General features: G+C 42.9%; 52 protein-coding genes and 4 pseudogenes (2 of these 56 only partly in view). 34 read left to right on the top strand and 22 right to left on the bottom strand.

Annotated features, from left to right (window positions below; all coding sequences use genetic code 11):
• The 7 genes from ACQY1Y_RS03185 to ACQY1Y_RS03215 form a co-directional block, all read left to right on the top strand.
• Positions 1–596, top strand: partial view of a fatty acid desaturase gene (locus ACQY1Y_RS03185; RefSeq protein WP_016514798.1) — the 3' portion only. It extends 442 nt beyond the left edge of the window; the window shows 596 of its 1,038 coding nt (coding positions 443–1,038); its start codon lies beyond the left edge, outside the window; the stop codon is at positions 594–596.
• Between the two features lie 549 nt (positions 597–1,145).
• Entirely contained in the window at positions 1,146–1,349 is a 204-nt protein-coding gene (locus ACQY1Y_RS03190) for a type II toxin-antitoxin system HicB family antitoxin (protein ID WP_103111630.1), read from the top strand.
• 53 nt (positions 1,350–1,402) lie between these two features.
• A complete protein-coding gene (locus ACQY1Y_RS03195; protein WP_430013964.1) occupies positions 1,403–1,630 on the top strand; it encodes a hypothetical protein in 228 nt (75 codons plus the stop codon).
• The gene (locus ACQY1Y_RS03200; RefSeq protein WP_002738270.1) at positions 1,627–1,902 is read left to right on the top strand and encodes a hypothetical protein; all 276 of its coding nucleotides are present in this window, start codon (positions 1,627–1,629) and stop codon (positions 1,900–1,902) included. Before ACQY1Y_RS03195 ends, ACQY1Y_RS03200 begins: the two co-directional genes overlap by 4 nt.
• A gap of 232 nt (positions 1,903–2,134) precedes the next feature.
• Entirely contained in the window at positions 2,135–4,117 is a 1,983-nt protein-coding gene (locus ACQY1Y_RS03205) for an N-6 DNA methylase (protein ID WP_430013965.1), read from the top strand.
• Positions 4,111–5,751 carry a restriction endonuclease subunit S gene (locus tag ACQY1Y_RS03210; protein ID WP_430013966.1) on the top strand — a complete coding sequence of 547 codons (1,641 nt, stop codon included), beginning with the start codon at positions 4,111–4,113 and terminating at the stop codon, positions 5,749–5,751. The genes ACQY1Y_RS03205 and ACQY1Y_RS03210 overlap by 7 nt, the downstream gene beginning before the upstream one ends.
• Entirely contained in the window at positions 5,751–6,173 is a 423-nt protein-coding gene (locus ACQY1Y_RS03215) for a type II toxin-antitoxin system VapC family toxin (RefSeq protein WP_002736269.1), read from the top strand. The genes ACQY1Y_RS03210 and ACQY1Y_RS03215 overlap by 1 nt, the downstream gene beginning before the upstream one ends.
• 408 nt (positions 6,174–6,581) lie before the next feature.
• On the opposite strand, the gene dusB is transcribed toward ACQY1Y_RS03215, so the two are convergent.
• The gene (dusB, locus tag ACQY1Y_RS03220; protein ID WP_185240191.1) at positions 6,582–7,589 is read right to left on the bottom strand and encodes a tRNA dihydrouridine synthase DusB; all 1,008 of its coding nucleotides are present in this window, start codon (positions 7,587–7,589) and stop codon (positions 6,582–6,584) included.
• 199 nt (positions 7,590–7,788) lie between these two features.
• Here dusB and ACQY1Y_RS03225 point away from each other — a divergent pair, with 199 nt between their 5' ends.
• Positions 7,789–9,363 carry a glucose-6-phosphate isomerase gene (locus tag ACQY1Y_RS03225; protein WP_430013967.1) on the top strand — a complete coding sequence of 525 codons (1,575 nt, stop codon included), beginning with the start codon at positions 7,789–7,791 and terminating at the stop codon, positions 9,361–9,363.
• A 298-nt stretch (positions 9,364–9,661) separates the two neighbouring features.
• Positions 9,662–10,876: an ABC transporter permease gene (locus ACQY1Y_RS03230; protein WP_002752366.1), complete on the top strand. Its 1,215-nt coding sequence runs from the start codon at positions 9,662–9,664 to the stop codon at positions 10,874–10,876.
• A gap of 71 nt (positions 10,877–10,947) precedes the next feature.
• On the opposite strand, the gene ACQY1Y_RS03235 is transcribed toward ACQY1Y_RS03230, so the two are convergent.
• Entirely contained in the window at positions 10,948–12,684 is a 1,737-nt protein-coding gene (locus ACQY1Y_RS03235; RefSeq protein ID WP_430014637.1) for an IS1634 family transposase, read from the bottom strand.
• 322 nt (positions 12,685–13,006) lie between these two features.
• On the opposite strand from ACQY1Y_RS03235, the gene ACQY1Y_RS03240 reads away from it, so the two are divergent.
• The gene (locus tag ACQY1Y_RS03240) at positions 13,007–13,267 is read left to right on the top strand and encodes a type II toxin-antitoxin system RelE family toxin (RefSeq protein WP_002737784.1); all 261 of its coding nucleotides are present in this window, start codon (positions 13,007–13,009) and stop codon (positions 13,265–13,267) included.
• 245 nt (positions 13,268–13,512) lie between these two features.
• Here the strand turns inward: ACQY1Y_RS03240 and ACQY1Y_RS03245 are convergent, their stop codons facing one another.
• Positions 13,513–14,013, bottom strand: coding sequence for a bifunctional nuclease family protein (locus ACQY1Y_RS03245; protein ID WP_002792488.1), 501 nt, complete (start codon positions 14,011–14,013; stop codon positions 13,513–13,515).
• 317 nt (positions 14,014–14,330) lie between these two features.
• Between ACQY1Y_RS03245 and rpsD the strand changes: the two genes are divergently transcribed.
• The 4 genes and pseudogenes from rpsD (at position 14,331) to ACQY1Y_RS03265 (ending at position 18,402) form a co-directional block, all read left to right on the top strand.
• The gene (rpsD, locus tag ACQY1Y_RS03250) at positions 14,331–14,939 is read left to right on the top strand and encodes a 30S ribosomal protein S4 (protein WP_002737433.1); all 609 of its coding nucleotides are present in this window, start codon (positions 14,331–14,333) and stop codon (positions 14,937–14,939) included.
• Positions 14,940–16,046: 1,107 nt separating this feature from the next.
• Positions 16,047–16,823, top strand: coding sequence for a class I SAM-dependent methyltransferase (locus tag ACQY1Y_RS03255; RefSeq protein WP_002736571.1), 777 nt, complete (start codon positions 16,047–16,049; stop codon positions 16,821–16,823).
• Positions 16,824–17,138: 315 nt separating this feature from the next.
• Positions 17,139–17,591, top strand: a pseudogene (locus ACQY1Y_RS03260) (DUF29 domain-containing protein).
• 262 nt (positions 17,592–17,853) lie between these two features.
• The gene (locus ACQY1Y_RS03265) at positions 17,854–18,402 is read left to right on the top strand and encodes a calcium-binding protein (RefSeq protein WP_430013968.1); all 549 of its coding nucleotides are present in this window, start codon (positions 17,854–17,856) and stop codon (positions 18,400–18,402) included.
• Between the two features lie 119 nt (positions 18,403–18,521).
• On the opposite strand, the gene larC is transcribed toward ACQY1Y_RS03265, so the two are convergent.
• Positions 18,522–19,778: a nickel pincer cofactor biosynthesis protein LarC gene (gene larC, locus ACQY1Y_RS03270; protein ID WP_430013969.1), complete on the bottom strand. Its 1,257-nt coding sequence runs from the start codon at positions 19,776–19,778 to the stop codon at positions 18,522–18,524.
• On the opposite strand from larC, the gene ACQY1Y_RS03275 reads away from it, so the two are divergent.
• Together ACQY1Y_RS03275 and ACQY1Y_RS03280 are read left to right on the top strand one after the other, a co-directional pair.
• On the top strand, positions 19,755–20,396 hold the full coding sequence (locus ACQY1Y_RS03275; protein WP_002735809.1) for an L-threonylcarbamoyladenylate synthase: 642 nt from the start codon (positions 19,755–19,757) through the stop codon (positions 20,394–20,396). The two genes, larC and ACQY1Y_RS03275, sit on opposite strands and share 24 nt — an antisense overlap.
• 197 nt (positions 20,397–20,593) lie before the next feature.
• Complete coding sequence (locus tag ACQY1Y_RS03280; RefSeq protein ID WP_430013970.1) at positions 20,594–21,004, top strand: Hsp20/alpha crystallin family protein; 411 nt, start codon at positions 20,594–20,596, stop codon at positions 21,002–21,004.
• Positions 21,005–21,062: 58 nt separating this feature from the next.
• Here the strand turns inward: ACQY1Y_RS03280 and hpf are convergent, their stop codons facing one another.
• On the bottom strand, positions 21,063–21,662 hold the full coding sequence (gene hpf, locus ACQY1Y_RS03285) for a ribosome hibernation-promoting factor, HPF/YfiA family (protein WP_002735641.1): 600 nt from the start codon (positions 21,660–21,662) through the stop codon (positions 21,063–21,065).
• Positions 21,663–22,135: 473 nt separating this feature from the next.
• Here hpf and lipB point away from each other — a divergent pair, with 473 nt between their 5' ends.
• The 3 genes from lipB to ACQY1Y_RS03300 all read left to right on the top strand — a co-directional run bounded on the left by lipB (position 22,136) and on the right by ACQY1Y_RS03300 (position 24,366).
• Positions 22,136–22,804, top strand: coding sequence for a lipoyl(octanoyl) transferase LipB (lipB, locus tag ACQY1Y_RS03290; protein ID WP_103111625.1), 669 nt, complete (start codon positions 22,136–22,138; stop codon positions 22,802–22,804).
• Position 22,805: 1 nt separating this feature from the next.
• Positions 22,806–24,068: a pentapeptide repeat-containing protein gene (locus ACQY1Y_RS03295; protein WP_430013971.1), complete on the top strand. Its 1,263-nt coding sequence runs from the start codon at positions 22,806–22,808 to the stop codon at positions 24,066–24,068.
• Between the two features lie 67 nt (positions 24,069–24,135).
• Positions 24,136–24,366 carry a hypothetical protein gene (locus tag ACQY1Y_RS03300; protein WP_272016197.1) on the top strand — a complete coding sequence of 77 codons (231 nt, stop codon included), beginning with the start codon at positions 24,136–24,138 and terminating at the stop codon, positions 24,364–24,366.
• Here the strand turns inward: ACQY1Y_RS03300 and ACQY1Y_RS03305 are convergent.
• On the bottom strand, positions 24,355–25,551 hold the full coding sequence (locus tag ACQY1Y_RS03305; RefSeq protein ID WP_002737219.1) for a homocysteine biosynthesis protein: 1,197 nt from the start codon (positions 25,549–25,551) through the stop codon (positions 24,355–24,357). The genes ACQY1Y_RS03300 and ACQY1Y_RS03305 overlap by 12 nt on opposite strands.
• Positions 25,552–25,908: 357 nt before the next feature.
• On the opposite strand from ACQY1Y_RS03305, the gene ACQY1Y_RS03310 reads away from it, so the two are divergent.
• Entirely contained in the window at positions 25,909–26,835 is a 927-nt protein-coding gene (locus tag ACQY1Y_RS03310) for a class I SAM-dependent methyltransferase (protein WP_430013972.1), read from the top strand.
• A 14-nt stretch (positions 26,836–26,849) separates the two neighbouring features.
• Positions 26,850–27,503 (top strand): HupE/UreJ family protein, encoded by a 654-nt coding sequence (locus tag ACQY1Y_RS03315; protein WP_002753165.1) that lies wholly within the window; start codon positions 26,850–26,852, stop codon positions 27,501–27,503.
• Positions 27,504–27,678: 175 nt separating this feature from the next.
• On the opposite strand, the gene ACQY1Y_RS03320 is transcribed toward ACQY1Y_RS03315, so the two are convergent.
• Positions 27,679–28,683 carry a helix-turn-helix domain-containing protein gene (locus tag ACQY1Y_RS03320; protein ID WP_430013973.1) on the bottom strand — a complete coding sequence of 335 codons (1,005 nt, stop codon included), beginning with the start codon at positions 28,681–28,683 and terminating at the stop codon, positions 27,679–27,681.
• Positions 28,684–28,884: 201 nt separating this feature from the next.
• Between ACQY1Y_RS03320 and ACQY1Y_RS03325 the strand changes: the two genes are divergently transcribed.
• The 4 genes from ACQY1Y_RS03325 (at position 28,885) to ACQY1Y_RS03340 (ending at position 33,354) form a co-directional block, all read left to right on the top strand.
• Entirely contained in the window at positions 28,885–29,382 is a 498-nt protein-coding gene (locus tag ACQY1Y_RS03325) for a hypothetical protein (protein ID WP_430013974.1), read from the top strand.
• A 183-nt stretch (positions 29,383–29,565) separates the two neighbouring features.
• Entirely contained in the window at positions 29,566–29,805 is a 240-nt protein-coding gene (locus ACQY1Y_RS03330; protein WP_430013975.1) for a hypothetical protein, read from the top strand.
• On the top strand, positions 29,786–30,400 hold the full coding sequence (locus ACQY1Y_RS03335; RefSeq protein ID WP_016514965.1) for a Uma2 family endonuclease: 615 nt from the start codon (positions 29,786–29,788) through the stop codon (positions 30,398–30,400). Before ACQY1Y_RS03330 ends, ACQY1Y_RS03335 begins: the two co-directional genes overlap by 20 nt.
• Positions 30,401–30,603: 203 nt before the next feature.
• Complete coding sequence (locus ACQY1Y_RS03340; protein WP_430013976.1) at positions 30,604–33,354, top strand: glycerol-3-phosphate acyltransferase; 2,751 nt, start codon at positions 30,604–30,606, stop codon at positions 33,352–33,354.
• A 479-nt stretch (positions 33,355–33,833) separates the two neighbouring features.
• Here the strand turns inward: ACQY1Y_RS03340 and ACQY1Y_RS03345 are convergent, their stop codons facing one another.
• Entirely contained in the window at positions 33,834–34,529 is a 696-nt protein-coding gene (locus tag ACQY1Y_RS03345) for a response regulator transcription factor (RefSeq protein WP_002737332.1), read from the bottom strand.
• A gap of 273 nt (positions 34,530–34,802) precedes the next feature.
• Here ACQY1Y_RS03345 and ACQY1Y_RS03350 point away from each other — a divergent pair, with 273 nt between their 5' ends.
• Complete coding sequence (locus ACQY1Y_RS03350) at positions 34,803–36,959, top strand: putative PEP-binding protein (protein ID WP_430013977.1); 2,157 nt, start codon at positions 34,803–34,805, stop codon at positions 36,957–36,959.
• 162 nt (positions 36,960–37,121) lie between these two features.
• Here the strand turns inward: ACQY1Y_RS03350 and ACQY1Y_RS03355 are convergent, their stop codons facing one another.
• The 3 genes from ACQY1Y_RS03355 to psaM form a co-directional block, all read right to left on the bottom strand.
• Positions 37,122–37,742, bottom strand: coding sequence for a glycoside hydrolase family 15 protein (locus ACQY1Y_RS03355; RefSeq protein ID WP_430013978.1), 621 nt, complete (start codon positions 37,740–37,742; stop codon positions 37,122–37,124).
• A 51-nt stretch (positions 37,743–37,793) separates the two neighbouring features.
• The gene (locus tag ACQY1Y_RS03360; RefSeq protein WP_002737732.1) at positions 37,794–38,144 is read right to left on the bottom strand and encodes a hypothetical protein; all 351 of its coding nucleotides are present in this window, start codon (positions 38,142–38,144) and stop codon (positions 37,794–37,796) included.
• 148 nt (positions 38,145–38,292) lie between these two features.
• Positions 38,293–38,385, bottom strand: coding sequence for a photosystem I reaction center subunit XII (psaM, locus tag ACQY1Y_RS03365; protein WP_012264462.1), 93 nt, complete (start codon positions 38,383–38,385; stop codon positions 38,293–38,295).
• 189 nt (positions 38,386–38,574) lie between these two features.
• Here psaM and ACQY1Y_RS03370 point away from each other — a divergent pair, with 189 nt between their 5' ends.
• Positions 38,575–39,294 (top strand): TerC family protein, encoded by a 720-nt coding sequence (locus ACQY1Y_RS03370; protein ID WP_002776025.1) that lies wholly within the window; start codon positions 38,575–38,577, stop codon positions 39,292–39,294.
• A gap of 111 nt (positions 39,295–39,405) precedes the next feature.
• Positions 39,406–39,888, top strand: a complete 483-nt coding sequence (locus ACQY1Y_RS03375) for a thiol-disulfide oxidoreductase DCC family protein (RefSeq protein WP_430013979.1) — start codon at positions 39,406–39,408, stop codon at positions 39,886–39,888.
• Positions 39,889–40,062: 174 nt separating this feature from the next.
• Here ACQY1Y_RS03375 and ACQY1Y_RS03380 read toward each other — a convergent pair.
• The 8 genes and pseudogenes from ACQY1Y_RS03380 to ACQY1Y_RS03415 form a co-directional block, all read right to left on the bottom strand.
• A pseudogene (locus ACQY1Y_RS03380) lies at positions 40,063–40,254 on the bottom strand (cadmium resistance transporter); the annotation flags it as partial.
• A 310-nt stretch (positions 40,255–40,564) separates the two neighbouring features.
• Positions 40,565–41,091: pseudogene (locus ACQY1Y_RS03385) on the bottom strand (ISNCY family transposase); the annotation flags it as partial.
• A gap of 110 nt (positions 41,092–41,201) precedes the next feature.
• Positions 41,202–41,492: a hypothetical protein gene (locus ACQY1Y_RS03390; RefSeq protein WP_375328786.1), complete on the bottom strand. Its 291-nt coding sequence runs from the start codon at positions 41,490–41,492 to the stop codon at positions 41,202–41,204.
• A 24-nt stretch (positions 41,493–41,516) separates the two neighbouring features.
• On the bottom strand, positions 41,517–42,950 hold the full coding sequence (locus ACQY1Y_RS03395; protein WP_430013980.1) for a tetratricopeptide repeat protein: 1,434 nt from the start codon (positions 42,948–42,950) through the stop codon (positions 41,517–41,519).
• 1 nt (position 42,951) lies between these two features.
• The gene (locus ACQY1Y_RS03400; RefSeq protein WP_430013981.1) at positions 42,952–45,375 is read right to left on the bottom strand and encodes a TIR domain-containing protein; all 2,424 of its coding nucleotides are present in this window, start codon (positions 45,373–45,375) and stop codon (positions 42,952–42,954) included.
• A 151-nt stretch (positions 45,376–45,526) separates the two neighbouring features.
• Positions 45,527–45,694, bottom strand: a complete 168-nt coding sequence (locus ACQY1Y_RS03405; protein ID WP_149106694.1) for a DUF3368 domain-containing protein — start codon at positions 45,692–45,694, stop codon at positions 45,527–45,529.
• Positions 45,645–46,073: pseudogene (locus ACQY1Y_RS03410) on the bottom strand (sulfate ABC transporter substrate-binding protein); the annotation flags it as partial. The pseudogene ACQY1Y_RS03410 and the gene ACQY1Y_RS03405, both read right to left, overlap by 50 nt.
• A gap of 107 nt (positions 46,074–46,180) precedes the next feature.
• The gene (locus ACQY1Y_RS03415) at positions 46,181–46,855 is read right to left on the bottom strand and encodes a cadmium resistance transporter (protein WP_002763668.1); all 675 of its coding nucleotides are present in this window, start codon (positions 46,853–46,855) and stop codon (positions 46,181–46,183) included.
• A 240-nt stretch (positions 46,856–47,095) separates the two neighbouring features.
• Between ACQY1Y_RS03415 and ACQY1Y_RS03420 the strand changes: the two genes are divergently transcribed.
• Positions 47,096–48,358, top strand: a complete 1,263-nt coding sequence (locus tag ACQY1Y_RS03420) for a sulfonate ABC transporter substrate-binding protein (RefSeq protein ID WP_430013982.1) — start codon at positions 47,096–47,098, stop codon at positions 48,356–48,358.
• Between the two features lie 127 nt (positions 48,359–48,485).
• On the opposite strand, the gene sigC is transcribed toward ACQY1Y_RS03420, so the two are convergent.
• The 3 genes from sigC to ACQY1Y_RS03435 form a co-directional block, all read right to left on the bottom strand.
• Positions 48,486–49,757: an RNA polymerase sigma factor SigC gene (sigC, locus tag ACQY1Y_RS03425; protein WP_430013983.1), complete on the bottom strand. Its 1,272-nt coding sequence runs from the start codon at positions 49,755–49,757 to the stop codon at positions 48,486–48,488.
• A 231-nt stretch (positions 49,758–49,988) separates the two neighbouring features.
• Positions 49,989–51,050 carry an anthranilate phosphoribosyltransferase family protein gene (locus ACQY1Y_RS03430; protein ID WP_123229937.1) on the bottom strand — a complete coding sequence of 354 codons (1,062 nt, stop codon included), beginning with the start codon at positions 51,048–51,050 and terminating at the stop codon, positions 49,989–49,991.
• Between the two features lie 43 nt (positions 51,051–51,093).
• Entirely contained in the window at positions 51,094–52,065 is a 972-nt protein-coding gene (locus tag ACQY1Y_RS03435; protein ID WP_002737888.1) for a LysR family transcriptional regulator, read from the bottom strand.
• A gap of 603 nt (positions 52,066–52,668) precedes the next feature.
• On the opposite strand from ACQY1Y_RS03435, the gene bchD reads away from it, so the two are divergent.
• From bchD to ispD, 5 genes are all read left to right on the top strand, one after another.
• On the top strand, positions 52,669–54,666 hold the full coding sequence (gene bchD, locus ACQY1Y_RS03440) for a magnesium chelatase ATPase subunit D (RefSeq protein ID WP_430013984.1): 1,998 nt from the start codon (positions 52,669–52,671) through the stop codon (positions 54,664–54,666).
• Positions 54,667–55,030: 364 nt separating this feature from the next.
• The gene (locus tag ACQY1Y_RS03445) at positions 55,031–55,534 is read left to right on the top strand and encodes a hypothetical protein (RefSeq protein WP_016516745.1); all 504 of its coding nucleotides are present in this window, start codon (positions 55,031–55,033) and stop codon (positions 55,532–55,534) included.
• Between the two features lie 10 nt (positions 55,535–55,544).
• Positions 55,545–56,435, top strand: coding sequence for a hypothetical protein (locus ACQY1Y_RS03450; protein WP_002776005.1), 891 nt, complete (start codon positions 55,545–55,547; stop codon positions 56,433–56,435).
• 444 nt (positions 56,436–56,879) lie between these two features.
• Complete coding sequence (locus ACQY1Y_RS03455; RefSeq protein WP_002737278.1) at positions 56,880–57,278, top strand: DUF1824 family protein; 399 nt, start codon at positions 56,880–56,882, stop codon at positions 57,276–57,278.
• A 123-nt stretch (positions 57,279–57,401) separates the two neighbouring features.
• A protein-coding gene (gene ispD / locus ACQY1Y_RS03460) for a 2-C-methyl-D-erythritol 4-phosphate cytidylyltransferase (RefSeq protein WP_002792529.1) crosses the window boundary here: on the top strand, positions 57,402–57,671 show its start. Its footprint extends 411 nt past the window's final position; 270 of the gene's 681 nt are visible here — the first part of the coding sequence; it begins with the start codon at positions 57,402–57,404; the stop codon falls past the right edge of the window.

Raw genomic sequence — 57,671 nt, forward strand, 5'->3', positions numbered from 1 at the left:
CTTGGTACGAAAAATTAGCTCGTTTTCAGCTAATTTTATTTGTTTATCCCCTCTATCTTTTCCGTCGTTCTCCTAATAAACAGGGGTCCCATTTTATGCCCGAAAGCCCCCTCTTTCGCCCCTCGGAACGGTGGCAGGTACTGACTAGCACCGTTTGCTGTACCTTTATGTTAGGTCTATTAATCGGGGTGGGTATCAGCTACGGCTTTTGGTTTCTGTTTAACTACTACATCATGCCCTATATCGTCTTTGTGGTTTGGTTGGACCTAGTGACATTCCTACACCACACTGAAGATGATATTCCCTGGTATCGCGGTCAAGATTGGTACTTTCTCAAAGGAGCGCTTTCTACCATCGATCGCGATTATGGCATCTTTAATCCCATCCATCACCAAATTGGTACCCACGTCGCCCATCATATTTTTATCACTATTCCCCACTATCATCTCCAAGAAGCAACCGAGGCTATCCGTCCCGTCTTAGGAGACTATTATCGCGTCTCGAAAGAACCGATTTTCAGATCTCTCTGGCGGTCCTACCGCAATTGTCATTTTGTCAGTGACCAAGGCAGTAAGATTTTTTACCGCAAAAACTAATCCTGTCTTAGCTATCAAGAGGAAACGGCAGCAAAATCTGCCTCCTCCTCTCACACCGAGAATAGTTGCCAAAACTAGCGGTAAAGTCTTTGTCTTTATTTGATTCATTGGCAAGGAATTAAGCTGATGCAGTGAAATTGAACGACTTACAAAGGGAATGACATTGGCAGAATTGGCCAAGAATCAAACAAATATCCAAGCGGTTCTCTAGGATTTGATCATTTTGCTTTTCAACAGCTACTGGCAAGAGGATAGGCGTTGTCAGATGTAAAGATGAATCAAGCAAAAGTGTAGGGAACTGGAACATCCTTAAACTTAAGGTCATGAATTAGAAGCTTAAGGGAATTTTCTAATTTGCCGGCTCTCCCAGGTTTGGTGGGTAAAATGTATTCTAAGATACATTCCTCAAGAGCGAGGGGGTGGAACGAACCACAAAGACACAAAGGACACAAAGATCGATCAATCATATTGTAAGTTAAACTTATCACACAGAACCTAGAAGAGTCCATCTGTTATCATCTTGGGTAGTTCTCTAAGGATTTAGTCCCTATAAAATGGCGAGTTATACTTGAACCCGATCCCGATACAAACGAATGGGCAATTTGGTGTCCGGAACTGCCCGGATGCACATCTGCCGGTATTACACAAGAGGAAGCTCTCAACAATATACAGGAGGCGATCGAGCTTTATTTACAACCTGATGCTATCGACCTTCTACCCGGAGCAGTAATCCGTGAGGTTATGGTGGGATGACTCGACTCGGGAGGTGGTAAAATAGTCCGATGCCTGTAAAACATTAACAAAATATGACTACTCTGTTGCAAAAAGCATTCACAGAAATCCAGAAACTGCCAGAGTCTCTTCAGGATGAACTTGCTCAACAATTGCTGGAAGACATTGAAAGTGAATTAAAATGGCAGCAAAGCCTTTCTAGCGAAGATCTGGAATTGGGAGCTTTAATAACAATGGCACAGGAAGCCCTGATAGAAGAACAAGAGGGGAGAACAGAAGATAAAGGTTTTGGAGAAGAATGAAGTCAGCCAGAACCAAGAGGTTTCGTCAACTTTTTCTCAGTTTGCCGCAAAGGGTACAAGAAACAGCCAAGAAAAATTACGAGATTTGGAAAGAAAATCCATTTCACCCCAGCCTAGAGTTCAAAGAGGTGAAACCAAGAGAAAAAATCTGGTCAGTCAGAGTCGGCATTGGATGGCGAGCATTAGGGATTAAGAAGTCAGATGAAGAAAAGATAGTTTGGTTCTGGGTTGGGTCGCACTCCGAGTATGACAAGATTATAGGTAAGAATTAGGAGCGATCTAACCAATCACTGCACCCGACCGAGAGTTAGACTAATAATATTATTCAAGGTTCATGATAGCGGGTCAGTGCGATCGCCGATCAACTTGGTCTGGGTTGACGGCCAACGGTTGACCCGCTATCAGTTCTTCCAGCCTGTAAATTTAAAATAAGCAGTTGGTCATAGCAGATCATTTACCGGTAAAACATTAAGGAAGGTAAATTTTCTTTGTGGGGGGAGGGCAATGTCCAAGCTTTTGCCAACACTTCCAGATGGCAAGGTCTGTGATTTCATAGACCAGAAAACCCGTAATGATACGCCCGAAGAATATGTTCGCCAGAACATCGAGCGTCGATTGGTGCTGGAATTGGGCTATTTGCCAGAGCAGATTGAGGTTGAATATCCGATTAAGCAGGGTAGTAAGACTGTTCGAGTGGATCTGGCTATTTTCCGTGGGGGGGATCAACACAATCAGGAAAATATTTGGATCGTTATTGAGTGTAAAAAGGACTCGATATCGCCATCTGCTAGTAAAGACGGGATTGAGCAGCTTCGATCTTATATGGCGGCTTGTGATAACTCTGAGTGGGGGATGTGGACAAATGGTAGGAAAAAGACCGTCTTGCGTCGAATTAGGACAGAGGAAGGCATTGAGTATGAAGAGCCTAATGATATTCCTTCTAAGAATGGTAATGTTGAGGAAGTTGATCGCCCAACTCGTGAGTCACTAAAGAATGCAGTTGGTGATAATTTACTGTTTTCTTTTAAGATTTGCCACGATCATATTTATGTAACGGATGGGCTACAAAAACAACCTGCTTTTTTTGAGCTTTTAAAGGTTATTTTTTGCAAGATTCATGATGAGCGTAATTTTCCTAATCCTTTAGAATTTTATGCAACAGCGAAAGAGAAAAAGAGTAATGATGGTCGGTTAACTGTTTTTAATCGCATTAGCAAGATTTTTAGCGCAGTTAAAAAGCAATACCCTGCTATTTTTGATGCTAATGATGAAATTAAACTTCAACCTCGTTCTTTAGCTTATATTATCGGTGAGCTTCAACGCTATAGCTTTCTGAGTACAAATATTGATGTTAAAGGGAAAGCCTATGAAGAACTGGTTGGCGCAAATTTAAGGGGCGATCGTGGTGAATTTTTCACACCTCGAAATGTGCAAAAAATGACTATTCTTATGCTGGAGCCGAAAGTCACTGATAAGATTCTCGATCAATCCTGTGGGACGGGTGGCTTTTTGGTAATTGCGATGAATGAGGTAATCAAAAAGTTAAAACTACAAGCAGGAGTAACTGAGCAGTCAGATCCTTGGATGCGAAATGCACTCAATTCTAAAATTCAAGAAACAGCTAAAATTAATTTCTTTGGAATTGATATTAATCCAGATTTAGTCAAAGCGACCAAGATGAATATGGTGATGAACAATGACGGCTCTGGAAATATTCTTAGACAAGATTCTCTGTTACATCCTCATCAATGGGAAGATAGTTTTCGGAAACAATTTGCCACGGCTTTAGCTATCGATCCAAAAACTTTACGCAGTGAGAAAGATCTGGGTCATTTTGATGTAATTGCAACCAATCCCCCCTTTGGTTCAAAGTTACCAATTAAGGATGAAGAAACTTTAAAGCAATATCAGCTTGCCCATGTTTGGAAAGAAACTGAGTCTGGTTGGGAACCGACAGAACAACTTCAGGGTTCTGCATCACCTGAGATCTTGTTTATTGAACGATGCTGGCAATTTTTGAAACCAGGGGGACGGATGGGAATCGTTTTACCTGATGCAATTTTGGGCGCTCCTGGATTGATTTATGTGCGGTATTGGTTAATTAAGCATTGCCGAATTGTTGCTTCGATTGACCTACATCCTGATACTTTTCAGCCTCACAATGGGACGCAAACTTCGGTTTTGATTCTTCAGAAAAAGACTGAAAAGGAAATCGTTCAAGGAACAATGTCTGATTATGAAATCTTTATGGCACAGGTGAAGGCGATCGGACATGACAAACGGGGTAACATCACCTACAGACGTAATGAGGAAGGGGAAGAGATACTGGTTCCAACTAATCCAGAGTCAATCCCTTTGATCGAGCGAACGGCAACGGGTGAAGGTGTGGCTAGACCGCTACCTCGTCAAAAGGTTGAGGATGATGATACGGATTTGGTAGCTAATGAGTTTATTGAGTGGAAGAAAAAGGTGGTACTAGGATGGTAACTTACGCTTTTAAATCTGATTACACGCCAGAGATACCTGATGATGAGTCGGAGAAACTATCGACGACGATCAAACTCAGTGAAGTCCTGGCTGCTGGTGTGCGTCTAGAGGCTTCTGCTTTTAGCATTGAGGCTCATAATGCAGTTACAGCTTTGACAAATAGTGGTTTACCTCTCATCCCACTTTATGGCAAGGAAGGTCTTTGTCAGGAAGCTCATAATGCTTTTCGCTTCAAGCGAATTTATGTAGATGCTGAACATGGCATTCCTTTTCTTTCCAGTTCTGACATTATTAGTTTGCGTCCAAGAATAGAAAATTATTTGAGTCGTAAATATACACAAAATCTATCTAAACTCTTAATTCAAAAGTGGGACATACTAATTTCTTCTTATGGAACTGTAGGTAATATCAGTCTAGCCACTGAAATATTTGCAGGTAAAGCCCTCTCAGAAAATGCTATTCGCCTCAGAGCTAATGATCCTGATACAGCAGGTTATATAGCTGTGTTTTTGCGTAGTCGCTATGGTCGCCCTCAGTTAACTCAAACATCTTGTGGTTCAGTTGTTAGTTATATAAAACCAGAACATCTTGGAAAAGTTTTAATCCCTGATTTACAACCAATTCGCCGGATTGAAATTGGTCGCTTGATGTGCCAAGCTGGAGAATTGCGTGATGAAGCAAATCATTTGTTAGATGAAGCCGATCGCCTTCTCCATGAACGTTTAAATCTACCCTATCTCAAAGATATTGCTCTGCGTGGTAGTGCGTCTTTTACGACTACGATCAAAGCTTCTCAACTCATGGGACGCTTAGAAGCAAGTTTTCACAATCCCGAAGCGATCGCTGCTGAAAAACAACTAGCGAAATTACCTGTTGAGATTACTAAAATTGGCGATCAGCGAGTTACTAAAGAAGTTAGAGCAATTACAAAGTTTAGAGAACGCACTTATGTTGACAAAGGTGGTATTCCTATGCTTAGTAGTAAACAACTTTTTCAAGTCGATCCAATCGATGTTAAACGACTTGCCAAGGGCGCACATACCAAAGATTTACCTGAAATTCAACTAGAAGAAAACATGATCGCTGTTACTCGTTCTGGCACGATTGGGAAAGTACAGATTATTCCTAAATACATGGCAGCATGGACAGCTAGTGAAGATGCAACTCGGATTCTAGCATCTGATGATATTAATGCAGGTTATCTTTATGCTTGGTTAGCCTCAGATTATGGCTACTGTCTCATGACTCGATGTTCCTATGGTTCGGTAATTCTTGAAGTTGATAAAGAAATGTTTTCTTCTGTCCATATTCCATTACCTGAACCAGCTATTAGAAATGAAATTGGCGATCTAGTTCTCAAAGCTAACCAACTACGCGATCAAGCTTGGCGCAGTGAACAAGAAGCGATCTCGAAATTAGAAAAACTGATTTCTTCTAAATCAAATACACCTATGAATAATCAAACACCTATCGAAAGCTTCTCTTTCGCAAATATTAAATTTGACTATAATGCAGAACCAATCTGGGAATTAGCCGCCCGACTTTCTGCCAAAATCCCCAATGAAGAATGGGCAAAACTACCAAAAGACTTAGCCCAAAACTTTGACCATTATCAACAGCAACAGGATAGTTAGTGAGAGTCGTTTTCGCCGATACAGGTTATTGGGTTGCCCTTCTTAACCCCAGTGATAATTTGCATAAAAAAGCTGTTCAGCTATCAAAAACATTGCATCCCGTCTATATCGTTACCAGTGAAGCCGTCCTCATCGAAGTCTTAAACGACTTTTCTAAACGTGGTGAGTATTTCCGTGACTTAGCCATAGAGCTAACTCAAAATTTGCGTTCTAACCCCAATGTTCGTATTGTTCCCCAAACCAGTGAGCAATTTGAACAAGGATTAAGACTATATCAACAGCGTAAAGACAAAGCATGGAGTCATACAGATTGCGTATCTTTCAAAATAATGGAAGAAAATGAAATCAGAGAAGCACTCGCTTATGACAAACATTTTGCCCAAGCAGGATTCACCGCTCTGATGCGGAATTGTCGGGTATGAGTTCGGAAGTAACGCCCGATTTTAGCAGAGAGTTTCGCCTTAAAAATCCCAACTTAGTAGATTTAGAAAAATGAGATGCAGCCTTCGTTTAACTGAATATATCGGATATAATCAAAGACAGGTCATTGAACGTTAAAGAAATACCGTGAACATCAGCCTAGATCTACCTTCAGAGCTAGAGAATGAGTTATCTACAAAATCCTCCTAAAACAGGGCTGGAGCTAGTTGCTTATTGGGAAAGCGTTGGGTTTATTGGCTCCCGACCTGATATTATCGATAGTTAGGAGCAGTCAAGCAAATTGCGCCATGAAGCTGAAACCCGTGAGCAGGCTTAGGTAGTAAATGTACCTTGTCGATGATGCTGACGAACCAGCACAGGTTCGTCGAGTTCTACAGCTTATAGCACCGTTATCTGTAAATATTCTCGTTTTCAAGGTTTAATTGGGCGATAGCTCCATCAATTAAATCACAGCCCTCCCCCAAGGATTCGATGCGCGAAAACCGATCGCGCCAAACCGCCGCACCGGTAAAATCCTGACAATACCAAGCCAGATGTTTCCGCGCTTGCCAGATACCGCGTTGTCCCTTGTATAGCCATAGCCCCTGTAAATGCTCTTTAGCTAGGCTTAACAGGTCAATAGAGGTGGGTTTCGGCAACTTTTTGCCTGTTTTGAGGTAATAATCGATTTCCCCCACTAAATAGGGATAACCGAGGGTTCCCCGCGAACACATCACCCCATCGGCCCGAGTAAATTCCAAACAATTAATCGCCGCTTCCACAGAAACAATATCACCATTAGCGATGACAGGAATCGATAAAACCTCCTTCACCCGTTTAATCCATTGCCAATCGGCCGGCCCGTGATAACCCTGTTCCCTAGTGCGTGCGTGCAGGGTCAACATTTGCGCTCCCGCATCTTCTAAACGACGGGCAAAATCGATAATATTAATCTCTTGGGCGTTCCATCCCAAGCGAGTTTTCACCGTTACCGGCACCGATACCGCTCCCACCACTTCCCTAACAATTTGCTCGGCAATTTCTGGCTGTCGTAAAAGCGAAGAACCGCCGCCTTTTTTAGTAATTTTATTAACAGGACAACCCATATTAATATCGATGGTCATCGCTCCTTCTTTAACCGCTTTTTCCGCCGCTACAGCCATAAAATCGGGACGGCAATCAAATAACTGCATACTAATTGGTTGTTCTTTGTCCCCGATAACCATCAATTGCGGTAACTCTTGCAGCTGGGAGATTTCTGTCGCATTGACCATCTCGGTATAGAGCATGGAATCGGGAGCAAAGCGTCTCACCAAGCGCCGAAAAACTAAATCGGTGACACCGGATAAAGGTGATTGCAAGACGCGGCTATGCACTTCTAAGTTACCGATTTTGAGAGGGGATGAGTAGATAGCCATAGGACCGGTTAAAAAATCAACAGCCAACACCAGCAAACCGAACAATTAGGGGACAGTTCAGTCACTGTTAGTATTTTGCCAACCCCTAATATATGCTTAACCGTCAACTTCTAGCCTAAAACTACCTGTATGATGATTGGAGAGGATAGAATCCTATCTCCCCTAAACGAGTAATTAAACAAAAATTTCGCTTTTTTTTATGGATAATCTGCAACTCTGGCAACGTTACCAAGATTGGTTATACTATCACCCTAACCTAGAACTTTATCTCGATGTCAGTCGGATTCCCTTCGATGAGGCTTTTCTCAAAGGTCTAGAAGCAAAATTTGAGCGTGCTTTCCAAGATATGACAGCTTTAGAACAGGGTGCGATCGCCAATCCCGACGAACAGCGTATGGTCGGCCACTACTGGCTGCGCGCTCCTGAACTCGCTCCTAACCAGGAATTGCGGGACGAAATCACCGAACCCCTAGCACAGATCAAAGAATTTGTCAAGAAAATTCACTCCGGAGCGATTAAGCCGCCCAATCGGGGAAAATTTAGCCATATTCTCTGTGTAGGCATCGGGGGGTCTGCTTTGGGTCCCCAATTCGTTGCCGAGGCTCTATCCCCCCTTAATCCCCCCTTAGAGATTGCTTTTATTGATAATACCGACCCTAAAGGCATCGATCGCACCTTAGCCCATTTACCCCTAGCTACCACCCTGGTTATCGTCACCAGTAAATCCGGCGGCACTCCCGAAGCGAGAAACGGAATGTTAGAAGTCCGCAACGCTTACGAAAAACAAGATTTAGACTTTCCCCAACACGCGGTCGCCGTCACTATGCCTGGTAGCCAACTGGACAAATACGCCCAAGATTGGCTAACTCGTTTCCCCATGCAGGATTGGGTCGGTGGTCGTACATCCGAACTATCCGCCGTCGGTCTTCTCCCGGCCGCTTTGCAGGGTATCGACATCGATGAAATGTTAGCCGGGGCCAAAGAAATGGACATCGCCACCCGCGTCCACAACCTGAAAAAAAATCCTAGCGCCCTACTGGCTCTAGCTTGGTATCATGAGGGCAACGGCAAGGGAGAGAAAGATATGGTGATTCTGCCCTACAAAGACAGTCTCTATCTCTTTAGCCGCTATCTGCAACAATTGGTCATGGAGTCCCTCGGTAAAGAAAAAGACCTCGATGGCAATAAGGTGTACCAAGGCATCGCCGTCTATGGTAACAAAGGTTCTACGGACCAACACGCCTACGTCCAACAATTACGCGAAGGGATTCCCAATTTCTTCGCCACTTTTATTGAAGTGTTAAAAGACCGACAAGGAGACTCCATGGAAGTGGAAACCGGCTCCACTGCTGGCGATTTCCTCTCAGGATTACTGCAAGGTACTCGACAAGCTTTATACGAAAATAGTCGTCACTCTATCACTATCACTATCCCAGAGGTTACTCCCCGTCAGGTAGGAGCTTTAATTGCCCTCTACGAACGGGCCGTTAGTTTCTATGCTAGTTTAGTTAACATTAACGCCTACCATCAACCCGGGGTAGAAGCAGGGAAAAAAGCCGCCGCTTCTATTCTGGATTTACAAAGAAAAATCGTGCAAGTTGTTCGGGAAACGGGAACTTCTCTTGACCTAGCCACTCTAGCGGCCAAAATCGGGGCTAGTGACCAAGTTGAAGCTATCTATAAAATTGTCCGTCATCTCAACGCTAATCGGCGCAGTTTAACTATTACCGGCGATTTAAGTAAACCAGAAACGATCCAAATTTCCGCACGCTAATCAGTTATCAGTTATCAGTTATCAGTTATCAGTTATCAGTTATCAGTTATCAGATGTAAGTTTTAAGTTAATTAGTTATTTAGTTATCAGATGTAAGTGAATTAGTTAATTAGTTATTTATTTATAGCGTTTCCTAAGCTAGTGAAGTACACTTGTTTTTCTTCCCTTTTGCCTCTTGCCTTTTGCCTAAAACCCATAACTTTTGTACCTCAGCAGACTGAAAAACGCTATATCTTCATCTTTATCCCTGTTTACTGTTTACTGTTTACTGTTTACTGATTACTGAATATAACTAACCATGGAAATGCTCGAAAACCTGAAAATGGCTTTTTCCGCTTTGATGGCCAATAAACTGCGTAGTGGTCTAACCATGCTGGGAATTGCTATCGGTAACGCCTCCGTCATTGCCCTAGTGGGAGTGGGTGAAGGAGCGCAAAAAGTCGCCCTAGAGCAGTTTGAAGCCCTCGGTCCGAATGTTTTATTTGTTTCCACCTCCTCGCGCAATGTCCGGCGGACAATTCCTAATCCCCGGCCGCTCACCTACGAAGATGCTCAAGCGATCGCATCTCAAGTTCCCGCCATTGCCGCCATTTCTCCCGAATTCAGCGGGAAAACAATCTTATCCTTCGGTAATAGAACCAGTAATAGCCCCCTAGTCGGGGTGGGAGCCGATTACCTAAACGTGCGTAACCGTCAACTATCTAAAGGTAGATTTATTATGGAATCTGACCTGAAACGGGATAATCGCGTGATTGTCTTGGGATCGGAATTAGCTAAAAATTTCTTTGGTAATCGCAATCCCGTCGGCGAAAATCTTCGCATCGGCAATCTTAGTTTTCAAGTCATTGGAGTTTTACAGGCGAAAGGCTCCTTATTTGAGGCTAATCAGGATGATCGAGCTTTAATTCCCCTAACTACCATGTCTAATCGGGTTCAAGGCCGCAGCTCTATCTTTGGCATTCCCCTAACTCATATTTCTGTCTTGGCCAAAAACTCCAGCCAAATTAAAGCCGCCCAGTTTCAGATTAGCAACCTGCTGCAAATGCGTCATCAGGTCAGCGACGAGAATTATGTGCAGATTTTCCCCCAAACCGCAATCCTAGAAATGGCCAAAGAAACTAACGATAGTTTAACTAGAATGTTAGCCTCGATCGCTAGTATTTCCCTTTTTGTCGGGGGAATCGGTGTCATGAATATTATGCTCGTGTCAGTCACGGAGAGAACCCAAGAAATCGGGTTAAGAAAGGCTTTAGGAGCGAAAGAAGGGGATATAAAAGGTCAATTCCTCATTGAATCGGTGATTTTAGCTACCACTGGCGGAATTATCGGCATTTTTGTCGGCATTCAAGGAATGTATCTAGCGGGAATTTTTGCCGCTTTAACCACCAGTGTCTCAATCCCCGCCATAATTCTCGCTTTAGGAGTTTCCAGTGCCATCGGTCTGATTTTCGGTGTTGTTCCCGCTCATCGTGCCGCTAAATTAGAGCCAATCGTTGCTTTGAGAAGATTATAGCTGGACTTCCCCGTTGACAAAAGGCCATAACCTATGCTGTAGGAGGGATTAAGAGAATTTCCGCCGCCACGTTACTGGGTACAAATCAGGGAAACTCCCAATAAATCTAACGCTTTTTGTTGCAGTTGGGTCGGTCGAGTTATCTTAGAAAAACGATAACTTCCCTCCCTAATCGTACATTCCACTGTATTCAAGCAAATTGTCCCCAGGTCTTCCAACAAAGTCCGAAAGCTATGCACAGGGAGGTTCTCTTGATTCCGTTTTTTTCTCTCTTTAGACTGAGCGGATTCACTGCGACTCGCTTTAATCACATTCAGAGAACCATCATCAATTTCTTCATCCTCAAATAACAAAGGAGCCAAGCACTGTTTTAAATGCCATTCCACATAATAAGCCAACATACATAAAAAGATATGAGCTTTGACTCTATCACCCTGATAATGATAGATAGGACGTACCTTTAAATCAATTGACTTATAACAGCGAAATGCCTCCTCCACTTGAGACAAACTTTTATAAGCTTTAACCGTCGTCGCTGCATCCATCAAAGTTGACTCCAGAGAAGTTCTTAACACATACACACCATCCAAAGCCGTTTCTTGAGCGATTAATTCCCGCTGACGCTGATAAGAAAAGCCTTCCTCTGTTATCTCTAGGTTATAGTATTTATTGACCTTAAACTGATTAAGAACCTTGCCCACTCTCAAAGCTATCTTATCTTGACCCTTTAAAGCTCTTTTCTCCCTTTGAGTCGCCTGAACAATCAAATCTAGTTCCTTCTCTACCGCTTCTAATAATGCCTCTCTTTGTAGTTGATTTTTCTGGGCGATTAAGGGATTCCGACAAGCAATTAATCTTTCATCGGGATAATCTTCACTCTCAAATTCCACCAAGTTTACCTGATCAAATAATCCTAATTGAATCACTTCTACCTCAGCCAGTTTCCGAATTTGAGGCTTAGTTAAACCAGTAATATAGTCTAATCCTTCTATGGGTTTTACTAATTCGTTGATTTTCGAGTTGGTTAAAATTCCTCTATCGCTTACCCAGACAACATTCTCAATCCCCCAACCCTTTCTGACTTTCTCAATTTGTCCGCTTAAAGTAGCACCGTCTGAAGTGTTTCCTTCAAATACTTCTACCGCTATCGGACAACCCTTGGCTGAACAGAGCAGACCAAAAACTATCTGAGTTTTCCCTTTCTTTTTATCTCGGTTATAACCATATTTTCCCAGTTCACAACCATTTCCTTCTAGGTAGGTAGAAGTGACATCATACAAGACTAATGTTCCTGATTCTAAGTGTTTAATTGCTAGGTGCTTCTCAATTTTCTCTTGTTTTTCTAATAACCAATCTAAGGCGTTATATAATTCGTCTTCATCGGCTTTCTCTAAGTCTAACAATTGTCCTAAACTCTGACTACAAGTCTCGCTATTAAACCCTCTCGCTGTGGCTAGTTTCGATTTAGGATTGATGATTCTTGCCACAATCATCGCCACCACTAAGTTTCTGATTCGTGAGGATTTTTCACTGATTATTTTATCTAAACCTAATTTTTTAATCGTCTCTAAAATAGCCATTACATGACCATGAGGAAGACTTCTAATCACTTCAAAATGATTGGGAATGCCTTCAGTCATGGACAGTGTTGCGCCTTTAAGAGCCAGTTTCAGATTGTCGATAATATCATCGGGTAATTTTGAGAGATTGGCCAGGGTTCTTTTTTTGACTTGATCTCCTTCTCGGTAGGACTCCCGAAGAAGAACGGCGGGGGGGGAATTACGGTTAGGAACTTTTTCTATATACATGGCTATCATTCTAGCAAATAGAGAGAATTCTTGTCCATTAAGAAATGTTACAAATTACATGGGTACATTAAGAAAAGTTAAGGGGCGTATCCATTGATGGATAAGGGTTTTCGGCTATTATAGTATATATGTATGGGGGAAGTTCAGTTATAGTTGCTGAAACTATCCAATCTATCCTACTCGAGTCTGACCAAGACAAAAAAGTGAAACTTGAAATTAAGCAGCAATTTCTTGACTCTCTAAGACAGACTGAAAAGGGAGAAAGGGAGATTTCAGCCGAGGAAGTAGCTAAAAAACTAGGCTTAAATTGGTAATAGCCTACTTGGTAGAATTTACAGCCGAAGCAATCGCTGGTTTAGCAGCACTCCCTGCAATTATTCAAGAGCAAATTTTCGGTAAAGTTCGCCTGTTGTCGGACAATTTTGCCAATTTTAGTCCTCAAGCTTTCAGTGCTAATTTGACTGGTCTTTTCAAGCTTCGAGTCGATGACTATAGAGTTATAGTCATTTCAATTAAAATTGAGAATATCAATCCCAGAGTTTTTAAGGATTTTGTCGGTCTAGACTGTATCACACTTATTTGAAATGACTATACTCGTTAAGACTGCAAGGGAGCGCCAGAGCTGCGGAGCAGGGAGAGGCAGTTTGAGCATTTGTACTAAAAATTTCAATACGCAGTTTAAATTCAGTACAGCTTATCCATCTGGCACAGACAACTCCTGATTAGATAAGCCTTCCCACTTAGAATATCTACCAGACTAAGCCTGAATCCGCCGTAATTTCCCTGTTACTATCATTTTTATCTAGCCGACGGCTGACCGCTTCAAGATCACTGATCACTAAAATCACCGCGACGTTGGATCAGGTCTGAGGGGCTAAGATTGGAGACGAAATTGCGAAAAGCTTGACGTTCCTCTTCATCCGCATCACGATCAACAGGAATAGAGGCAGAAGCGATCACTTCTTCCATTACCCAGATGGGACTGTTGGTACGCAGGGCAATAGCGATCGCATCACTGGGACGACAATCGATTTCTTTTTTGACTTCGCCGCGCTGGAGACAGAGAACAGCATAAAAAGTATTGTCTTGGAGAGAATGGATGATAATCTTTTCTAAATCCATGTCCCAAGCTTTAAAAATATTAACGATCAAATCGTGGGTAAGAGGACGAGGGGGTCTTTGTTGTTCGAGGACGGTGATAATGGCCTTAGCCTGATCTTGTCCGATGTAGATAGGTAGGGCGCGACGCTCGGAACCATCCTTCAGCAGTACAATGGGACTGCGAGTGATAGCGTCTAGGGCAATTCCAGCGACTTTCATTTCGATCATGACTAATGGCTTCTCCAAGATAGAGATTCAGCTAGGGAAGGAGTGGGAAAGCAACCTGAATAATATAGTGCTTCGTTACACTCACAGTATGCCCTAAGATGGCGGAGATTAGCCTCATCTTTAATGAAAAAAATACATCAGCTGCCGTCAGGAGATAGGAGCCGGTCGTCAGGAGTCAGGAGACTCCGAGACAGGAGACTCCGAGACTATTTCTATTTATTCTCCCCACACCCCACACCCCACACCCCAACTAAATTACTTAATTTGTGCTATGATGATAGTTTTGGGATAAATTTAAATAGGAGCAGACTGTTTGTATGTCTCGTTATAGAGGACCGCGCTTGCGCGTTGTGCGTCGTTTAGGGGAATTACCGGGCCTAACCCGTAAAAATGCCCGTCGTGCCTATGCACCCGGGCAACATGGCCAGGCCCGCAAAAAACGTTCAGAATATGCCATTCGTCTAGAAGAAAAACAAAAACTGCGTTTCAACTACGGTGTCAGCGAAAAACAATTAGTTCGCTATGTCCGCAAAGCTCGCCGGGCTACTGGTTCCACCGGTCAAGTGCTGCTGCAACTCTTAGAAATGCGTCTGGATAATACCGTTTTCCGTCTCGGTATGGCCGGGACAATTCCGGGGGCGCGACAATTAGTCAATCACGGTCACGTCACCGTTAACGGTAGAGTTGTGGATATTGCTAGTTATCAGTGCCGTCCGGGTGATGTGATTGGAGTCAGAAATCAAGAGCGTTCCCAGGATCTAGTCAAAAGAAATATGGAATACCCCGGTTTAGCCAATCTGCCGAGTCATTTGGAATTTGACAAAAACACCCTCGTGGGCAAAGTGAATGGCGTTGTGGAAAGAGAATGGATTGCCCTCTCGATTAATGAACTGTTAGTAGTGGAATACTACTCTCGGAAAGTCTAGGAAAAAAGCCTTTTCCAGATACCTTGAGGACGCAATTGGCAGCGTCCTTATTTTATTGGTTAAATTTAGGTTGACAGATAGCAAAAATTACGATGCTAGAAACAAAATTAGGGAAATATAAATGGCTCCCCCAGGTTTGGTGAGTAAAATGTATTCTAAGATACAGTCTTGCAGGCGACTAAGTGGAACGAACCACAGAGACACAAAGGACACAAAGATCGATCACTACTATATAAGTTGAACTTATCACACAAAGTCGAGAAGAGCCAATAAATCTCTCTTTCGAAAAAATTAACCAGACTGATAACTTAGTGCAGGTGTAACCAATAATTCAATTTGTGATTCTGCTACCTCTGCTGTATCTTGGAAAATCAAGCCTTCTAAACTGTATCCATCTTCCTCACCTTCGGGCTTCTGATAATATTCAACAATTGTGCCAATACTTCCTTTTTTGGCTCTTCGTTACTTGGTATGGTTCGATAGGGGGGCATAAATCGACTAAATCCTTATCTGGCAAGGGATTTAATTGATTAGTTCACTCTAGATAGAAAATAATTGACAAAAATCGCTAAATGCCTTTCTATATAGGGGTTCCATCCCTTATAACCCCCGTCCATTGCATAACACAAACCGAAGAGCCCCTTTTTTTAAACCATATTCGGGAATATCTTCTGTTAAAAACACTTGGGAAAATAGCTTAAATTTCATCTTGCTTGCTCCTAAATGGCGAATAGCGTTACAAACTTTGTTTCTTGCTCAGTCACCATCCCCGTGTCTCCCCGGCCAGGGAGATAAATGTAAAGATTTATTAAATTGTATCTTAGAATACAATGTGTGAGCAAGGTAGTATATGTCGTTTTTTTGGGTCTCCACTGAGAGTCACGTTGCGCTGTCGTTCAGCCCAACCTTACGAAAGCCGCAAGCACGCTGAGATGTACCGATTGACGGAGTTAATCAACCATCGACTGGGAAAAGTTCCTGACTATCCCCACCCCTAGTAGGTAGTCTTCAACCAGTCAGCTGTGCACTTCAAACTTGAATTAGCCTACCTGATTAGTTTTGTAATTTAACCAAGTAAATCAGCCCATATGTCTTTGAGAGGATATTATGAAACTCCAGACTGAAAATAAAAAACCAGAATCCCAATACGAAAAAAACCAAGATTTTAACTTAATTAACCGATACCTACATTCTTTGAGGTATAAAAATCTTGTACAGACAATAAACAACTTTCAAGTGAATACTTCAAGACAAGGAAAGATTATAAAAATCCTAGACATAGGCAGTGGCTTTGGTCGAACTTTTTCAACATTGGATGAAAAATTTAATATCGATTACTGGGGGATAGAATTGTTTAAAGAGTGGCATGAAACTGCCTGCGAAAGATATGGTGAAAAAAACAATTTTCATAATATTTTGGGTTCTGCCTTAGACAGGGAAGTTTACAGTCGTATACCTGAGCCTGATATTGTCACTGCTCTGGAAACATTTGAACACCTACCGGAGCGAGATCTAGTCAGACTGATAGAGTTTTTAGCAGATACTGTAAAACCTCAACTCCTGATTGCCTCCGTCCCTGTCGAAATAGGACCTATTATTTGGATTAAAAATATTGGTTCGTTTATAACTGGATATGCTAGAAATGGATTCGCTAGGGGATATACCCTGGAAGAAACTTTTTGGGCGGGACTATACCAGTTGGATAAACTGCCTGTTCACGGAAGAGGTGAAGGTGTTGCAGACCATAAAGGGTTTGACCATAGATGGTTAACTCAAACCATTCGTCAAAATTTCAAGATACTGGAAATAAGAAAGTTTCCCTTTAATTTCCTCCCTGCATCCCTAGCCACCTCATTGTTTATAGTTGCGGTTACTAGGGAATGAAACCAATGTAGGCCTATGGCTAGGGAAACTGTCAAAAGGACTGAAGGATGTAAAATAAGGAACCAATAAATTTTAGAACCTTTTGTCAGTGAAACCGTCTACATTGAAACCAGTTTAGCATCGTCTCCTAAGATTGGTTTGAGCGCAATAATAGTCTAGAGAAAACCTACACAACCTAATTCCTTTAGAATATTCAAAACCTTGCTATATCTAGAAAACGGGTGGGTGCATCTCATATTTGTAAAAATATCATCTAGACAAGACACCATTAAGATAGGCACAACGTAAAGATAGAATAGAAGAAACGTTCTCATTATGAAAACTAAATTATCTCAGCTTTATGAAACTGATTTTAATTTGTGGCTTGAGCAAACCGTAAATCACTTAAAAAAGGGCAATTTAGAGGCACTCGATTTAGATAACTTAATCGAAGAAATATCCGATATGGGACGTAATAATAGACGGGAGGTATTCGTCCGTTTAAAAGTTCTCTTGATGCACTTACTTAAATGGCAATATCAACCAGAAAAACGGACTAATAGCTGGATAAATACCATTGATGAGCAAAGAGAACAATTAGAGCTTATTTTCAGGGATAGTCCTAGCTTAAAACCCTATTTAGCCGATATTTTCGCAGAATGTTATCAAAAAGCAGTGCGAGGGACGGTAAATGAAACTAATTGACCAAAAGAAACTTTTCCAGTTGATTGTCCTTTTAGCCAAGAACAGGTTTTAAAGTGGGATTATCTTCCTGAAAATAGCTTTTGAACAATGGATATAACTAGGGAGGAACAATTATTTGTAGGATGGGTTAGCGGTAGCGTAACATGAGCGGGCGTTGGGTTTCATGCTTCAACCAAACCTACGTTCTACGTTCTTTCAAGAGTTCTCTGTCATCATCCCCGTGTCTCCCCGACCAAGGAGATAAATGTAAAGATTTATTAATTTGTCAGCGTATGATACAGTCTGGGAGAGGATTAGAGTGTTATGATGTTTATTAAAAATGGATAGTAGACAGGAGGATTAAGTCATGGCTACTTACTACGGTACAAATCTTGCAGACTACTACAACTATACAGGAAGTCAACAACTTTATGCCTATGGTTATGGTGGCAATGATACCATCTGGGGTAATACCAACAATGATTATATTGACGGTGGCAACGACAATGATCGTCTTTATGGATGGTCGGGAAATGATACCTTATTAGGGGGATTCGGGAATGATAGTCTAAGTGGTGGCATTGGTAATGATCGCTTAACCGGCTCTACATCTCGAGCTTTTAACAGTCTTGAGTATGACACCTTAGTTGGAGGGTCTGGATTGGACATTTTTGTACTAGGTGAAAGTGCTGGTAACTATTATCAAGGTGGTGGCTATGCCCTTATTACTGACTATAACGGGGCAAACGACTATATTCGAATTAAGAATACTCGTACACTTAGCCTATCGTATGCAAATTGGGGGGTCGGTGGTTCTGCTTTAGATACAGCCATCTATCAAAGCGGTGACTTAATTGGAGTCGTTCAAGATAACATCAGTATTGCGTTAACCAGTTATTACTTTCAATTTGTTTAGCATCGCCTCGTAGGTTGGTTTCTATAAAAAAAACGAGTTTCTTTAGGAAACCCGTTTTCTTTGATAGCTAATGCTTACTCCTAAATTGCTCGACAAAACATAATAAATATCCTCTTTATTCAGTCAGAAGTATTTTCTTGCCAAATAGCCAAGGCCATTTGATGAACAAATCGCCAAGGTAGATGATGCTGACGGGCAATTGCGGCACAATCTTCGTATTCTGGTTGTACGGTAATCGGTTGATTAATTGACTCTTTATAGGCAACTTTTAGCCGAATTTGTCCATAGACAGTATCGATCGATTGTATCTCTCTTTTTAAGATTGATCGCTCTTGAATTGTCCTTCTAATGCCTAAAGTTGTGGTTTCCTGAAAGATCATATTTTCACAAATAGCAATTTTATCCAAGGCACAAATTACTGTCAAAAGTATTCCCAAACGGGATTTTTTCATAGTAATTGCTTGACTAAATACATCCAAGGCACCCACTTGTAATAAAGACTCGCTTAAGTAGGCGATCGCTTGCGGATTTAAGTCATCAATTTGAGTTTCTAAAACTGCCACGGTTTCGCTTTCATCTAGCTTTTCTGATTCTTTTTTCCCTAACCAAAGCCGGACAAGATTGGGAATCGGTAAATCTTTTGTCCCTGCTCCTAAACCGACCTTTTCTAACTGCATTTTCGGCGGTTTACCGAAACTTTTAGCTAAAGTTGTCACAATAGCTGCCCCCGTGGGTGTTACTAACTCCCCTTCGATGCCATTACTATAAATTGGTACTTGTCCCTGACTGAACAATTGTACTACTGCTGGCACAGGAACCGGTAAACGACCATGGACGGCCTGAACTGTACCGCCGCCGGTGGGTAGAGAAGAACAGTATAATTCACTCACCGATAGCCAATCCAAACCCAAACAAGTCCCGACGATATCAATAATGGCATCGGTTGCCCCGACTTCGTGAAAATGCACTTTTTCCGGTGCGATCCCGTGAACAGCCCCTTCTGCGATCGCAAGTTGTTGAAAAACCGCTAAACTCCATTCTTGGACTTTCTGGGGTAAATTTGCCTGTTTAATTAAATTTTCAATCTCCGGTAAATGGCGAGCGGGGGTATGATGGTGATGGTGGTGATGATCAGCAGACTTCTCGGCAGTGACATCGACGTGAACCTTAGTAGCAATTTGACCGCGACGATGCACTTTTTCGGCCCTTAACTGATATTCATCCTCAATTCCTAAAGTTTTTAGTTGTGCAATCAGGTATTCTAAGGGGACTCCTAAATCTACTAACGCCCCTAAACACATATCCCCGGCAATTCCCGTGGGACAATCCCAATAGGCGACGATTTTGCTATCATGGCTACTATTTACTCTCTCCATCCGGAAAATCCCCAACAACGTTCTATCCAAGAAATCTGTCATGCCCTGAAAAATGGGGCAATTATGCTTTATCCTACCGATACCGTCTATGCGATCGGTTGCGATCTCAATGTGAAATCCGCCGTCGAACGAGTTCGCCAAATCAAGCAACTATCTAATGATAAACCCTTGACGTTTCTCTGTTCTTCTTTGTCGAATATTTCCGAGTACGCAGTGGTCAGCGATTATGCCTATAAGATTATGCGACGAGTTATACCCGGTCCCTACACTTTTCTCTTACCGGCGACTAAATTAGTGCCGAAAGTGGTGATGAATCCGAAGCGGAAAACCACTGGTATCCGGGTTCCCGATCACGTTATCTGTCGCACTATTCTCGAAACCCTAGAAAATCCTATTATCTCTAGTTCTGCCCATCTTCCCGATCAGGAGGGGGATTTTCCCACCAAGGGATTAGAAACCCCTAGGCTATTCGATGCCCTCGATCATATAGTTGATTTAATTATCGAAGATGGTTCGGCTCCCGGTTCGGAAGTGTCAACAATTGTTGATTTTACCAGCGATCAACCGGATATCGTGCGTCAGGGTTTGGGTTGGCCAGAATTACAACAATGGTTATAACAGTGATTTTAGCCGTCAGCCGTCGGTTTTTTGCTCCCCACACCCCACACCCCACACCCCACTGATAACTGATAACTGATAACTGTATCGGTTATTGCGACTTTTTATTTCCTGAAAACCGCCTTGTGTAAGCCGAGTTAGTTGCTTAAGATAGAGGTAATCGCAGTCAGAGAAAACCTCTCAAGGAAATTATTACTATGGCTTTCACTCTTTATTCTCCCTTCCTAGAAATTAATTCTGTTCAACGTCAAATCGATCAACTTTTTCAAGAAGTATTACCGACAACTTCATCGGTATCTCGTCCCCCGGTGGAAATCTCTGTTAACGAGGATTCCGTAGAATTAAAAATCGAATTACCCGGTGTGGATATTAAAGATATAGATGTGGAGGTTAGCAAACAAATGGTGGCTATTAATGGGCAACGTCAACGCGCTGCCGAGGTAGAAAACAGCGAATTTTATTATGGTAAATTTAGTCGCTTGATTACCCTGCCAGTAGAGGTGCAAAATAGCCAAGTTACCGCTAACTATCAAGACGGTATTCTTTATCTCACCCTCCCGAAAGCGGTGGCAGAAAAAAATAAAGTGGTGAAAGTTAATCTTGGTTAGATGAGAAAAAGACTGGAGAATTTCTCCAGTCTTTAGTTTTATTTGTGGTCGCTAACTGTTAATTGGATTCTTTGCCATTTACGTTAACGGGACGGGGTTGAATAACACCAAAACCGCCGTGATTGCGTTGATAGATAACGTTGATTTCGTTAGTGTCTTTGTTGCAGAACATAAAGAAATCGTGATCGACTAATTGCAATTGTGTTAGTGCTTCCTCAATAGTCATCGGTGGCATAGCAAAGTATTTCATCCGCACTACTTCCGCAGGTAATTCGGGAGTGCGATCGCCAATTAGGTTATCATCTAAGGGTTTCTCTTGCACCACCTCGCTAGTTTTAACGGTGGCGTTGGTGCGATGATCCACCAGTCTCTCTTTATACTTGCGGAGTTGACGAGCGATTTTATCAGAAACTAAATCAATACTTGCGTACAAATTTTCGCTTCCTTCTTGAGCGCGAATCACTGTTCCATTAGCATAAACCGTTACTTCCGCTTTGTGGCGATCGGGAATGCGTGCATTCTTTTCCACGGAGAGGTGAACATCAACTTTTGTGGTTATGCCGTTAAAATGTTTCACCGCTTTCTCCAGCTTTTGTTCGACATAATCATGAATAGCTTCGGTGACAGCGATATTATTGCCCTGAATCAATAGCTTCATACTCACTACTCCATCTAAAAGTTTTGCTATAGACCGTCCACATCAACTATTTTTAAGGGATGTTGATGCTAGGAATTTAATCCTCAAAAATCCGCTCGATCGCGCTGTTGTCAGAGGTCACAGTCTAGATATTGTCGGTGTTTTCGTTCTCTTTTTTTTGTCGGATCGCGCGGAAAATTCATCGGGTCGAGCGCCTATTTGCAACTAGATTTATTTACCTCTATTCTAACAAGTTTCTCTCAACCTTTTCTTAACAGAAGTGCGAAGTTCTGTTAACTTTTATTTAAAGAAACCGATTTTCGCCGCCAGCAAGAGAATCCGGTGATTGTTTCTCCTGTGGGACGGTTAACATCCGAATAGATGGGATATCCTTAGATTAGCACTTAGTATTCTCCCCAACATCTATATCTTCTCTTCTTTTAATCTTCCTTTGCGCTCCTTTACATTTCTTAAATATTTTGACACATCTCGCAATGAATGCTCAAAAAATACCTCGTCTCTGTGGGCTGAAAATTCAGGCAATTACCCCCTATTCTCTGGCCTGGGCGCAACAGCGATCGCTGGTGGCGGCGAGAATTGCCGATCCTGACTTACCCGATGTGCTGCTCCTACTGGAACATCCCCCCGTTTACACCCTCGGTACTGGTTCAGATATTAAGTTTATTAAATTTAATCTTGACAAAACCGATAAAGAAGTGTACCGAATCGAGCGAGGAGGAGAAGTCACCCATCACTGTCCGGGGCAGTTAGTGGGCTATCCGATCCTCAATTTGCGCTATTATCAGCAGGATTTACACTGGTATTTGCGACAATTAGAAGAAGTCATCCTGCAAACTATCGCTATTTATGGATTGTCGGGGGAAAGAATCGCGGGCCTGACGGGGGTATGGGTAGAAGGGTATAAAATAGCGGCGATCGGTATTAAAGTTAGTCGTTGGATTACCTATCATGGTTTTGCCATTAATGTTTGTCCGGATTTAAGCGGTTTTGCCGAAATTATTCCCTGTGGGATTGCTAATAAACCCGTGGGCAGTTTACAGCAGTTTCTGCCTAATATTAGTCTTATGCAAGTACAGCAAGATTTATCGAGGGTTTTCGCCTCAGTTTTCGGTGTGGAATTATTTTCTCTTGACAAGGATTAATATGAGCGATCGCAAAGACCCAGAAAAACTCGCCGCAGAAAATAGGGCCGATAACCCCGAAAATAACGGTAAAACCAGTTTATCGCCCCCCGATGCCTCCGAATACGTCTCCTCTTTATCTTCGCGTAATCCTCTGCGTCAGCGCATCCTACTATTAAAAGATCTTCGGCCGGGTAACGCGGGGTTACTGTTGGCCCCCCTGATGGTGATGACCATCGGCCTGGTCTTTAGCTGGGACTGGTTAGGCTTTTCTGGGGCGATAGTAGCGATATTAATATCTTTACAGGTGATTTTGCCCTCTATTCGCCAGTGGATCGCCCATTATCTCACCCCCTCTGAACGTCAGACGGTTTTCGCTTTTATCGTTTTTATAGCTGCTCTGGCCGGATTAGGGAAATATTTAGGGGTTTATGATCGCATATTGCGATGGTTGGAGAGTTTTAAATACGATGAGTTCGGTTCCTGGGCCGAGTGGGTGGGGGCCTTGGGACAGATTATGATCGCCGTGTTAGCTGTCTATGTGGCCTGGGAACAGTACGTTATTTCTAAGGATTTAACCATACAGCAAAATCGCATTACCCAACAACAGACGATCGATTCCTATTTTCAGGGGATTTCCGATCTAGCCTTGGATGAGGAGGGATTTTTAGAAGATTGGCCCCAGGAAAGAGCGATCGCAGAAGGTCGCACCGCTTCTATCCTCAGCAGTGTCGATGCCTCTGGGAAAGCGAAAATACTGCGTTTTTTGAGTCAATCGCGGCTATTATCACCGATTAAACGCGATCGTTATCTAGGCCGACCGATTCTAGACGGGGAAGGGGGTTATGCGGAGGATCGAGAGTTCGGTACAAGAGTAGTACAATTGGGGGTAATGTTAGCAGGGGCTGACATTTCTGAGCAGGATCTGCGCTGGACGGATTTAAGCGAAGCGAATATGGTGCGGGCCGATTTAAGTTATAGCGATTTGGTGAAAGCAAATGTATCGCGGACAATTCTCTACGAAGCTAATTTAAGAGGGGCAGATATCAAAGGGATGCGTTTATTTTATGGTTCCCTAGAAAATGCTACCCCCCGCAGTCGTACCGTTCCCCCCAATTATGACAGCGGAGAACACACGGGAGCAGTGGTAGAAAATGTCAATTTTACCGGGGTGAAAAATATGAGCGAGGAACAACGTCACTATTGTTGTCGTTGGTGTGGGGAAAAGTCGCGAGCAACTATTCCGGGGGGATGTGCTGATATTGCCAATCTTTTAGGTCGTTAACGGAGGCGATCGGCAGGGGGCAGTGTTATAATCAGTGGTATTCATTGCTAATAATTCCCGCAAACTTATGAATCAAAAAGTCGTTATTCTTGCCACTGCTTCCGCTAGTTTATTAACCCTATTAGTTACCACTAACTCCGTACAAGCTGCCCCAGAGTCCTTTCATCCTAGTTTCAATACCGAGAACTTAGGTGACATGATTATCGGCAAGACAACCGGGGAAGAAAATCCGATTTTACGTCATCTTAATTGTAGTTGTGCCACCTGCACGCAATCCCTTAACTCCTCACTCAATTGATAATTTTCCGCCCCAACGATCCTGGGGAATAAAAGTCCGCTCTAGATTAATTTTTGCCACGGGTTCTGTGAGGGTAAATTCTCCCGATTCGATCAGTGCTTTTAATTCTAAAGCGGCTTCCCGGGACAGGGAAATACTGGCCAAAGGAGCCACCCTCACACTTTTTCCCTCGATCATAATCCGACCGCTTTTTAGTTTAGCGTAGGTGATTAAACCAAAGGTAGGACGGACTCGCCGGGGAATGGAAAAATCTACCACTGGGGCGACAATTTCCTCATCTTTTACCGCACAATGTCGAACGATTTCCTCGCTTAAAATCGGAATCGGTACTGCTACCCCTAACATTAAAGAAGCCCCATAATTTTTGAAATAACAACCCCGCACCCAGCGAGCATTCATTTGTTTAGCATCCCCAATTAAGGCTAAGGTGGAAGCTGGGCCAATAGGAGTTCGATTTTGTAGGCGTTTTTGCAGGGGAAAATGTTGGGTTCCTTCCCAGGCAATATAACCGATTCCTCCTCCCAAAAAAATGCGCGTACCGATGCCTATAGCCTCTAAATCTGGGTCATTTAACAGGGGAGAAATTGCCCCGGGGTTAGAATACACTGCATTACCTAATCGTGGCTGTAGTGGTCCTAAATAAGTATATAAAGTCCGCTCTCCTCCATTGACTCCGACGATAAAATTCTGGTAGAGATTGCGAGGATTAAAAAGATAAAATTGATTGATAGTATCCTTAGAAATAATCGTTTCAAAAGAAGTGCGAGGATAACAATCAGTGGCTTGGCCGACAGCGCGCAATTGAATCGATTTTCCAGCGATTAAATCCTCAATAATATGTCCGCCGCCCCTTTCGGGATTTTCTCCCTCTAAATTCTCATTTTTGGCCGCTAGATCACTAATAGCGCTGGCTCCTAAGTATAAATCCACCGCCCCAAAACCAGCATAAGCAGGAATCCCATCTAACCAACATTGACGAATTTTTATCGGCGGATCCGTCTGACCTAAATTAATAATTGCCCCCGAAGATTCCATCGGTTCAAAAGTTCCCGTACAAACCACATCTACTTGGGAAAAAACCTCCTTAATTCCCATTTCGCTCACGCGGCTTTTTAATTCCTCTACTGTCCAGACTACAGCAGTTTTTTTAGCGATCTTGTCGTTGATTTCAGCGATTGTTCTCATAATAAGTAGCTGGTTATAATTAAATTGAAGATGGATTCCCCCTTAATAAGGGGGTGCCGATCCCCCCTTAGTCCCCCTTTATTAAGGGGGATGCCGATCCCCCCTTAATCCCCCCTTAATAAGGGGGGCATCTGAAAGTTTTCAACACCTACCTACTTAAAAATTGGCAAGATGGGGGTTAGGGAGCTTTTTGCTTTTATCAGTCAACAGTTATCAGATGTGAGTTTTCAGTGAGTGGTATTAACTGAGTAGTATTAAATGGCGGTGACAGTGCTGTTTTTTCACCGATTACTGATTACTGATGACTGATCACTGTTATAAGATAAAAAAGGGAAAATTTACGATCGAAGCTTTTCTATGACAGTTACACCCGTTCCGGCCTCCTTTAATCCTGTTTCTGGTCTAGTTAACCGTATTCTCGGCATAAAACCGCTTTTTGACATCGCTCGCTATCAGGCCCGCAATATGATGATTAAAAGAGCCGAAAAACTAGGCGTACCTTGGCGAGAAACCGTCAAACAATGGCAGCAACGGGATTGGAGTTGGGAACTGCAAGCGGTAGAAAATCCCGATCTCGTCTATCCCGAATACTACGTTTGTTCTTTCCACGCTTACGAAAAGGGCAATTTAGACTGGTTGCCAGCTTTTGAGGTAGAATCTGCCGCCTATGCTGTCCATTCTACCATCTGGCCCGGGGCGGGGATGGACGGCGACCCGCGATTGCGACGGGAATATCACCGGATATTAAAAGAGCAAATCAAGGCAAAAATTAACGATATTGTCGATTTAGGCTGTAGTGTCGGCATGAGTAGCTTCGCGCTGCAAGATACTTATCCGCAAGCGCGGGTAACTGGGTTGGATCTCTCTCCCTACTATTTAGCAGTTGCTCAATACCAGGCTCAACAAAAACAAAAGACGATTCAATGGCAACACGCGGCTGCGGAAAAAACTCAATTACCCAGTCAGTCCTACGATCTGGTATCTTCGTTTTTAATGTTTCACGAACTACCCCAACAGGCTACTAGAGAAATTTTCGCCGAAGCGCGTCGTTTATTGCGATCGGGGGGTTATTTGACGCTGATGGATATGAATCCGCGCTCGGAAATTTATCGAAAAATGCCCCCTTATGTCCTCACCTTACTCAAGAGTACCGAACCCTATCTCGATCAATATTTTACTCTCGATATCGAACAGGCATTAGTTGAAGCGGGGTTTCAAGCACCGATCATTACCCCCACCAGTCCCCGACATCGGGCGATTGTTGCGCGGGTTTCCGAATCATAATTTTGAGGTAATCAATGAAGATAATTTTTCGTCAAAGCTGGACAAAGATATTAACTATTGTCCCTCTCTTCCTGTTAATTTTTGCCAGCAAAACCCTTGCCCATCATGCCATGGCAGGGCAAACTCCCGATAATTTTTGGAATGGATTTTTATCGGGTTTAGCTCACCCAGTTATCGGTTTAGATCATTTAGCTTTTGTGGTGGCTAGTGGTTTAATTGCTGTGGGGATGGAACAGGGTTTATTAATTCCGATCGCTTTTGCGATTGCTACTTTAATCGGGACGGGGATTCATTTACAGGGAATAAATTTACTTTTTCCTGAAGGGATTGTTGCCCTTTCTGTGGTGATTTTTGGACTAATTTTAACCCTGAAAAAAGGGTTACAAAATCATTCTAATCTCTATACGATCGCTCTGGCAACTTTGGCAATGATCGCGGGAATTTTCCACGGTTATGCCTACGGAGAATCAATTATCGGGGCGCGAGTTGCCACTTTAGTTGCCTATTTAATCGGTTTTACCGTCATCCAATTAGCGATCGCATCTGGGGCTTTTTTCCTTGGCAGTGTCATCAAGGAAAAATTAGCCAAGCAAGCGACTCTAATTAGTAAGTTAATCGGATTGGCAATTATGGCGATCGGTACAACTTTTTTAGTGGGAATTAAGTAAATTAATCTCGATGGGGCTAATTATTAATGGCTCTCTTGAGGTTATGAGATCGAAGAAAGGGCGTACAATATACGCCCCTACCAAACAAGTACGGGAGAGGCACTGAATTGGAAGAGGAGTTAGGAATTGAGTTCTCAAAGCAAAAATAATCCTAATTCCTACCCCTACTATTTTTTTAGGTTTCAGAGGGGAAGTAACCAAACAGTTTTTTATAATCAGAGGCCAGATATCCTCGATGAAAAAAACCTAATTCTTCGGCAATTTCATAAGTTAATTTTGTCTGATTATTTTGGTTAAGAGATTGATGTAAAGCATTAAGACGAAGCAACTTAAAATAATTGTAAGGAGACATTTGATAGAAGTCTTTAAATATATATTCTAAGGTGCGTTGACTTACTTTTAATTCTTGACAAATCACTGGAATAGTCAGATCAGAACGCAGATTTTTTCTCATCATTTCTTCTGCTTTTTTGAGGATAGAGGTGCGTCTGATAGCGTTTTTAGGGGTTTTAATATCTTTGGTTACTGCTAAAGTCAAAAGAAAATCTTTGACAATTTCTTCTTTTAATTTTTGCCTGACAAAATTTAATCTTAATGCTTTTCTTTGCCAAGATATTTGTTGACGATCTAAATTAAATAGCATTCGATAAAGTTGATGACAAGATTGTTGGAGATGACGAATTTTTTCCGATGGGCAAATCACAACAGAAGAAGCGGAAGAATTTAAAAACTTTTTCGCTTCTGGTAGCTCTAAATTTTGGCACAATTGTTGCAGATAATTATCATGAACGTAAAGCTGAAAACGATTGGAAAAGGGATGTTGAAAAATGGAAATTTCTGATTTAGGGGGGACAATCCCAAGATAGTTATTTTCTAATGAGTACAAATTTTGGAAGAAGACGGAATTCACCTGAATAGGAATCGCAAAAACCCACATTTTAGAATGGACTACTCCCACAACATTTATTAAACAATTACGTTGCGATAATTCTAACATCACTTCATCGATGATGATCCTTGAAAGATACCCTTCAAAATGATCACCACTGAGTTGTAAAGCATCTCCGTTGACAAATTCTCGATTCTGAAAATAGCGAGAAAAGTCACAAAAATATTCACTTTTAAAGGTTAATTCCTGAGAATCAATTAAAATATCGGTTTTACTGTCAAAAATAAACATCTATGTATAACTCCTTGGTTATTGAGTAAAATTAAACTTTTTTTGCCCATCAATTTAAAGACTTGCGTTTTTTGGATCATCTTAGCATAGAGGACTGAGTAGTATGAGTTACAGCAGAGTTGATTTGTTAATTTTGTCCATCAGTGTAGTTCCGTTTAAATCTCTCACTTTTTCCCGTTATTAATTACCAAGTAAATGTCGATGGTTAAACAATATATGCCATTTAAAGATTGCTCTAGGGTATTGGGTGCAGAAATTCTTCAATTACGTCCCCCGGCATTTTCTGATGACCCAAAATATAACACATTTAGCTATACCTATTATCCAGGGGGATTGGAAATTTCCGATAGCTATATCTATTATCCAGGAGAATCAGAAATTTCCGAAGCCCTTGCCAGGGAAATCACTACGTTCGCCGTTCCCCCGACAAATTATCCAGAGGGATTGGAAATTTCCGATAGCTATATCTATTATCCAGGAGGATCGGAAATTTCCGAAGCCCTTGCCAGGGAAATCCCTACGTTCGCCGTTCCCCCGACAAATTATCCAGAGGGATTGGAAATTTCCGATAGCTATATTTATTATCCAGGAGGATCGGAAATTTCCGAAGCTGTTGTTCCTAATATTAGCACTTGTCTCTATGCGCTCAAAGCAATCATAGCATTTTTCATCAGAATGAGGCATGGGCAAGGGGCTTAAACCCTTTGTTGGCAAAACTTGTCGACACCTCAGTAACGTGAAAAGTGCTATAACTACACATCTAAGCCACCGACATCGTCTTCATCATCAGGAGGGGCTGTAACATTCAGCGTTAATCAAGGAGACCCGATCATAAACTTACTAGGCGGCTCCGGTGGTAAAGAATTTTATGAGGGTGTAGTATTGCCAAATGGAGATCTAAAAACTAACTGGCAACTGACTCCTTTTATGAACCTCGCCGTCGTTACCAATTATATTTTTGGTTTCGTCCTCATCTTTTTTGGCAGTGATAGTGCGATCGCAGATTGTGTAGAGAGTTTGTCGGGTGGGCAATGCCTATTTTACATTCAAGGTAAAATAGAGCCAAGGAAGTTAGTAGAGAGAGAAAGCTATTTTGCCAGCTATGAGCCAAACCCTACCTAAAACTGTTAGTTTCGAGGAATTCGTCCCTTGGCTGCCTGAAAATTCTGGAGTACGTTATGAGCTACACAAGGGAAATATTATTGAAATGGCACAACCCGCAGGAGAACACGAGGAAATCAAAGGATTTTTAACTGTTAAACTCAGTGGAATAATTGATAGACTGGGTCTTCCTTATTTAATTCCTAACCAAGCGATTGTCAGACCTGCTGGTAAAAACTCTGGTTATTTTCCTGATGTATTAGTGCTAAATCGAACCAAGCTCGCTCAGGAAAAATTATGGAAAAAAGAATCAATCCTTAGTGAGGGTGCATCTATCCCTCTGATCATTGAAGTGGTATCGACTAACTGGCGTGATGATTACTACTTAAAATTTGCTGATTATGAAGAAATGGGTATTCCTGAATATTGGATTGTCGATTATGCAGCCTTGGGTGGGCGTAATTTTCTTGGCACTTCTAAACAACCGACCATCTCTGTTTGTCGCTTAGTTGAGGAAGAATATCAAATTCGGCAATTTCGAGATAGTGATCGCCTAATTTCTCAGACTTTCACGGAATTAAATCTCACTGTCAATCAGATTTTCTTAAGTCTGTAGGGTGTGCATCGTCCACCTTACTCTTTTCGCTTTTTTCTTCAGTTTGAGAGGTTGATTTTGCCGATTAAAATCCGCAATTATTGCCTTTATTTGCTCCATCTGCTTGAGTTTTAAGCCATTAAGCTCAATTTATTTTATCGCTTTCGTGTTCATGTTCTCAAGGTCGTTACTAAGACAAGATCGTAAACTAAGACGCATTTTAAATGAGAGAAATTTGGGGATCCCTATTTATTTTTCTAGTCTGTCCTATTATCGGGGGATTGCCTCTGATTGATTGGATAAATTATCTAGTAACTGGACGTAAATTATCCCAATTAGGTACTGGTAATATCGGTGTAACTGCCGCTTTTTACCATGGGGGTAAATTAGTGGGAATTTTGGCGGTAATTTCGGAAGCAGCCAAGGGAATTATCGTTATTCTCCTAACCCGTTTATTTTTTCCCACCGGCTCCACGTGGGAATTATTAGCTTTAATTGCCTTAGTCATGGGGCGCTATTGGTTAGGAAAAGGTGCGGGAACTACTAATGTTTTCTGGGGATTAATTGTTCACGATTTTGTCGCTGTTTTTCTCACCTTAATCATTAGTGGGATTAGCTTTACTGTCTTTCGAGAAAAATCTACGGGTAGATTGGTAGGATTATTTTTATTAGCTTTAATTCTCACCTTGCGCCGTCCCCACGATTCAGGTTATATTATAACTGCCATTGCTTTAGCCTGTTTATTAGGGGCAATTTTTCAAAAAATCGCCGACGATTTAGACTTACCTGAAGCAAATGTTAACAATGAATCAAAAACTATGTTTCGTTTTTTTCGTGGAGATCGATCGATCCAAACTCTTGATGACAATCTAGCAGCTTCAAAAGTGGGACAAAAAGCCGCCACTTTAGCCGATCTTAAGCGTGCCGGTTATCCCATTCCTAGGGGTTGGATTTTACCACCAGGAGATGATCCACAACCGTTAATAGAATCTCTTCATCCTGATATTAATCATCCCTTAGTCGTGCGCTCTTCCGCTATTGGAGAAGATGGTGAAACCGCTTCATCTGCGGGACAATATACCACAATTCTTAACGTTGTTGATCAAGAAAATTTAGCGGCGGCGATTTTAAGTTGCCAAACCTCCTATAATAGTCCTAATGCTGTTAATTATCGACTCGATCGAGGTCAAGAAAACACGGCCATGGCTGTGTTAATTCAAGAACAAATTCGAGGAGTTTTTTCGGGGGTTGCCTTCAGTCGTGATCCGATTAATCCTCTCAGTTTAGATGTGGTTATTGAAGCTTTACCCGGAGATGCCACCAGAGTTGTATCGGGGAGAGTCACCCCCGAAAGTTATCGAGTTAATTTAGAAGAAAATATCATCATCGGAGCGGGAGATATTCCCCCGGCTATTATTCAACAGGTAGCTAATCTTTGTCGGCAATTAGAAACCCTTGATCATGGCATTCCCCAAGATATAGAATGGACTCATGACGGACACAAATTATGGTTATTACAGTGCCGTCCTATCACTAATTTACAGCCAATTTGGACAAGAAAAATCGCAGCTGAAGTTATCCCCGGGGTAATTCGTCCCTTGCCTTGGTCAATTAATCGCCCCTTAACCTGTGGAGTTTGGGGAGATATTTTCAGTTTAGTTTTAGGCAAAAAAGCCCTCGATTTGGACTTCAATGAAACAGCGACTTTACACTATCAAAGAGCCTATTTTAATGCTTCTTTATTAGGCACAATTTTCCGTCGCATGGGATTACCTCCAGAAAGCTTAGAATTCCTGACCAAAGGAGCAAAGTTTACCAAACCACCGTTAACGGCAACCTTGGCTAATTCCCCTGGTTTATTAAAACTTTTAGGACGGGAATTACAGTTAGAAAAAGACTTTAGCCAAGATCAAAAAACCTATTTTATCCCAACGCTCGAAAAAATTAACGCTACTTCCCTAGAAGCTTTATCTTCAGGGGAGATTTTAGAGCAAATTGAGGAGATTTTAACCGTCTTAAAAAAAGCCACCTATTATAGTATTCTTGCCCCCCTTAGCTTCGCTTTGCGTCGCAGTATCTCGCGAGTACCTTTTGAGAAATTGGATAACTCTCAAGCACCAGAAATAGCCTCAATGCGATCGCTATCTGAACTGAGAAAAAATACGCTCGATCGAGATTTTGACTTAGCTTTTTCCCTCTGGTTAGAAACCTACGGTTATTTAAGCGAAGTAGGAACCGATATTTCGATACCGAGATGGCGAGAAAATCCCCCATATCTGCTACAACTACCCTTAGATATTCCAGGCAATAATAGCCAGAAAAAAGTCAAATCTTCCCACAATGTCCAAAAAAGATTAAATATCAAAAACCAAGTGACTGAAATTTACTCCCGTCTTTTAGCTCACCTACGCTGGCATTTTCTCGCTTTGGAAACCCTCTGGTTACAGCAACAAATATTATCAGAGACGGGAGATATATTTTATCTAAACTACTCAGAAGTTATCCAGTTAGGTCAGAATAATAATATCGCCAATCTTAAGCAGATTATTCGTCAGCGTCGCCAACAATTCCAAGAAAACTCTCAATTAAACGATATTCCCTATATCGTCTATGGACAACCACCGAAAAAAGAATTTTTAGTCTCAAATTTAACTGCCAAAAAACGCTTACAGGGAATTGCCGCTAGTGGGGGGACAGTGGAGGGACGAGTCAAAATTATGCCAACCCTACAAAATCTAGAAATTGCCCCTGATACTATTCTCGTTATTCCCTATACTGACTCAGGATGGTCCCCTTTATTATCCCAAGCTGTGGGCATTATTGCCGAGGTGGGGGGACAATTATCCCATGGTGCTATTATTGCCAGAGAATACGGAATTCCGGCGGTTATGGATGTGCATAATGCCATGAAATTGTTAAAAGATGGTCAATTAATTCGTCTCGATGGCAGTCAAGGAATTATTGAAATTCTCTAGGCATTAGGGGACAGGGTGTGGGGTGTAGGGTGTGGGGTGTAGGGTGTAGGGTGTGGGGAGTTTTCTCAGTTAACTGATAACTGATAACTGACTCCTAAACCAATGTTGGTCAAAGATAAGCAAAAATTATCTATTGACTCCAAAAACTTGAGAATATTTAAATTAATATTTCGCAATATTTACAAATTCTTAAGAATTAATTGAGAAAGATTTTTATTTAACAACGATGTTCCAATGGTTACAGCGATTTGATATAATTTCATAATCGGGTATTCTATACTTTTTTGGGCAGCAAAGGTTGAAACCCTTGCCACACCTAGAAGATAATCCCAATTAAGACAGGTAAATGAGTCAATTTCACCCACAACGATGATCTTTTTTTTGTGTAGTTTTATTGCAAAAAAAAAGTTTTTTTGACAAAAAGCACAAAGTATGATAGACCACCAATGGATTTCTAGCCGCAAACAGTAGCTGCTATATTAACTGGTTAAACCGTGTTTTAGGGCAAAACGTACCAATTCCGTGCGACTATTAGTACCAGTCTTGCTAAATAAGCGACTGACGTATTTTTCTACGTTCCTAACGCTGGTTTCTAGACGACTGGCAATTTCTTTATTCATCAATCCCTCCGCTACTAAATCTAAAACACTTTGTTCCCGGGGGGTCAGATCAACTTTAATCGGGGGGGGAGTGGTAGTAAAAGTGTTCTGTTGTCCCACCTGCTGTTTTAATTCCCGGATATCTCGGGCAATTTCTTCTAATCTAGCGTTTTCGCTGGTGGCTTGCAGGGATTGACGACGGCGCTCGATTAAAGACTTGATTAATGCTTCTAATTCTTCGGGATCGAAAGGCTTGGATAAATAAGCATCACAACCAGCATTATAACCCTGAATGCGATCGCTTGTCATCCCCCTTGCAGTGAGAAAAACCACGGGAATTGTCTGAAAACGAGCATCTTCGCGCAATTTCTTCAGAAACTGATAGCCATCCACCTGCGGCATCATAATATCGGAGATAACTAATTCCGGAATTTCTTGATTGAGTAAATCCCAGGCTTCGTTAGCATTACTAGCAGTTCTTACCTCGAATTCATCCCCGTACTGTAGATATGCTTGCACAGATTCACGAACCCCCGGTTCGTCATCCACTAACAAAACTTTCGCAGGTGTGTCCATCAATTTCTCGCAGCGATCGAATATTGTCCGAATCCTATCTTATCAGCTAAGGAGATAGGAGTCAGTAGTCAGGAGATAGGAGTCAGGAGATTGCTTTTATTTATTCTCCCCTCTCCACACCCTACACCCCACACCCCACACCCTACACCCTACACCCCACTTTCCAGATCATCCTCAAGATAGTGACGGTGAGTTAAACTAGCAGATAGAACCAAAAAGTTACAAAAATCACACAATAATTTTACAATCCTTTCACCATTCTTAACAAATCCCGTGACCATTCTCTGCTGGCTCGATCGCATTAGTGCTTCTGATCGCCCCCTGGTGGGGGAAAAAGCTTTTATTGCCAGTGAATTACACCAGCGAGGATACCCAATTATCAGGGGATTTGCCATTTTTAACCGCATTTTTGCGGAATTTTTGGAAACTATCAACAATACTGACTCATTCCTGACTGATTTTCCCCAGTCTTCCCTCTATTTAGACGTAGATAACCCAAAAGCTCTGCAATTAGTCGCCAAAGAAAGTCGGCGGGCCATTTTACAAGCGCAAATTCCTCCTCTCTGGTTAGAAGAACTAACGGCGGCCGTGGCACAATTATCCATGGATAGCCTAGTATGGCGCTTTTCCTTACCTGCTCATCTGGCTCGGCGAACTCTCGGTTTATTTTCCGCCCCCATCAGTGGAATTAAAGCAGATAATCTAGAAAATGCCCTAAAACAAGCCTGGGCGGAGTTATTCACCGCCAGAAGTCTATTTTATTGGCGAAAAGTGGGAATTGGTTTAGAAAAAATTCAATTATCTTTACTGGTACAACCATTATTACCAGCCAATTGTGCGGGAAATGTGCTCATTAATGAGGATAACTGGCAAATTCAGGCGGTTTGGGGATTAGGACACAGTTTAGCTAATGGAGAAGTGGCACCGGATACCTATATTATCGATCGCTCCGGTCAATTACGCAGTCGGCAATTAGGCAATAAATCCAGGGCTTATTATCTCAACAGTGACAGTAATCTGCTTGCACCACAATTATTAGCACCCAGTTTACAGGAAAGCTACTGTTTAGATAATTTCGCCATCGATCGCCTTTGTCAACTGGTTCAATCTCTACTAGCGGAAAAACCCAGCTTAACCAGCATAGAATGGCTGATGATGCTAGATGGTCAAATTTATATTCTCAACTGTCACAGTCAGGAAATCACCGCTACTACCTCCAATTATCCCTTAAGAGGATTAGGGGCATCCCCAGGGTTGGCATCGGGAGTGGCAAAAGTGATCAGCAATTTCGACTCCCCAGAGGCAAATTTTCAGGATTGCATTCTGGTTACTACTAATTTACCTCCGAAAAAACTGCCCCATTTACGCCAAATTCGAGCAATGATCACGGAACAGGGGGGATTAACTAGCCATGGAGCCATCTTAGCCCGGGAATTAGCCATTCCTGCCATTGTCGGGGTAAAAAATGCCACAGAAATTATCCGCTCAGGCGAGATAATTTTAGTAGATGGTACGAGGGGAATTATTTCTCTAGCATCTCAGGAACAGATTTCCTTACCCCCAGCACCCCCCAGAGAAACCGACGGGACGGCAATTGCTACCCGTTTGATGGTTAATCTCAGTCAAACTGAAAGTATTGCCAGAATCCAAGAGCTGCCTATTGATGGGATCGGTTTATTGCGCTCAGAATGGATGATTTTAGAGTTACTTTCTCAGCGTAATCTAGAAGAATGGTTAACTCCAGAGCATCAAGAAGCATTGATCGAGAGATTAAGTGATTTAATCGCACAATTTGCCCTTAGTATCCAGCCTAAGCCTTTATTTTACCGTTCTTTTGATGCTCAACATTCGGCTAAAGACAGTCGGGGAACCCATGGTTATATATTAGATCCGACTCTATTTGATCTAGAATTGCAAGCTTTACGACGGGTACAAACCACCAGCGCCACCAATATTAATTTACTGCTTCCCTTTGTCCGTGGGGTTGAAGAATTTATTTTCTGCCGGCAACGGGTACAATCGGCTTTACTCACTCAAGTCCCTTCTTTCCAATTGGGGATAATGGTGGAAGTACCGGGGGTAATCTTTCAATTGAGGGATTATGTGCAAGCAGGGGTACAGTTAATCGCTATTGGTACTAATGATTTAACTCAATTACTTTTAGGTAGCGATCGAGAACATTTCTCAGAATATTTTAACGCCCGTCATCCCGCAGTCAGGGCAGCTTTAAAACAAATTATCACTCAAGCAAAAGTTTTACAGATTCCCTGTTCCGTTTGCGGCATGGCCATCGTCCAGTATCCTGAAATTATCGATGATCTGATTGCTTGGGGTGTGACTTCTCTTTCGGTGGATACAGAAGCAGTTTTAGCCACTAGAGAGGCAATTGTTCGCGCAGAAAGAAGGTTTTTATTGGAAAATGGCAGATAACCTCGGCAAAAGGAGCGTTAGGGGTTGGCTGTTGGGGAAGATGTTAAGTAGGGTTTGCGACAAAAAATTTCTCGTATGGGTAAAACCCTACACCCCACACCCCACACCCCACACCCTGTCCCCACGAAAAACTTTTTCAGCATATCCTAATTATACTTATCCCTAAAACTGGTTTCTAGCAAGGCTTTCAAAATAGCTTGACATAAAAACTTGATTTAAGTGACCGCTATCCTCATCCTGCCAATAACTAATCGCTTGAAAATATAAGGGGAATAGGGCAATTGTTTCTAGACAATCGGGGGAAAGCTGAACATATTTTTCCCGTGCCAAACGACAATAAAACCAGAGAAAATAGCCAAGGGCATCATTTTGTGCGTGTTGCCAAACTTGGTCAATTTCCGTCAGTGTACGTCCCTCAAAACGAATATGAGGACGTTCCCTGATCTTTTCAGGATTAACCCGACCTTGGATAATATTAATAAAACGCCTTTGGAACTTTTGAAAATAGTTCATCAAAGTCTGAATATTCTTGACAGCGATCGCTGTCTGTCCGATAATATAGTGAGAATAAGCCAGATAAACGTTATCCCTCAGCCAAACATTGGCATATCCAGTGTATTCTGTCTCATTACTGACTAATGCTGCTGGAAATAAGCCATTTTCCAGATGGGGAAATCTCAAGACATCATTTTCCGACAAAAACGCGGATAATCTCTGAAGCTCCCCCAGAGAGTAGCGGTATTTAATGAAATCGAGAATTTTTTCGTTGTGAACAACCAGCATCGGCAAAATACTCAAATAATCTGCTCAAAAACGCATTTATCTCGCTCAATTCTACTGAGAAACCCAAAAAATGCGTCTTTGATTAGGATCCCGTCGGGGACTTTGTTCCCCCATCACTTGCCGCGCTTGACTAGGATCAAAGCTGCGAGTAAATTGACCGCGCAATTGATTGACGCGTTCCTCCTTTTCTTGGGCTGCCAAACGCACTTCTTCTAATTTTGCCTGTTGCATCTGTTGGTAGGGTAACAAACGAGCGATCGCAAAAACCGCCGTGATGGAAATGGCGCTATAGGCAATAATTCGCAGCCAAATCTCGATAATTTGCCATTTTTGGGATTTATTGCCGCTTTTTGGCTTTTTTTGCGGTTTTTTGTCGGTTTGGTTTCGTGTTCGTGCGGTCATAGATTTATGAGTACAAGTAAAATCGGTGAGAAAGGTGGCTAATTACTTTCAATTTACACCCAATCACTGATAACCGATAACCGAAAAAACCCCAATCGGTCTATCCTATAACTAGGTTAGACGGGATTGGGGTTTATTGAAAGCGACTTTACTTATAAAGTTCCGTCGCTAGACGAAAAGCCAAAATCCCGGGGATTAAAGCAATTACCAGAGCGACTAGAACTTGAGTATCAGAAAGCATTGCTGATTATCTCCTCATAAAGATATTCATCCAATACTTTCCGACATCATCGGGGTTCTCTGCATCATTTCGTTACAAGACTTCATATCTCCCCACCCCGATGACGGTTATCTCCCCTAGAAAAGAAAGTTGTAAAAGCGTTAAGCTGAGATATTGCCATGATTACATTTATTTTTACCTGCGGCCTCAATGTTAGACTCGCTCCTTGATTCATCTCTAACCCTTAGTCTAAAAACCCCGTTAATTCTGTTGGTTCTCATTGCCCTAGAAGCGGTATTATCAGCAGATAACGCCATTGCTCTCGCTTCCATAGCACAGGGATTAGGAGATCATCAGCGTCAACGTCAGGCCTTGAATATTGGCTTAGTTTTCGCCTATATTCTCCGTATGGTCTTGATTCTTACTGCCACCTGGGTGGTTAAATACTGGCAGTTTGAACTTTTGGGAGCAGTATATTTGCTCTGGTTAGTCTTTAATTACTTTGCCTCCCCTGAAGACAAGGATCACACCCATCATAGTCTCAAGTTTCAATCTCTCTGGCAAGCTATCCCCCTAATTGCCGTTACCGATTTAGCTTTTTCCCTCGATAGTGTTACCACCTCCATCGCCGTGGCCGATGATACTTGGTTGATCCTGCTTGGTGGTACGATCGGAGTAGTTACCCTGCGCTTTATGGCGGGTTTATTTATTCGCTGGTTAGAGGAATACACCCACCTAGAAGATGCTGGTTTTGTCACCGTCGGTTTGGTGGGTTTAAGATTGCTGTTGCGGGTGATTAGTCCCGATTTTGTGCCGCCGGAATGGATTATGATTAGTTTAATTGCTGTCCTCTTTGCTTGGGGTTTCTCAAAACGCAACGATCGAGAACCAATAGAGAGTGATCCCATCCAATCTGATGAATTGCCATAAAATAATCATCAGGAGTCAGTAATCAGTGATCGGATTTGAGTTTTCAGTTCACTGTTCACTGTTTACTGTTTACTGTTTACTGTTCACTGAAAAGAGAATCCCTAGAAGATCATGTCATCTTTACCGACTCAATCTGCTGATACCTTAGAAAATTCTACTCGATCGCCCTCTTGGAAAATTAAACTCCTCTACGATGGAGAATGTCCCCTCTGCTTGCGGGAGGTTAATTTTCTGCAAAAACAGGATGCTGGGAGAGGATTAGTTGCTTTTGTCGATATTGCCGCCGAAAACTATAATCCGGAGGAAAATGGCGGTATTTCCTTCGCGGCGGCCATGGGACGAATCCACGCTGTACTAGCCGATGGTACTATCCTCCAAAATGTGGAAGTGTTTCGCCAAGTCTATGATATTTTGGGCATCGGTTGGATTTATGCCGCTACCAAATGGCCGGTTATCGGGTTTCTAGTGGATATTATCTATGAAATTTGGGCTTCTTGGCGATTAACCTTAACCGGAAGACCGAATTTAACTACAATCTTAGCAGAGCGTCAAAAACGTCTGGAATGCAACTCATCAAATCGTTGTTCTCGCTGAGTTAAAATCTCCTAACCCTACCCCCCACTCAGAATCACCCCTTGGGATGTGATACTAAATCCGTTGAGTATAGGCTACTTATAAGGACAGGCAAAAGGCACAAGGGGGAATACATAATCAGTTTTTAATAACTGGATTTAATGTGATAATTCTGCCTAGTAAATAAATGGTACTTTATTTTCTTGCCAGTCCCTGACTGCGACCGATGATCGCCCAGAGATAGCTAATTGCTGAGGCCAAAAACGCGAGGGAAATACTTTCTTTGACGATAAAAATCCCTAAACCGATCAGCACACAGGGAACGAAGGTACTTCCCTGACTGGTTAGAATAGTGGCGATGGTCGGCACACTGGTCAACCCGTAGGCGATTGTGGTTCGGTCGCGATCAGATTGTCGGTAAACACCTGGTAAACTTGCCCCAAAGTTTTTTGGCTGATTGACGACTCCTATCTCCTAAATAGGGTCTGCTGAAAAAGTTTTTCCTGGGGGTAGGAGTCAGGAGTCAGGAGTCAGGAGTTTCGGGCTTTGTTGCCCTTATTTTTTTGTACCAGTTTATGTACTACAAGAAGGATAATGCAAGGTTTTTGAAAGTCCCAATCCTATTTTCTTGCACTAACATCGGACTTTAACAGGTCAAAAGCCTTATTTTAAAAGGGTTTTACCATTATTCAGCAAGCCCTAAATAGCAACCAATAATTTCCCTTGTATTTCTATCAATTGCAAGCCAAATATAGACCTTTATCGTCTTAGAAAAAACAAAAGACCACATCTCATCACATTCTATAACCAATTTACCTTTTGGTTTGTCCGAAACCTTTATTTGACGGGGGACAGCCGCCAGTTTATTGTTGACATAGTTTTGTAACCATGACCAACTTACCCCTGTTACTCTAGCAATTCCTCGTCAGGAAATTCGTTCGAGCAAGAGTTGATCAATTAATTGTTTGGTTTCGTCAGAGACGGTTTTATTAGTGGGATTGATCACAAACGGTTGACCACACTTCGACAGGCTCAGTGACCACATTCTTTACCTTGACGTTTGGGTTTTCCATTATGAATAGAACCATTCTTGATCATATAATGAGAACCACAATTAGGACAGGGGAATAGAGGTGAACTAGGGGGGGTATTTTGTTCGGTGCTAGACTGATATTTGAGTAAGCCAGACAGGAGCCTGAAAAAGATATTTATCAGAAAAGTCATGATCAAGCTAGAGGTTTAAAGACTGATTCTAGCCAATTATTTTTATTAATAAATATTTTACACAATTCATACCATGTAAGCAAGAGGGCCACGGCACTACTATCGAATCATTACCCAGATAACAACCAATGTAATTGTGATTCTAAAGATGACTTTAATGGCTTCATGAACAATTTACTAACCCTTTCCCAATCTTCCACCTGACACAAATGATAAAATGCCTCTAATAAACCTTTTACTTTTTCTAAATTGGACGTATTCGGATTAGGCTCATATTTCGTTAGCCAGTTAATAATGGCACGATAGGAAGACCGTTTTTTTCCTCGTTTCATCGCTTTAACGGTAGCTGAACTAATACCAAGTTCTGCTAACATCGACTCACCAGAGATCAGTTTACTCATGTTAATTTGCCTTTTACCTTCAATTTAGTTTCTATCATTAGTTTCTATTTGTTGTAGCAACTCTTGACACTCCTTAACCAAGGGAATCCCTAATTCGGTGGCTATCTGTAAGGCTTTTTCGCAATGCTCTCTTGCAAGTTGAGGTTGATTGGTTTTATGGTAGAGTTCAGCTAAGTTTTTGAAAACTTCTGCTTCTAGGGATCTATTACCTGTTAGTTGGCATATTTCTAGAGCAGAGTTAAAGTTATCTAGTGCATCTGAATAACTTTCAATCTTAGATTGTACTACTCCTAATCCATACAGAGCATAAGCTTCTGACCTTTGTGAACCTAATTCTCTAGCAATCTTAAGCTTTTGGCTTTGCATATCTAAAGATTGATTGTAATTGCCTAAAACATAATATTCATCTCCCATATTGCCTAAAGCAATACCCTCCCCTAGGCGATCGCCAATTTCTCGTGAAATCACTAAAGCTTGCTGATAATAGTTAATAGCTTGTTGATGTTGTCCTAAAGAACCGTGAGCAATCCCCAAATTGTTCCAATCAACACATTCAGCTTGTGGATCGCCAATTTCTCGTGAAATTACTAAAGCTTGTTGATGACAGTCAATTGCCCGTTGATATTCTCCTAAATCAAAATACGCAAGCCCCAGATTACCCAAACTAGAGCCTTCTCCTCTGCGATCGCCAATTTCTCGTAAAATTACTAAAGCTTGTTGACAACAGTCAATTGCCTGTTGATATTCTCCTAAATAGTTGTAGATAAGTCCTAGATTTCCTATAGCAGTTCCTTCGCCTTGGCGATTTCCAATTTCTCGTGAAATGACCAAATTTTGCTGATGACAGTCAATTGCCTGTTGATATTCTCCTAAAAAGTAATAGATTCGCCCCAAATTGCCTAAAGCATCGCCTTCTCCCGCTCGATTACCATTTTGGCGCGAAATAGCTAGAGCTTGCTGAATGTAGTTGAGTGCCTGTCGATATTCTCCTAGATTACAGTAACTATCACATAAAATGTTTAAACAAGTTTCATCTAATGTGATATCTAAATTTAATGTGACATCTAACTTGCTGAGTATTTCTAAACAAAACTGAATTTGTTTTTTATAATATCCCCAAACTCCTAATTGCAAACAAAGATACTCTTTTGCAGATGTACTTAACCGAATTAGAAAAATGGTCTTTGCTTTTTCCCAATCTTCAATCTCACATAAATGATAAAACGCCTCTAATAAACCTTTTACTTTCTCCAAATTAGAAGCTTTTGGATTAGCTTTATATTTCATTAGCCAATTAATCACTGCTCGATAATAAGAACGTTTCGTTCCTCCTTTCATAGCTTTAACAGTGGCTGAATTAATCCCAATCTGTTCTAAAATTGTCTCACCAGAAGGGATAAGACTCGCTTCGTCTGACACTTGTTGCGTTTTGGCCTCTAATTCAGCTTGATTACTCATCTTATTCACCCAATTGTTTTAAATGTTCTAGCGATACACTTCTAATTAAATTGTGCTGTCTTAATACACATTGATTTTCTTGAACTAATTCCTCCACTAAATACCGATCTCTTAAAGCATCCAACGCTGCTTTTTGTTCTTCTTCATCCCGATCCCAATCTTCTAAATGAGACAGCCAAAAATCCTCTGGTACAGGACAGCGATAAACTGAAGCTTCACAGAGTAAAATATAAGCATACTTGACATCTTTTTGAAGTCGAGCAAAGGTTTTATTCAAACGAGATCGCACATTCCGTCTTAGGGTCTTTGTAAAGCGATCTAATTTAAACAAATCCTGGCCAGTTGTCTTACCCACTTGTGCTTCTGCAATCGCCTTTTCTACTTCCTCCACCTCACTCCCATACTTATTCCAGTAGGCGATAACATTACCATTAAAAGGCTTATTTTTAATTTCTCCTGCAATCACTCGCAACGCCAAAGGATGACCTTCATAAGCACCACCAATTCGCTCTAAATAAGTTCTTCCTGCTGAATTAACATCAATCTCTAAACCAATTTTCTTAAACAAAGCTAATCTTTCAGACTCATCTAATCCGCTTAATTCTTGACGATACCAGAAATTTTGAGAGCGACTTCCTATCTCTTCAACTTGTCTCGGTGAATCCTGAGAAGTAAGAATGATAGAACTTAAACAGGAATCCGACTTCAGAAAACCATTGAAAAATTTCACCCACCAATCATCTTTAAAATCACTCCAACCTTCCTCTTCATTTCCCTGCAAAATGTTTTCTAAAGAATCAATTTGGACTAAATAACGATTTTCTTGCAGGTGTTTCAGCAACCGATTAAGTAATCTTTGGGTATCTTTGCGATCATCTGGGGTGATCAGTTGTCCCCACTTTTCTAACCATCGAGCCGCTACACTAGCAAAATCAGAAGTCTGTTCCTCATTATCAAAATTTTCCTGATAATATTGACTCCAATCTCCTCCAAACCAGTCAGATAATTCAACAGCCAAGCGTTCCCCTAAAGCTGTTTTTCCAATTCCTGTCATTCCCACTAAAACCAGCAAGCGACAAGATTCTCGAATGCGAGATTTTAAATCTTGGATTAATTGATCTCGACCAACCCAAGTATCATCATAGGCGAAAAAGTTAGGAGATATTGAGGGAATTTGTTGCTTTCCCAAGGCATTCACCAACTTTTGCCATTCAAATGCTTCATCTTCGGGATTAACAAAATTGAGATAGGTTAAAGCCCTCAGTCGTAGCGGCAGTTCACATTTTTCCTTTAAAAGAGGAAGCAATCGCAATTTTTGATTCGCTGGATCGAGTGTTTGCAGCAGAATATTTTCAAACTCAGTCCATCCACTCTCCAGATAATTAGGTGTCAAAATCAGTAAAGTCTTATGGCTGTTTATCACTGCCTGTTCAATATTTTTGATGCTTGGCATTCCTATAATAAAATCTCGGTAGTCAATGCAAGCCTTAATCTTTTGCTCTTCCAATTTTCTGAGCAATTCCTTAACCCAAGGACGATCCTTCGAGCTGTAGGAGATGAATATGTCGTATTGATAATTTGAGTTGTCTGACATTGATTCTGCTTTTGATAGAAGTTTGGTTTGAGGTTGACTAGAAGTTGAACCGTTGGGTTTTTCCAGATTTTTTTGTTGTTTTGCTTCATCACCCCCGAACTTTGCCAATATTTCAAAAGCAAAAGCACTCGCATGACGCGCCGCTATTTCCTGAGAACCAGACGCATCCGCCTCACTTTTCTTCTCAATTAAATCAGAAATTCCTCGAATAATTAATGCTGATACCTGCTGATTCGCATGAGACGCTTGCAGTAAACCTCGCCCTTCCATCTCCACTGCTAACGCATCCCCATAATTGGAGCGAAGAAATTGAAACACATCAGACTCTTTAGAAGCGACAACCTTTTCTCCCGCAGCAATAGGCGCAACAAATACGGTAGGTTTTACATCAGAAAGAGAAGAACCGAGCCTATTTAACCAATCCTCCTTTCTTGCTTCTGCTTTAGCTCTTTGAATGAGATTATAAGTAGAGAGTCCTACATCAGGTCTAGGTTCAAAAACTTTCTTAACTTTACCTGACTCATAACCATAGACTTTTGTAGCCGCTACCACATCCCCAAGCTGGACATCCTTGATGCCACCTGCTACCCCCACAAACAAGATAACACTGGGATTGAAATAGGATATTGCCCTTTCCGCTTCTAAGGCTGCACCGACATTTCCCGCACCCACATCAACAATTCCCACTTTCCACTCTTTCCCACTGTCAATAAATTTTCCCCGCTCATAAATCGTCCCTTGCGGGTGCATTTCTTCTCGGAGGTCACTCAGATGGGCGCGAACTGCTATATATTCAATGGGGATAGCTGTGAGGATAACCGCGCAAGGCATAGGTGAACCTTTAATCTTATTGAGCTATCTTAGATTATGGCTTTTTTCTGAAGAGATGGCTAGAGTAAATTTTAACGTCTCTGCCGTATTTGCCGCGATCGCTGAGATTTCGGCGGCTAATCTGTCTTAACTTCCTGGTTGTGAGCCATGGCTACTCTCCAGCAAATTCCAGGATGGTTGCGTACAACTGGTTACTCACTCGAAAGTCAGCTTGCTCAATTAGTCGCTCCATCAGGGGTTTAACGGCTGGAATCAGGCGATTTCTCTTAGCTTGCAGAAGCACTCCCAATAATCCCGTTACCCGCAATCCATAGCTCATTATGGATTAACCCCGCGTCGGCGATGCGCATCACGTCTAGAGGTAGGGCTAGATGTACCACGTCCGCCTCTTGTTTCCCGGCGATCACGTCATCGGCCTGGGCCAGGGAACCGCCGTAACTCCGCTGGAAAATGACTTTTTGGTTATGCTCTTTCCGCCATTTCTCGACGAATTTCGGGATAATCTGGTCGTGGGCGGCTTTTGTGACCGAGAAGGAAACGAGATTCAGTTTCACCTCCGGTTTTGAGCCGATTCCCCCGCAGGAGGCGAGGGCAATACTTGCCAACAGTCCCACTAACAGGAAGGAAAGGAAGCTCCTCCCCGATAAGGAACGAAAGGGACGAAACAGCGATCGAATTGGCAACAGTGATACATTCATCGGGATTTTCTCGATAAGGTTGCTCTAAACCAACTAATTTTTTCTTCTCTCTTCCTGAATTTTGACTCCCGTGGGATCTGGAGATTGGCGTTTACGGGGGGTCTAATTTAGCCGATGGGAATCAACAGGCGATAGGAGCCGTTATCGAGAATAATCCGTAGGCCCAACCACATCAGCACAAAAGGGAAAAGCTTACTCGCATAACGGCTGAGGACAACCGCGATCCCCGGTTGGCGGGTTAGATTATAGGAGAGAAATAACCAAGTACAGACGATTAGATAGCAGATCGGGATGATGACGGCTAACTGCGCCACGGTACTATTGGCGAATAGGGGAATGTAGATACCGAGATTATTGCCGCCATTGGATATCGTGACCGCGGAAACTTTATAGGTTTGGCGATCGCTGAAGACTTGACCGAGGGATAGTCTGCGGGAGGCGAATCCGTGAAATCGGGCGTTTCTTCGCAAATTCACCTTGCGATCTGCGGTTTCCCTCTCGTTATCGCGATTTAACGTCAGTAAATTTCTCACACCGATGAGGATTGGCAAGATTCCGAGAAGACCTATATAAATCGGCGGGATGATTAAGCCGAGTAGAAAACCCAGCAAGCTCACCGATACTAAGGCCGTAAACCCGACTAGCTCGCCGACGACAACGTGAACCGGGCGAAAGGTACGATTTACCTCGCTAAAGAAGCCGGTTAGATAAATATTGTCGTCGAAGGTGGTGGCTATGCCGGTGGCCACCGCGATTTTGACGATTTCGATCAACCAATCCATCCATACTACCTCGATCTCTCAAATGCGGGCGCAATTTCACTTTAAAACTATATCATTTTCAATACATTTATAAATGTACTTTGTTACACAATCGAGGAGTCGTGGGTTTCTATAGTATGTAGATAAAACTAATGGAACCTCTCCCGCTTGCCCTGAGCCAAGTCGAAGGGATCAAGTTGGGAAACCCTTCCCTCTTGTCTCCTTTCCCGATCATAAATCTTGTTTTCTGCGAGAAATCCCATGCTCCACCGTTCGATCAAGTGTCTCTGGAAACCGTGGCGAAATTGCCGGGGAGTTCTTCCCGCAGTGCTTTTTGTGACCAGTCTGGTGGGGAGCTTTCTCCTGGCTGGATTTTCCGACACGAACGCAAAGCGCTCGCTACGCGAGATCGCCGTCGGTCAAAATTCTCGATCCGATAACCTGATTCTCAACCTCGTCGATAGCTTTAAATTCCCCCGAAATACCACTCCCCGGCTATTGGAAACCGTGGGATTATTTATCGCTGGAATTCTCTTCTGTATCGCGATCGATCGCTGGTTCAAGCGCTCGACCCCCTCCGATATCACTCCCCTTGCCAAACAAGCGCGGCGGCTAGGAACCCTCAAGATCGGCTACCCCGAGGGCATGACCAATCTGGAAGTTCTCCGCGCCCAGGCCTTTCTGGAAAGACGCTTAAAACCCTTTGGGGTGACGGTAACGTGGACGAGTTTTCTGGCCGCTTCCTCTCTGATCGAGGCCTTGAGCAACGGAACGATCGATTTCTGCGGTGGTGGCGGTACGGCGAGTATTTTCTCCCAAGCGGCGGAACACGTCTTCGTCCGGGTAGCCAAGGAAAAATATACCGCCCCGAAAGGTCAGGCGATTCTCGTGCCAGAGGATTCGCCAATAGAGACGTTGGCGGATTTAAAAGGAAAAAGAATCGCCTTCGATCGAGGTTCGAGCGCCCATTACGTCCTTATCCGCGCCCTGATGAGAGTGAATCTAGAATTAAACGATATCGAACCGGTGTATGCAACCCAACCGGAAGCACTGGCGCTTTTCCGTCGCGGTGAGATCGACGCTTGGGTGGTGTGGGTTCCCTATTCCCCCACCGAGACGCGCACCTATCCGGGAAGATCGGTGGCCGATCTAGGGGGTATCTTTGGGGAAAACGCCTCTCTAGAAGTGCCGACCTATTATTATGCAGTTCCCGAATTGGTGCGGGATTATCCCGATGTACTGAAGGTGATTTTAGAAGAAGTGAACGAGGCAGGTGCTTGGGCGAAACAACAGGAGTTAGAGGCGACTAGACGCTTGGCAGCTCACCACGAGATCGATCCAGCGATCATCACTAATCTTGAACAACGGGCCTCTGAACGTGCCATTATCCCGATCGACGATCGCTCTCTGACGGCCCTACAACACCAAGCTAATATCTTCCGAGACCTGAAGCTGATCCCCCATCGAGTCAATGTGCGCGACGGAACCTACACCCTACAGACGAAACAAAATTGGACGTATTAATCCGACGGCAATATTTTGGGCATTGGTGGGATTTATGTGGCTACCAAATGCCCGATGATCGGGTTTCTAGTGGATATTATCAGGGAGTATTTAACTCCCTAATAGGGTTCTTCTGTTGGTGATCTAACTAACTCAAAGCTTCAAAATAATCGCGAATTTGATGATGTCGCCCGGATTGACGCAGTTTTTGCAACGCTTTCAACTCAATTTTTCGCACCCTTTCCCCGGATAATTCCAAGATGCGACCGATATCAGCCAAGGAATGGGATTTACCATCGAGAAAACCATAGCGCCATTCAATCACTTCTCGTTCGCGAGTGGTTAAATCTGCCAATAATTCTCTCATATCTCTTTGCAAAGATTCATAGACAAGACGATTTTCTGAAGACACTTCTTCAGTTTCCAAAAGGTCTATTAATTCCGTATCTTTTTCCTTACCCACTTTTATTTCTAAGGAAACCGAACGTGGCACTTTCATCAACAATTCCCGCACAGTTTCAGGAGTCATCCCTAACTCTTGGGCAATTTCCTCTACGGTCGCAGTACGACCGCGCATTTGTGAGATTTTCCGTTGTGTTTTCCTAATTCTGTTGAGTTTTTCGGTAATACTCACCGGTAAGCGAATAATCCGGCTTTGAGTCGCGATCGCCCTCGTAATTCCTTGACGAATCCACCAGTAGGCATAGGTAGTAAAATGATAGCCTTTGGTGGGGTCAAATTTCTTGACGGCGCATTCTAAACCTAGGGTTCCCTCTTGAATCAAATCCAATAATTCTAAACCGCGATTCTGATATTTTTTGGCCACCGACACCACCAGACGTAAATTGGCCTTGATCATCTGTTCTTTGGCACAGGTACCAAGGGCGATAATTTCTTCCAATTCTTCCACTTCTAAGCCCGCTAGATGCGCCCAACGCTGTTTTCCCGCTTTCAAAGCATTTTTTAACTCAGACACGGTGATTTGGGCAGTTTCTGCCCAACGTTCCAGGGAGAGAGGATGGGCTGATCGAGTTGACCCTGAGAGAAGCCGAAGGGCGGTCAGTCGATCACAAATCTTAATTAACTTGACAAATTGCTGTATTTGTGCATCACCTTGTTTAAGGGCAGTGGCGCGCAATTTCAGTAAAGACAGATGACGCTGCACCCGTTGCGCTTGTTCAACTTCTTCGTCCCGTTTGAGTAGAGGCACTCTGCCAATGTCTTGTAGGTATAAACGGACTAAATCGGTAGTTGTACGGTTGCTGTAGCTTTTTTGGGGACTAGATACTAAATTATCTTCTAAATCACTGCCGAGAAAATCTTCATCTAGGTCGATCGAGTTTTCCTTCAATTTTAGGACAGAAAAAGAGGGGGAGATAAATTCAGTTTCGAGCGTCGAGGAGGGATTAATTGCAGACATGGTGGCTTCTCTACGGGCGACTGTGATAGGAATTAGAAACTTCTAAATCGTTCACCGTAGTCATGGTTTTCCCCCTTGAGCGCGGAAATGATGCAGTCGGGAAAATTTTTTTTCAAAAGCATTGATCTTTAAACCGAGAAGTTACACCAAGTCTGGGGTTTACCTTCTTGGCCCAACTTCTCAAATTAATGATTGATTTAGAAGTAATTTCCCCTACAGCCTTATTCCTATCTATTCCTGATTTTCCAGATAATTACAGATTTGTTCTAGTTTAGCCAGGGCTTTTCCCGACTGTAAAGATTGTTCTGCTTGCTGGAAACCCGTGGGGATATCTGGGGCAATTCCACAGCGCCAAAGATAAAAACCACCGTTAAAAATTGCCGCATCGGTTAATTCGTTATTTTCTCCAGCTAATAAACCCTTTAATTTAGCGGTGAGCATCTCTAAAGATTCGAGGGGATAATCCGAGGGACAGAAGCCATAATCGCGAGGATTTAGGAAAAATCGCTGAAAGGAAGGGGTATCGGTGGGATTTCCCAGACCAATAATCGCCGTCCGATTACAGGCTAAATCACAACTCCCCTCTAATCCTTTCACGGTGGTGAAGTGAGAGATATTTCTCAGAGCGAAAGTTTCGCGAAAACGATCCTCGGTGGGGGGATGAACAAAACCCGATATCTGATGAATATTACCCACAAAAGGCGACCACATTAACTCTACCGTGGCCATGGGCGGACGTTTACCGATTTGCTCCCGATAGGTGACAAAATTCTGTACTAGGGGAAAATGGCGCGGAATATAGAAAAAAGTCAATCCTGTGGTGATTAAACAGTCTTTCACTGCTGCTAAGGATAATTGACTAAAATCTGCTCCTAATTGCTGCCAGATTTCCCTGAGGGAAATACCGTATTTAGTCGGCATTCGATCGCCCCCGTGCAGGACTACGGGAACCCCCGCCAACCCTAAGATTAAAGTAGTGATCGGAGTAACCGGGGCAGTGCGAGAGCGTCCATCGTAGGGATTGCCAAAAATAGCGATCGGATGCTGAAAAGAGGCTGATTCTAGGGTTATTTGCGGACCAAGCTCGGCGTAGGCATCAAGCATTCCCGCTAACTCATCGCTGGTGGGGCGTTTAATGCGATGGGCAATCATAAAAGCGCCGATTTGGGCTGGGGTTGCCTCTTGGGTTAACATCATCTTGGTGGCCATCGCCGCTTCGGGACGGGTTAGATTTTTGCCCGTATGGGTGCCACTACCGATCGCTTTTAATAATTCTCGAAAAGTATCGCTCATCTCAAGGAAGAAAATAAAGGATAAATGGGATTGATGGGAATTGCTAAGGCTGGACAGGGTGATTTTCTAAGCTTTTAACCACACTTTGATTCATTTGCCGCACTAATTGACAAAAATGAGCGATCGGTGGTATCTGTAGGCGATCGCTGGTGGTGACAAGGACTACCTGACGGGTGAGACGATGACTAAATTTACCATGGTTAAGATGGGGATTTTCGCCACTAGGGGAAGCAAGAGGACGAATGGCGAGGGTGGCATCGCTACGCGCTTCCATCAGGGCAGATTGAGGCAGAAGAGCGATAATATTACCCTGACGCACCACACCGCGAAAAGCATCAAGGGTGTTTAATTCCATGACAGTTTTTAGGTGGGCATCCTGACGGGAAAACCATTCTTGTACTAATCTTTGCATTCCGTAGCCATCTTTGAAAACCACTTGCGGATAGGGGATTAATTCCGACCATGGCACTTCTTTGTATTGGGCAAGGGGATGATTAGCGGCCATGAGAATTTCGATCGCTTCTTCGTATAATATTTCTACCACCATCTCTGGGCTAGAGGTGAGAAAACGATTATTCATTACCAAGGCCAGATCTACTAAACCATCCCGCAGCACTTTTAATGCGCGATCGCTGCCCAGGGCTGTAACTCTTAACTGCACTTCTGGGTATTCAGCACAAAATTTCGGCAAAATCGGCGGTAAATAGTGGGCGCACACGGAATGAATCGCCGCCACGCACAATTCTGGCTGTTTTCCCGCCTGTAGGTCAGTGATTTCCTCGTGAACATTCGTCCATTCTTGACAAATTCGTTTCGCCCGGGGCAGTAATTTCTCGCCAGCAATGGTTAATTTCGCTTGGGCGGTACGATGGAAAAGAGGTAAGCCCAAATCGGTTTCTAGGGATTGAATCTGGCGGCTGATAGTCGATTGGGTGACTCCACACTGGCGGGCAGCTTGACCGAAATTGCCTGTATCGGCTACGGCTAAAAAGGCTTGCAATTGCTCGATCCGCATTCTTTCTGGTTTTAATTACATTCCGTCATGACCTTATGACAATAACGAATTTTACTGGGACTTTTGGTAGAAATTGTTACCGTTTTCTCAGTTATCAGTTAGCAGTTAGCCGTTAGCAGGTGTCAGATTTGAGTTTTCAGTTCACTGATTACTTTTTACTGTTGACTGAGCATTGAAAAAAGCTCTCTGCTCCCTAGGGTTGATTCATTTAAATTAAGTACAGCTGATTTTGAGTCAATAAATTTGACTGAAGATTCTCAAGTTTATCTTTTTCTAATCAAAAGAGTTAGTTACAATAACTAATCTTTAATCCTCTGCCAATATTTATTATGAATAAATTGATAAAGCTTCTTCTCAAGCCACTAAAAGCCTATCTCTCTTGAAATTGTCTGAGAGTACATACTCATTTTACAAAGACAGCGATCGCTTTTACTTTTGATATTCTGATGGGAGAATGAAACAGCCCTACCTTGATAAGGGGGGTGTCTGATAATTTTTAACGCCTACCTACTTAAAATCTGAGTTCGGGAATCAAAAGGGGAAAAGCGCCAGACCAGGGAGCTTCTGTTTTACACTAGAATTTGGCCGCCTGAATCTAGATCTATGCCCACTCTGAACCTCAATTTTCCCCTAACTGCCGTTGTCGGCCAAGAAGCGATTAAATTAGCCCTACTCTTAGCCGCCGTGGATCCCGCCCTGGGGGGTGTGGTAATTGCCGGTCGTCGGGGAACCGCCAAATCAGTCATGGCGCGAGCGATACATTCCTTACTGCCACCGATCGAAATTATCGCAGGTAATGTCTTTAATTGTGATCCCAACAATGCCGACGAATGGGACGATCGCACTAAAGAAGAATATAGCAGTGGAGAGGTCGCCACGGAAGTTATCCGGGCCCCTTTCGTGCAGATTCCCCTGGGAGTCACCGAGGATCGTTTATTGGGTTCCGTCGATGTGGAAGAATCGGTGAAACAGGGGGAACCAGTCTTTCAACCCGGTTTATTAGCCAGCGCCCATCGGGGAATTCTCTACATCGATGAAATTAATCTACTCGATGACCAAATTGCTAACCAATTACTCACAGTTTTAAGCGAAGGACGTAACCAAATCGAACGGGAAGGCATCAGTTTTCAACATCCCTGTAAACCAATCCTGATCGCTACTTATAACCCAGAAGAAGGGGATTTACGAACCCATTTATTAGATAGAATTGCCATTGCGCTTTCCGCCGATGGTGTCCTTAGTTTAGACCAACGAGTAACCGCCGTCAATCAGGCGATCGAGTATGCTGTTTCTCCCACCGCTTTTATCGCCCAATATGCCCAAGAAATCGATGATCTAAAAACCGAAATTATCCTAGCCAGGGAATGGTTAAAAGAGGTAAAAATTAAACCCGAACAAATTAGTTATCTAGTCGAAGAAGCGGTGCGCGGTAGGGTAGAAGGTCATCGCGCCGAGATTTTTGCCGTGAGAGTAGCCAAGGCCGCCGCCGCTTTAGAAGGTCGGGATTTAGTCAGTGCCGATGACTTAAAAAGAGCCGTCGAATTAGTTATTGTACCTCGATCGCTGATTACGCCACCACCCCCGGAACAGGAACAACAGCCACCGCCACCACCGCCACCACCGGAACCGCCCCAAGACGAAAACCAGCAGGAACAGGAAGAAAAAGAGGAGGAGAAAGAGGAGGAAAAAGAACCGGAACAGCCGGATAATCTGCCAGAAGAATTTGTTTTCGACCCGGAAGGGGTTTTACTGGATCCCAGTGTGCTGTATTTCGCCCAGATGGCCCAGCGTCAGGGGAAATCGGGGGCGCGTAACCTGATTTTCTCGGAAGATAGGGGACGTTATATTAAGCCAATGTTACCCCGGGGCAAGGTGAAAAGAGTCGCCGTCGATGCCACTCTCCGGGCGGCCGCACCCTATCAAAAAGCCCGTCGCTTAAGAAATCCCGAACGTCATGTGATTATAGAAGAAGGGGATCTGCGCTCAAAACGGCTGGCCCGCAAGGCCGGTTCTTTAATTGTCTTTGTGGTTGATGCCTCCGGTTCCATGGCTCTGAATCGGATGCAGTCGGCCAAAGGTGCGGTTATGCGTCTGTTAACGGAAGCTTACGAAAATCGCGACCAGATTGCCCTGATTCCTTTCCGGGGTGAGCGAGCAGATGTACTACTACCGCCGACCAAATCGATTACCCTAGCGAAAAAACGTCTAGAAACCCTGCCCTGTGGTGGCGGTTCCCCCTTAGCTCACGGTTTAACCCAAGGGGTTCATGTGGGGATGAATGCCCGTTTATCGGGGGATATCGGTCAAGTGGTGATTGTGGCGATTACCGACGGTAGAAGTAATATTCCTTTGGCGAAATCTTTAGGCGAACCGATTCCGGAGGGTGAAAAACCCGATATTAAGGCAGAACTGCTCGATATTGCCGCTAAAATTCGCTCTTTAGGCATTAAACTGCTGGTTATCGATACAGAGAAAAAATTCGTCTCCACTGGTTTTGCCAAAGAATTAGCCCTAAAAGCTGGGGGTAAATATTATCATCTACCCCGGGCCACGGAACAAGCGATCGCATCTATGGCGCGAGGGGCAATTGCGGGACTGTAGCTAGTGGTTAGGGGGTGCAGATCATTTTTGTCAATCTACCATCCCCACCCTAGCTTTAAGCCCTACCCTGTCAGGGTTTTAGACTATTATTGGGCTAGAAACAAATCGCACCCCCAAATGCGAGATGCTTGCACGCAGTTTTTCATACATTTGTATTAATTGAAAAGTTACCGATAATTTCTCGGCGGTGGATATTTCTGTAATCTTGAGATAAACGCCTAAAAATTGGCTATTGACTTGAATTTTGCTGATTTTCTGTTTTTTTTGGTCTGGTGTGGCAGAATCTAGAAAAACTTAACAATAATCAGCAATCAGCGAGAGATATACTACAAACAAACATGAGCAAGTTTTAATTAAGATAACTATGAGCTTTCGATTTGGCAAAATCTTGATAGCAGGGGTATTAGCGACACTTTTGCTAGTAACTTCCTGTGCTAAAGCTCCCTCGCAATTTGACCGAGCGCAACAGGAAAGTACCGCTCGCGGGGCGGCGGCAGTGGTGAAAGAATCCACCTCTGGCGGCAGTTTTAATCGGTTTTTCCCGCCTTCTGGGGGAGGATACGAGCGCGTCTATACCCAGGAGAAAAAAGGCTTTGCTGAGGCAAAACTGAAGCAAGATGGCAAAGTTCTGGCTATGTTAGCCATATCTGACATTAGCAATAATCCCGCCGCAGCCAATAAATTCCAAGACAGTCAAACCACAATCAAAGGTTTTCCCTCTATCGAACAGGGTGCAACCGCCAGCTCCGTTTTAGTCAATAATCGCTATCAAGTCAAGGTTTTATCGCGGGATACGGATTTTGATGCCAGCGATCGCCAAGCTTGGTTGGCTAAGTTCGATTTAGATGGTTTAGCAAAATTAAAGTAAGGAGACATCCGTGAGTAAGCCAATTTTTGAACTGGTGGACAAATTACCGACGAATAATCTCACCGTCAAAGTTCTCAAAACCCTTGATTATGTGGTGCCGGGAGAGTGGGATAACCTAGTCGGGTTTAAAAATACGATTATCAAAGTCACCGGCGAAACCGACGAAAGCATGATCCAACAGATTGGCGATCGAGCCGTTTGGTTGTTTAATGATAAATCCCAGGGCTATCAACGGGCGCTCTGGCTCTACCAAACCATCGACAGCGCCGATAATGCCCTAGCCACCGCCTCTCTTGCTAATGCCGTCGGTGGTAAAATTCCCCTCATGGGCGGTTTAATCGAAAGATTAACCCCTGCCCCCGAAAAAGCGCAAACCATCGATCTAACCTTGAAATTAGTGACCGAATTAGTCGCTTTTTGTCAAATTAATGGCATTCCGGGGGATAGTATCGGGGATTTCGTCACTTCTCTGGGAGATTATAGCGGCGAATCCCTGATGCGGATGGCGGCGTTAGTTTGTTTGGATGGTTTGATTCCTCTGGGGGGCAGTTTTATCCGCAAAGTGGAATCCACCCTCAGCATTCTCCACCCAGAAGACTTAGAATCTAACTCTACTTTCGGCAGTATTAAAGAATTGATTCCGGGGGGAAATACTGCCAGAAAATTAGACTTTATCGGTCAAAGTTTCGACTCGACTAAAGGTTGGATGAGTAGTTTTGTCAGCGATCGCGATTTGAGCCAGCAGGGATTATTGAGCAAAATTCAGGGATTTATCGACTTTTCTGCCGATAAATTGGTGTATGTTGGGGCATTTCTCGATATGACGACTAATTACTATGAACATACCGGCATTCAAACCCTGGCTCGTCGTTTAATCGAAAGAGCCGTGGCGGAAATTTAACTGCAAGACTCTGAAACAAGCGAAGAAAAAGCTCTAGAAAAAGTTTAGGCTCTTCTAGGTTCTGTGTGATCAGTTTAACTTACTATATGATCGATCGATCTTTGTGTCCTTTGTGTCTTTGTGGTTCGTTCCACCCCCTCGCTCTTGAGAAATGTATCTTAGAATACATTTTACCCACCAAACCTAGGAGAGCCGTGCTTACTTCAGCTATCAAAAAGCAGCGCGTGAAATGCCCGCACAAAATGGAGCGATCAAACAACCCCGATAAATTTTCCTGTCCCCAACCTGATATGATCGAAATTGGCGATCTTACGATTAAGACCAATGCAAAATTTTCCTATCTCTAAACCCCAATGATTTAGGGCTTTTTTGCTTGGGAATTTGTCGTTAAGGACAGCAGCATCAGCTTATTTTTTATCTTTAGCCCCGCCTATCTAACCGCTCATGTCTATTGAAGAAGCTTTGAAACTCCTAAAAGAATATGGATGTATTAAACTAAAAATTGCCCAATCTCCTGAAGAAGAAGAAGCTCTAAGACAGGCAATTTTATTGGTTAACCAAGGTTCGGAATCAATTAATTTAGGTATCTGTGCCGATAACAATGAAGAGGGATTTAAAGCTCTGAAAGGTTATCTACAAGCCCTAGGATACCCCCTGCCTAATAGTCTCCCAGAAGACCAGCCAGAACAGGGAGCGGTGTATATTAAATATAATACCCAAAGACAAGCTTCCTATCTCGATTCTTATACGGGAACCTATCGCGGTGTCCTGGTTTCTTGTCAATCAGAAAATGATCAATTAGTCGGTACTTATGGTCACTTTCCCCTCGATTTATTCTCTTAAGAGGGAGAGTTTTGGGCTTATTTAAGCTATTAACAATCATCGGCACCCCCCTAATCAAGGGGGGATTAAGGGGGGATCAAAGACCAAATCTATTGAATTCTTAACTTTTTACCTGAAAAAAATATGTATTTGTTAATTCCAGCAGCGGGAATGGGTAAACGGATGGGCAGCGATCGCAACAAGTTACTGCTCACCCTGCACGGAAAACCGCTCCTCGCTTGGACTTTGCTGGCTGCCATGCAATCCAGGGCAATTATCTGGATTGGCATCATGGCACAACCGGAAGACTTTGAGGAGATCCGAGAAATTATAACCGCCATAAATGCCCTTAAACCCGTGCAAATCATCCAAGGAGGCGAAACCAGACAAAAATCAGTTTACAATGGCTTACAA

Source organism: Microcystis ichthyoblabe FBCC-A1114 (assembly GCF_050500245.1).
Taxonomy (GTDB): domain Bacteria; phylum Cyanobacteriota; class Cyanobacteriia; order Cyanobacteriales; family Microcystaceae; genus Microcystis; species Microcystis ichthyoblabe_A.

Excerpts from the sequence above, each read along its gene's own strand:
- ACQY1Y_RS03195 (WP_430013964.1), top strand. The coding sequence starts at position 1,403 with ATGACTACTCTGTTGCAAAAAGCATTCACAGAAATCCAGAAACTGCCA.
- ACQY1Y_RS03200 (WP_002738270.1), top strand. The coding sequence starts at position 1,627 with ATGAAGTCAGCCAGAACCAAGAGGTTTCGTCAACTTTTTCTCAGTTTG.
- ACQY1Y_RS03205 (WP_430013965.1), top strand. The coding sequence starts at position 2,135 with ATGTCCAAGCTTTTGCCAACACTTCCAGATGGCAAGGTCTGTGATTTC.
- ACQY1Y_RS03210 (WP_430013966.1), top strand. The coding sequence starts at position 4,111 with ATGGTAACTTACGCTTTTAAATCTGATTACACGCCAGAGATACCTGAT.
- dusB (WP_185240191.1), bottom strand. The coding sequence starts at position 7,589 with ATGGCTATCTACTCATCCCCTCTCAAAATCGGTAACTTAGAAGTGCAT.
- ACQY1Y_RS03225 (WP_430013967.1), top strand. The coding sequence starts at position 7,789 with ATGGATAATCTGCAACTCTGGCAACGTTACCAAGATTGGTTATACTAT.
- ACQY1Y_RS03230 (WP_002752366.1), top strand. The coding sequence starts at position 9,662 with ATGGAAATGCTCGAAAACCTGAAAATGGCTTTTTCCGCTTTGATGGCC.
- ACQY1Y_RS03235 (WP_430014637.1), bottom strand. The coding sequence starts at position 12,684 with ATGTATATAGAAAAAGTTCCTAACCGTAATTCCCCCCCCGCCGTTCTT.
- ACQY1Y_RS03245 (WP_002792488.1), bottom strand. The coding sequence starts at position 14,013 with ATGATCGAAATGAAAGTCGCTGGAATTGCCCTAGACGCTATCACTCGC.
- rpsD (WP_002737433.1), top strand. The coding sequence starts at position 14,331 with ATGTCTCGTTATAGAGGACCGCGCTTGCGCGTTGTGCGTCGTTTAGGG.
- ACQY1Y_RS03255 (WP_002736571.1), top strand. The coding sequence starts at position 16,047 with ATGAAACTCCAGACTGAAAATAAAAAACCAGAATCCCAATACGAAAAA.
- ACQY1Y_RS03265 (WP_430013968.1), top strand. The coding sequence starts at position 17,854 with ATGGCTACTTACTACGGTACAAATCTTGCAGACTACTACAACTATACA.
- ACQY1Y_RS03275 (WP_002735809.1), top strand. The coding sequence starts at position 19,755 with ATGGCTACTATTTACTCTCTCCATCCGGAAAATCCCCAACAACGTTCT.
- larC (WP_430013969.1), bottom strand. The coding sequence starts at position 19,778 with ATGGAGAGAGTAAATAGTAGCCATGATAGCAAAATCGTCGCCTATTGG.
- ACQY1Y_RS03280 (WP_430013970.1), top strand. The coding sequence starts at position 20,594 with ATGGCTTTCACTCTTTATTCTCCCTTCCTAGAAATTAATTCTGTTCAA.
- hpf (WP_002735641.1), bottom strand. The coding sequence starts at position 21,662 with ATGAAGCTATTGATTCAGGGCAATAATATCGCTGTCACCGAAGCTATT.
- lipB (WP_103111625.1), top strand. The coding sequence starts at position 22,136 with ATGAATGCTCAAAAAATACCTCGTCTCTGTGGGCTGAAAATTCAGGCA.
- ACQY1Y_RS03295 (WP_430013971.1), top strand. The coding sequence starts at position 22,806 with ATGAGCGATCGCAAAGACCCAGAAAAACTCGCCGCAGAAAATAGGGCC.
- ACQY1Y_RS03300 (WP_272016197.1), top strand. The coding sequence starts at position 24,136 with ATGAATCAAAAAGTCGTTATTCTTGCCACTGCTTCCGCTAGTTTATTA.
- ACQY1Y_RS03305 (WP_002737219.1), bottom strand. The coding sequence starts at position 25,551 with ATGAGAACAATCGCTGAAATCAACGACAAGATCGCTAAAAAAACTGCT.
- ACQY1Y_RS03310 (WP_430013972.1), top strand. The coding sequence starts at position 25,909 with ATGACAGTTACACCCGTTCCGGCCTCCTTTAATCCTGTTTCTGGTCTA.
- ACQY1Y_RS03315 (WP_002753165.1), top strand. The coding sequence starts at position 26,850 with ATGAAGATAATTTTTCGTCAAAGCTGGACAAAGATATTAACTATTGTC.
- ACQY1Y_RS03320 (WP_430013973.1), bottom strand. The coding sequence starts at position 28,683 with ATGTTTATTTTTGACAGTAAAACCGATATTTTAATTGATTCTCAGGAA.
- ACQY1Y_RS03325 (WP_430013974.1), top strand. The coding sequence starts at position 28,885 with ATGGTTAAACAATATATGCCATTTAAAGATTGCTCTAGGGTATTGGGT.
- ACQY1Y_RS03335 (WP_016514965.1), top strand. The coding sequence starts at position 29,786 with ATGAGCCAAACCCTACCTAAAACTGTTAGTTTCGAGGAATTCGTCCCT.
- ACQY1Y_RS03340 (WP_430013976.1), top strand. The coding sequence starts at position 30,604 with ATGAGAGAAATTTGGGGATCCCTATTTATTTTTCTAGTCTGTCCTATT.
- ACQY1Y_RS03345 (WP_002737332.1), bottom strand. The coding sequence starts at position 34,529 with ATGGACACACCTGCGAAAGTTTTGTTAGTGGATGACGAACCGGGGGTT.
- ACQY1Y_RS03355 (WP_430013978.1), bottom strand. The coding sequence starts at position 37,742 with ATGCTGGTTGTTCACAACGAAAAAATTCTCGATTTCATTAAATACCGC.
- ACQY1Y_RS03360 (WP_002737732.1), bottom strand. The coding sequence starts at position 38,144 with ATGACCGCACGAACACGAAACCAAACCGACAAAAAACCGCAAAAAAAG.
- psaM (WP_012264462.1), bottom strand. The coding sequence starts at position 38,385 with ATGCTTTCTGATACTCAAGTTCTAGTCGCTCTGGTAATTGCTTTAATC.
- ACQY1Y_RS03370 (WP_002776025.1), top strand. The coding sequence starts at position 38,575 with ATGTTAGACTCGCTCCTTGATTCATCTCTAACCCTTAGTCTAAAAACC.
- ACQY1Y_RS03375 (WP_430013979.1), top strand. The coding sequence starts at position 39,406 with ATGTCATCTTTACCGACTCAATCTGCTGATACCTTAGAAAATTCTACT.
- ACQY1Y_RS03390 (WP_375328786.1), bottom strand. The coding sequence starts at position 41,492 with ATGAGTAAACTGATCTCTGGTGAGTCGATGTTAGCAGAACTTGGTATT.
- ACQY1Y_RS03395 (WP_430013980.1), bottom strand. The coding sequence starts at position 42,950 with ATGAGTAATCAAGCTGAATTAGAGGCCAAAACGCAACAAGTGTCAGAC.
- ACQY1Y_RS03400 (WP_430013981.1), bottom strand. The coding sequence starts at position 45,375 with ATGCCTTGCGCGGTTATCCTCACAGCTATCCCCATTGAATATATAGCA.
- ACQY1Y_RS03405 (WP_149106694.1), bottom strand. The coding sequence starts at position 45,694 with ATGAGCTATGGATTGCGGGTAACGGGATTATTGGGAGTGCTTCTGCAA.
- ACQY1Y_RS03415 (WP_002763668.1), bottom strand. The coding sequence starts at position 46,855 with ATGGATTGGTTGATCGAAATCGTCAAAATCGCGGTGGCCACCGGCATA.
- ACQY1Y_RS03420 (WP_430013982.1), top strand. The coding sequence starts at position 47,096 with ATGCTCCACCGTTCGATCAAGTGTCTCTGGAAACCGTGGCGAAATTGC.
- sigC (WP_430013983.1), bottom strand. The coding sequence starts at position 49,757 with ATGTCTGCAATTAATCCCTCCTCGACGCTCGAAACTGAATTTATCTCC.
- ACQY1Y_RS03430 (WP_123229937.1), bottom strand. The coding sequence starts at position 51,050 with ATGAGCGATACTTTTCGAGAATTATTAAAAGCGATCGGTAGTGGCACC.
- ACQY1Y_RS03435 (WP_002737888.1), bottom strand. The coding sequence starts at position 52,065 with ATGCGGATCGAGCAATTGCAAGCCTTTTTAGCCGTAGCCGATACAGGC.
- bchD (WP_430013984.1), top strand. The coding sequence starts at position 52,669 with ATGCCCACTCTGAACCTCAATTTTCCCCTAACTGCCGTTGTCGGCCAA.
- ACQY1Y_RS03445 (WP_016516745.1), top strand. The coding sequence starts at position 55,031 with ATGAGCTTTCGATTTGGCAAAATCTTGATAGCAGGGGTATTAGCGACA.
- ACQY1Y_RS03455 (WP_002737278.1), top strand. The coding sequence starts at position 56,880 with ATGTCTATTGAAGAAGCTTTGAAACTCCTAAAAGAATATGGATGTATT.